A 57,671-nucleotide genomic window follows, 5' to 3' on the forward strand; every position below is an offset into this window, starting at 1 on the left:
GGGTAACAACTGCGACGAATACGCGCTGGAGGTCCGCGTGGTCCTAGGGCGATCAGGCTGACCCACGCCCCTTCATTTCTTGGCGCCTAATGCCGCTGACCGAAGACCTGATAGGTCAGCACCAACGATATGAACACGTTTCGCTTACCGGGACGAGGATCGTCCTGCTCAGAACAACAATTCTTTTGGAGGAAACTTCATGACTCGCATGACCGCAGCAGAAGCCGCAGTTCACGTTTTGAAGAAAGAAGGTATCGATATGACCTTCGGCGTACCCGGAGCGGCGATTAACCCGTTCTACGCCGCTATGCGCAAAGTGGGTGGGGTCGATCACGTCCTCGCTCGCCACGTCGAAGGCGCCTCGCATATGGCGGAGGGCTACACCCGTACAAAGGCCGGGAATATCGGTGTTTGTATCGGGACTTCCGGCCCCGCGGGGACCGATATGATCACCGGGCTGTACTCGGCCACCGGCGATTCCATTCCCATTCTGTGCATCACCGGCCAGGCGCCGCGCAGCAAGTTGCACAAGGAAGATTTCCAGGCGGTCAACATCCAGGCCATCGCCGGACCGGTCACCAAATGGGCCGTCACCGTGCTTGAGCCGGCGCAGGTGCCCCGCGCTTTCCAGCAGGCCTTCCAGTTGATGCGCAGCTCCCGTCCCGGACCGGTGCTGATCGATCTGCCCATCGATGTACAGATGAGTGAAATCGAGTTCGATCCGGACACCTACGAGCCCTTGCCCGCCTATAAGCCTGCCGCCTCGCGCGCGCAAATCGAGAAGGGGCTGGCCATGTTGAATGATGCGGACAAGCCGCTTCTGGTGGCTGGTGGCGGGGTCATCAACGCCGATGCCAGCGACCTGCTGGTTGAATTCGCGGAGCTCACTGGCGTTCCGGTTATTCCAACGCTGATGGGGTGGGGCACAATCCCCGACGACCATCACCTGATGGCGGGTATGGTGGGTCTGCAGACCTCCCACCGCTACGGCAATGCGACGATGCTGGCGTCCGATTTCGTCATGGGTATCGGCAACCGCTGGGCGAACCGCCACACCGGTAGCATCGAAGCCTACACCAAAGACCGGAAGTTCGTTCACGTCGACATCGAGCCGACCCAGATCGGTCGGATCTTCGGGCCCGACTACGGCATTGTCTCCGATGCCAAGGCCGCGCTGGAGCTGTTCATCACCGTCGCCAAGGAATGGAAGGCCGAGGGCAAGCTGAAGGACCGTACCGCCTGGGCGGCCGAATGCCACGAGCGCAAGCGCACGCTGCTGCGTAAGACTCACTTCGACAACGTGCCGGTCAAGCCGCAGCGGGTGTACGAAGAGATGAACAAGGTCTTCGGCAAGAATACCCGCTACGTCACGGCCATCGGCCTGTCGCAAATTGCCGGGGCTCAGTTCCTGCACGTCTACAAGCCTCGCCACTGGATCAACTGTGGTCAGGCAGGCCCGCTGGGCTGGACCATTCCTGCGGCGCTGGGTGTCTGCCGTGCCGACCCCGATGCCGAGGTCGTCGCACTGTCCGGGGACTACGACTTCCAGTTCATGATCGAGGAGCTGGCTGCCGGGGCACAGTTCAACCTGCCGTACATTCATGTTCTTGTGAACAACTCCTACCTGGGGCTGATTCGCCAGGCCCAGCGTGGCTTCGAGATGGACTACTGCGTACAGCTGGCCTTCGAGAACATTAACTGTCCGGAAATCAATGAGTACGGCGTCGACCACGTATCGGTCGTCGAAGGACTCGGTTGTAAAGCTCTGCGGGTCACCAAGCCCGACGACATTGGCCCCGCGTTCGAGCAGGCGCGTGAGCTTATGCATAAGCACCGGGTACCGGTCGTGGTCGAAGTCATTCTCGAGCGTGTGACGAACATCGCCATGGGTACCGATCTGGAAGGTGTCAACGAGTTCGAGGACTTGGCAGAGAACGCCACCGATGCGCCAACCTCCATCGCCAGCCTGACCTAAGCACGGCTCAGTCTGAGATAGGTATGTATTCGGCCCGGCCCCCCGCGCGAATGTTGCGGGTGGGCCAACCGGAGCACTGAAAACGCACCAGTAGGAGACCCAAGATGCCTAAGTTTGCGGCAAATTTAAGCATGCTGTTCACCGAAGAAGACTTTCTTGATCGCTTTCAGGCCGCTGCGTCTGCGGGCTTTCGCGGCGTGGAATACCTGTTTCCCTACGATTTTCCCGCGGCCGACATCAAGAAGCGGTTGGATGAGCACAACCTCACCCAAGTGCTGCACAACCTGCCAGCCGGGGACTGGGGCGCAGGCGAGCGCGGTATTGCCTGCCATCCTGACCGGGTCGAGGAGTTCCGCGCCGGCGTCGATAAAGCGATCGAGTACGCCACCGCGCTGGACTGCAAACAGGTGAATTGCCTGGCAGGGATCAAGCCCCAGAACGTCAGCCAGGAGCAGGCCCACAAAACCTTCGTGGAGAACCTTCGGTTCGCCGCCGAGAAATTGCAGGCCGCCGGTATCCTGTTGCTCGTCGAAGCGATCAACACCCGTGACATACCGGGATTCTTCCTTAACCGTACCGATCAGGCGCTGGAGGTGTTGGCGGAAGTCGGCAGCGATAACCTGAAGCTGCAGTACGACATCTATCACATGCAAATCATGGAAGGCGACCTGGCTCGAACCATCGAGACGAACTTTTCAAATATCAGCCATGTGCAGCTGGCCGACAACCCGGGACGTAACGAACCGGGCACGGGTGAAATCAACTACCCGTTCCTGTTCGCCCATCTCGAACGCCTGGGTTACCAGGGTTGGATCGGCTGCGAGTACAAGCCTGCGGGCAAGACGCTCGAAGGGCTTGGCTGGCTGGACTCCGCACAATAAACGTGATCCCACAACGACCGATAAGGAGAGGATTATGAGCAAGATTGGTTTCATTGGTCTTGGCATTATGGGTCGGCCCATGGCCGGACATTTGATCGACGCGGGCCACGAACTGGTGACCTACGTTAAGTACGATTCGCTGGACAAGGAGCTGGCTTCTAAGGGTATGAAGGAAGTCGACAGCCCCAAGGCAGTCGCCGAACAAGCCGAAATCATCATCACGATGGTGCCGGACACGCCCGACGTCGAGGAAGTGTTGCTGGGCGAAAACGGCGTGCTGGAAGGCCTGAAGCCGGGCACCTTGGTGATCGACATGAGCTCTATCGCGCCGATCCCCACACAGGCATTCGCCAAGCGTATCACCGAGGCTGGTGGTGAGTTCGTCGATGCTCCGGTATCCGGCGGCGAAGGCGGCGCTGTCAACGCGACACTGACCATCATGGTCGGTGGCACTGCGGAAGGCTTCAATCGCGCGCTGCCTGTGCTGGAAGTGATGGGTAAGACAATTACCCACATTGGCGAGCACGGCGCCGGTCAGATCTGCAAGGTCGCCAACCAGATCGTCGTTGCACTGACCATCCAAGCGACGGCTGAAGGTCTGCTGTTCGCCTCCAAAGCAGGCGCAGACGTCGCGAAAGTACGCGAAGCGCTGCTCGGTGGCCTGGCGCAGTCGAAGATACTGGATGTGCACGGCGAGCGCATGATCAAGCGCACCTTCGAGCCGGGTTTCCGGATCCGTCTGCATCAGAAGGACCTGAACCTGGCGCTGGAAAGTGCCCGCAGCCTTAATCTGTCTCTGCCTGGCACGGCCAACGCTCAGCAGCTGTTCCAAGCGTGCGCGGCCAACAACGGCGCCGACTGGGATCATGCCGGCATCGTCCGGGCTCTAGAGAAGTTGGCTGATCACGAAGTGGGCAGCTAAGCCGTAAAGCCGGCGGCAGCCGGCGCGTAAAGCGTCCTCTGGCAGGTGCCGTGTCGGCACCTGCCATGACCCCGCGCCGACAGGCCCTTTCTCCTTCTTCATTCTGTATTCGTAGCGAGGACCCGCCGATGCACGTCCTGTCCGATGCGCTCAGCCTGGAACACCCGACCGAAGTGAACGTCTGGCTAAGGGAGCTTGCCTCCATTGCCGTATCCGCCGTTCATCCCGATACGCTTTTTAAACCGGACCAGCTTCCACCACGTCCGTCCGGACGCACTGTGGTGATCGGGGCTGGCAAAGCGGCCGCAGCGATGGCAGCGTCTTTCGAGCGGGCGTGGGCGGAGTCCTACCCAGACGCGGATATTTCCGGCGTCGTCGTCACCCGCTATGGCCATGGCGCCGACTGCCAATATATCGAGGTGCTGGAAGCCTCTCATCCAATGCCGGATGAACTGGGCGAGAAGGCTGCTCAGCGCATGCTCGACTCGGTGGGCGCACTCACCGCGGATGACCTGGTGATCGCGCTGGTGTCCGGTGGTGGTTCAGCGTTGATGACCCTGCCTGCTCAGGGCCTGACCCTGCAGCAAAAGCAGGCGATCAACAGCAAGCTTTTACGGTGTGGCGCGCCGATTCGCGAGATCAACACCGTGCGTCGCCATCTATCCAGTATCAAAGGCGGCCGCTTGGCGGCTGCGGCGCACCCGGCGCCAGTGGTGACCTATCTGATTTCCGATGTGCCCGGAGACGATCCCACGCTGATTGCCTCCGGACCGACCCTGCCAGATGCGACAACACCGCTCGACGCGCTGGCAATCCTGGAACGCTATGCCATCGAGATTCCCGAGGCCGTGCGTAGCCACCTGGAGAGCGACAACACCGCACCTAACGCGGACTCGACCGATTTTGATCGAGATCGCTCGGTGATTCAGGCCAGAGCGCGGGATGCGCTTTGCGCTGCGCGCGCTGCCGCGGTGGCGGCCGGTATCGAGGTCCGGATACTGGGCGATGACCTGGAAGGCGAGGCGAGGGAACTGGGGCGTGAACACGCCGCACTGGCGCTGGAACTCCAAAACGACATTTCCGCTCCGCTGCTGATTCTTTCCGGTGGAGAGACCAGCGTGACGGTTCGTGGCAACGGCAGGGGCGGGCGCAATGTCGAATACCTTCTGGGCGCTTTTACGGCCCTCGAGGGCGCGCACAACATATACGCGCTAGCCATCGACACCGACGGTATCGATGGCTCCGAGGACAATGCCGGCGCGCTCTTCGGCCCAGGCGACTGGTCTCGGGCTGAAGCCATGGCACTGGATCCCGAGGCGTATCTCGCGGACAACGATGCCTACAGTTTTTTTGCGGGTCTCGATGGCCTGATCGTCACCGGCCCCACCCGCACCAACGTCAATGATTTTCGCGCCCTGCTCGTACTGCCGAGGTCTGCATGAGAAAAACGCTGAACACGATTCGCCGCACCAAAATTGTCGCCACACTGGGCCCTGCCAGCGACCGCCCGGGTGTGCTTGAAGCCATGATTAAGGCCGGGGTGAATGTGGTGCGCCTCAATTTTTCCCACGGTAGCGCGGATGACCACGGCCGGAGACTCTCCGAGGTTCGGGAGATCGCTGATAGGCTCGGCAAGAGCGTCGCGGTGATGGGCGATCTTCAAGGCCCCAAGATCCGTATCGCCCGTTTCCGGGACGGTGCTGTCACGCTCGCCAAGGGCCAGCCGTTTGTAATCGACATGGCATTGGAGAACGATGCCGGTGACAGCCAACGGGTCGGCTGCGATTACAAGGCGCTGGGCCAGGACGTGGTTACGGGTGATCGCCTGCTGCTGGACGACGGTCGCCTCGTGCTTCAGGTGGACAGTGTGGATGCCTCCGAGGTTCGCACGACGGTCGTCGTGGGGGGCAAACTCTCCAACAACAAGGGCATCAACAAGCAGGGAGGCGGATTGTCCGCCGCGGCGCTCACAGACAAAGACCGTGCGGACATCACAACCGCCCTCGAGATCGGCGTGGACTATCTTGCCGTGTCCTTCCCCCGTAGCGCCGCTGACATGCACGAAGCCCGCGACCTCCTGGGCGAAGCCGGCAAGCACATTGGCCTCGTGGCCAAGATCGAGCGCGCTGAAGTTGTGGCCGACCACGCGACCTTGGACGAGGTCATTAGCGCCTCCGAAGCCGTTATGGTGGCCCGCGGGGATCTCGGTGTCGAGATTGGCGATGCGCAGCTTATCGGCGTCCAGAAGCGCATGATCAAGCGGGCGCGACAGCTCAACCGTGCCGTGATCACCGCCACACAAATGCTGGAAACGATGATTACTGCGCCTCTGCCCACTCGAGCTGAGGTTTTCGACGTGGCGAATGCCGTTCTTGACGGTACAGACGCCGTCATGCTGTCTGCTGAAACCGCAGCAGGCGAATATCCGGTGGAGGCCGTCGAAGCGATGCACCGGCTCTGCCTGGGTGCCGAGCGGGAGAGAAGTACGCAGGAATCCGGCCACCGCGTGCGGCAGGATTTCGCGCGGATCGACGAGGCGGTCGCACTGTCGGCGATGTACGCCGCCAACCACCTTGGGGGCGTCGCGGCGATCGCATGCATGACTGCGACCGGCCGCACCGCCCTTATCGCCTCCCGGATCCGCTCCGGCTTGCCCATTGTCGGGTTGGCGCACAACCCATTGGCCCAGCGGCGGATGGCGTTGTATCGGGGCGTGTCCTCTGTGCTTTTCGACACGACGACGATGGCTGCCGATGAAGTGAACGAGCGCGCTATCGAGTTGCTCGTGTCCAAAGGCATTGTCACCACCGGCGATCAGGTCATTTTGACCCGCGGTGATCAGATGGATGCGCACGGGGGCACCAATGCCTTCAAGATCATCGAGGTTTAAAACCGGGCGGCGGCGTATCCAGCACGCCCGGCTGAAGTTTGAGTGTGGGTCCGCTATGAAGCGGGTGCTGGCTTCCGATGCCGGTCCGCGATATAGCGTTGCCAAGCACCACTCCGAACGTCAATCCGTTCCCGCGGCACAGGCGAAGTTCCGCTAGTCGTTGCCGCCACCCCCTTTATCCCAGAAAAAACTAAAAAGCGTCGCCGTTGTGCCCCAGGGCTCCGGCGACAGTCTCAACCACCTATTTGGATTCATGGAGAAGCCCATGCATCGTGACGAAGACCCGACTGAAACCCGAGAATGGATGGAAGCACTGAAGTCCGTCATCGAGGTCGAAGGCGTTGATCGGGCGCAGTATCTTCTCGGTCGTCTTTCCGAGCTTGCGACCCGCGATGGCGCGGCTGCGCCGTTCACGCTCAATACACCTTACCGCAACACCATTCCGGCGACTCAGGAAGCGCGCATGCCCGGCGATCTGTTCATGGAGCGGCGCATCCGTTCCCTGATTCGCTGGAATGCCATGGCGATGGTGCTGCGGGCCAACAAGAAGCCGGGCGACCTTGGCGGCCATGTGTCCTCGTTCTCTTCGGCAGCCACACTGTACGACGTAGGCTTCAACTACTTCTTCCATGGCGGCGACGAAAAGCGGGAAGGGGACCTGGTTTATTTTCAGGGGCATTCGTCGCCGGGCATCTACGCGCGCTCCTATCTCGAGCGCCAGTTCGATGAAGAGCAGCTGGATAACTATCGCTCCGAAGTGGATGGCAACGGTTTGTCCTCTTACCCTCATCCCTGGTTAATGCCGGATTACTGGCAGTTCCCCACGGTGTCCATGGGGCTGGGGCCGATCCAGGCCATCTATCAGGCCCATGTGATGAAGTACATGGACAGCCGTGAGCTGATCGAGATGGGCGACCGCAAGGTCTGGTGCTTCCTCGGCGATGGCGAATGTGACGAGCCGGAATCCCTCGGTGCCATCGGCGTAGCCGGTCGCGAGAAGCTCGATAACCTTATATTCGTCGTCAACTGCAACCTGCAGCGCCTGGACGGGCCGGTGCGCGGTAATGGCAAGATCATTCAGGAACTGGAAGGCGCCTTCCGCGGTGCCGGCTGGAACGTGATCAAGGTCGTCTGGGGCCGGCAGTGGGATCCCTTGTTCGAAAAAGACAAGGACGGTGTGATGCAGCGCACCATGGACGAGGTGGTCGACGGCGATCTGCAGAACTACAAGAGCAACGGCGGCGCCTATACCCGCAAGCACTTCTTCGAGCGGGATCCGCAAATGGCCGAACTGGTCAAGGATCTGAGCGACGAGGATATTGCCCGGCTCAATCGTGGCGGCCACGACCCCTACAAGGTCTACGCGGCCTACCACCAGGCCACCACCCAAAAAGGCCGGCCGACGGTCATCCTGGCGCAAACGGTCAAGGGCTATGGCTTCGGCCAGGCCGGCGAAGCTCAGAACGTGGCCCACCAGTTGAAGAAACTGGATCTGGATACGGTGAAGGCGTTCCGGGATCGTTTCGGCGTGCCCATCTCCGATGACGACATCGAGGACATTCCTTACTACCGTCCTGCGCCGGACTCGCCGGAAATGGTCTATATGCAGAAACGCCGCAAGGATCTGGGTGGCCATTACCCCAAACGTCGTAAGGACAGTCAGCCCTTGCAGATCCCCGGGCTGGACGTGTTCGAACCGGTCCTCGCCGGCAGCGGCGATCGTAAAATTTCCACCACCATGGGCTTTGTGCGGATGCTCAATGCCATGGTGAAAGACAAGCGTATCGGTAAGCGCATCGTGCCCATCGTGCCCGACGAGGCCCGCACCTTCGGCATGGAAGGACTGTTCCGACAGATGGGGATCTACACCTCCGAGGGTCAGAAGTACACGCCCCAGGACCGTGACCAGATCATGTACTACCGGGAAGACAAGCAGGGCCAGATCCTTGAGGAAGGCATCAACGAAGCCGGTGCCATGGCGGCCTGGATTGCTGCGGCTACCTCCTATAGCAGCAACGACTTCCCGCTGATCCCCTTCTACCTGTTCTATTCCATGTTCGGTTACCAGCGTGTGGGCGACCTCTGCTGGGCTGCGGGCGACATGCAGGCGCGGGGCTTCTTGCTGGGTGGCACCTCCGGCCGTACCACCCTGAACGGCGAAGGGCTGCAGCATCAGGACGGTCACAGCCATACCCTGTTCGGCACCATACCCAATTGCGTGTCCTACGATCCGGCCTATGCCTACGAGGTCGCCGTGGTGGTGCAGGACGGCATGCGGCGCATGTATGAAGAGAACGAAAGCGTCTACTACTACATCACGCTGCTGAACGAAAACTACGAGCACCCGGCCATGCCCGAGGGCGTGGAAGAAGGCATTATCAAGGGTCTTTATCAGTTCGAGAGCGTCGAGGTGGGCGGCAAAGGCAAGAAGAAGGTCCCGCGGGTCCAGCTGCTTGGCAGCGGCTCGATCTTCAACGAGGTGCGCGCGGCGGCGCAGTTGCTCAAGGACGACTTCGGTGTTTCCAGCGACGTTTGGAGTGTCACCAGTTTCAATGAACTGGCCCGGGACGGTCAGCATATAGCGCGCTGGAACCGGCTGCACCCGGATGACAAACCCAGGACAGCCTACGTCACCCAGTGCTTGCAGGACAGGGAAGGGCCGGTCGTCGCCTCCACCGACTACATCAAACTTCATGGGGAGCAGATCCGCGCCTTCGTACCCAACCGCTATGCGGTGTTGGGCACCGATGGCTTTGGTCGCAGCGATACCCGTGAAAAGCTTCGTTCGTTTTTCGAGGTCGATCGCTATCACGTGGTTGTCGCGGCGCTGTCGTCCCTGGCAGAAGAAGGGACCGTCGATGCCAAGCAGGTACTGGACGCCATGCGCAAGTACGGTATCGACCGCAACAAACCCAACCCTATTTCCTGCTGAGGCAAGACGGAGAGTAAGCGATGAGCAAAGAAGAAATTCGCGTCCCCGACCTCGGCGGTTCCGATGCGGTCGAGGTGATTGAGATTAGCGTTTCCGTCGGCGACACGGTGGCCGAGGAAGATCCCATCCTTGTCGTGGAGTCGGACAAGGCGACGGTCGAGTTGCCGTCACCCTTCGCTGGCACGATCCGCGAACTGAAGGTGTCGGTGGGCGACAAGGTTAGCCAGGGCGACCTGGTGGGTTATATGGACATTGATGCCGGCGCCGAAGCCCCGGCGGAAGCCGAGACGCCATCCGAGCCGGAAGCTACGGAAGCGGAGGCGCCCGCCAAGGATGAGGGCGCCAAGGCGGCCCGTAAAGCCAGCGCAGGCAGCCGCACCGAAACCGTCAAGGTTCCGGACATCGGCGGATCCCAGGACGTCCCCATTATCGAGATTCAGGTGAAAGAGGGCGACGTTATCGACGTGGAAGATCCTCTGGTCACCTTGGAATCCGACAAGGCCAGTATGGATGTGCCATCGCCTTTCGCAGGAAAGGTGGGCAAGGTGCTGGTAAAGGAAGGAGACACCGTCAGCGAAGGCGATGACCTTCTCGAGATGGTCGTGACGGAAGCCGGTGGCGAAGCGGACGAGGAAGCCGAAACCGAAACCGAAGCTACCGAAGAAGCCCCTTCCGAGAGCGAGGCCCCGGCGCCGGAAAAAGCTCCTGAGCCGAAGCAGCCCGAACCGGCTGCGAGCGACGAGGCTGAGCCCGCGAGCGGAGAGCGTGTCCATGCCGGCCCCGCCGTGCGCAAGCTCGCCCGGGAACTGGGCGTGGAATTACCCCGCGTCAACGGCTCGGGCCCCAAAGCCCGCATCACCAAGGACGACGTCCAGCACTACGTCAAGCAACACATCAAGGCCAGTCAGGCGGGTGTGGCGGCGGGCGCGTCCAGCGGCACTGGTTTGCCCGGGGTCAAGCTACCGGACTTCAGCAAATTCGGCGAAATCGAACGCAAGTCCATGAGCCGCCTGCATAGCCTCACCGCGGATAGCATGCAGCGCAGCTGGCTCAACGTGCCCCACGTGACGCAGTTCGAGGAAGCGGATATTACCGGCCTGGAGGAGTTCCGTAAGGCCAAGAAAGCCGCTGGCGAAAAGCAGGGTGTTAAAATTACTCCGCTGCCGTTCATGCTTAAGGCCTGCGCCTACGCTCTTAAGGCCCTACCTGCCTTTAACGTGGCCCTGGATATGGACAAGCGTGAAGTGGTGCAAAAGCACTACATCCATATCGGCATCGCCGTGGATACGCCCAATGGCTTGGTAGTGCCCGTTATCCGGGATGTGGACAAGAAAGGCATCTGGGACCTGGCCCGTGAGGCACAGGAGCTGGCTGCCAAGGCCCGGGACGGCAAGCTGAAAGGCAGCGACATGCAGGGTGGGTGCTTCACCATTACCAGTCTGGGTGGGATCGGTGGTACCGCCTTTACACCCATCGTCAACACGCCCGAAGTCGCCATTCTCGGCCTCTCCAGGGCCAGCATGAAGCCTGTCTGGGATGGTACCGCCTTCCAGCCCCGGCTAATGCTGCCGCTATCACTGTCCTATGACCACCGGGCCGTGAACGGAGCCGAGGCGGCGCGATTCACCAATGTGCTGAAACAGACGTTGGAGGACATGCGCGAGTTGATGATGTAGGCGCTGTTCTGCGCAAAGAAGAGAGCCTCGTCCCCCGCAAGCAGCGAGCGCTGGGGGGCGGGAGGTTGGTGTGACACCGTATGCAGGCGACAAGCATTCTCTACGCCTGCATGCGGTTATTCTTTGACCGTCGTATTTTTCTTGCCAAGTCCTAAATGCGAGAAAACAACATGCAAGTCATCGCTTGCGCCCTCCTCATCGAAATCCAGCTTGGCATCGATATGATCCATGTGATGCATCATAAGTGAGACCGCTTTTTCCGTATCACGGGCGGAAATGGCATCAAGCAGCTCATTGTGTTCATCGAACGAGCAGTGCGAACGGGTGCCCTTTTCGTACTGGGCGATAATAAGCGAGGTTTGCGAAACCAAGCTGCGCTGGAATCCGATAAACGGCGTGTTATTCGCGGTTTCCGCTAGTTTCAGATGAAATTCGCCCGATAAGCGAATGCCCGCACCCCGATCCCCTTGAGCGAAACACTTTTGCTCTTCCACTACCATTTCTCGCAATGCGTCGAGCTGTTTCTCGGTCGCATGCTGGACGGCCAGCTCCGTGATCGCCCGTTCGACGAGGCGGCGTGCGTAGAGAATCTGACGGGCCTCTTCCACAGTCGGACTAGCCACCATAGCGCCGCGGTTAGGACGAATGGACACCACGCCTTCATGTGCCAGCTGCGACAACTCTCGCCTGATGATAGTGCGGCTGACGCCAAATATCTCGCCAAGCGCCTCCTCACTTAACTTGGTGCCGGGCGCCAAGCGGTGCTCAAGAATAGCGTCGAAGATGTGGGCGTAGATCGTGTCACTGGTGGTTCCAGTACGTTTCTTGAGAGTTCGACTGACACTTTTGGCGGGGTCCACTTGTTTGCTCATAATCTCTCGCGAATAGGTAGTAAAAATGCAGCGCTAAAATGCCTTCTGAACATGCGGCTGTATCCTAAAGTGAACGTTTGGAATAGGCCAGTGTCGGTCACATTTCAAACGCGGGCACTCACTTTCTGATAGACGTAGCCGTCTTGATCAAGTCTGCATGCCGACAGTGCACTAGATAGTATACGAGAAATAACACCATTTGACCGAACTTGGCCATAGAGCTTCATGAATTTGAGGGTTTGGATGCGTTATGGCTCTACGCAGGTCTAGTGTCCCTTAACGAAAGTTCGTCACCTGTCAGAGCCCCGCAGTTCTACCCTGACAAGGCGCGTACCGCAGGGAAGGGTTATTCCCTTTTCAAGGTGCGCAACGCGGTCAGGGTAGAACTGCGGGGCTCCCTACGGGCGAGGCTGTGCGGCTGCCCGACCGCGTTGCACTCACTTGAATTGGCTACGGCCAGTCCTGCGCTCGCGCGCCTTGTCGGGCAGCCGCACAGCGGCGCTGACAGGCGACGAACTTTTGTTAAGGGACACTGGTGTACCAGGCAGCATGCCGTCACGAGTTTTCAGGCACCCAAAAAAAACCCGCCAAAGGGCGGGTAAATAACACACTGAGGCAGTCGTGTGTGAAGGGGGGTGGGCACAATGAAGATCGTCGGAGAAATGGCTGCGCGTAAATCGCGCGCCATTTCGAGCAGGGCGTCTGATCAGTCTCAGCCTAACCAGGCGTCTCGCTCGTCATGTGCATAGAAATGATTGTATCGAAATTTATCTTAAACACAAGACATTAAATTTTATTTTTGTATACATTTATTCCGGGAATGTCCATCGCGATTGACTGCTGACGCTATTGGGATGATAAACCAAGAAAGGCCCATGAAAGAGCGGCTCTTGCTCTTAAGGGGTGCTTCGCTGCTCGTTGTTGGTTGAAAATGTGTCCTTTATTATTGATACATTGTATACGAATTCGTATATTCTGAGTGGGAGTGCAACGTCTTGTCGGCAAGCAAAATTGACCGTTCGTTTCTCTAGCGGCTTGGCGAGCGGTCAGCTCAACGGGCTTTTAGCGCTGCATCGGTCGCCTTGTCGGGCTGGGGTAAACATGTTGCCGCTCCTCGCCAAGACCGCTGGCGGTGCGCTAAAGCCCCGGCATTACAGAATCTAGAGCGCAAGGGCTTCTTACCCAGAGGCGACGGTTCACAGCTTGTAGTGGTTCTGATACAGAAGGAGCAAAGAATGAGTCATTTTCAAACCCTAACACCCTCCAATCTGGGTCGCACGGCCTTTGTTGCCGCGTTTGCCGACATCTATGAGCATTCGCCATGGGTGGCGGAGCAGGCCTACGATTTGGGCATCGACGAAACAGTAAATGAAATCGAAGTTCTGCATGCGCGGATGGCGCAGATTCTCCTTGATGCTGATCGGGAGGCCCAACTGACGTTGATCAATGCTCACCCCGACCTTGCGGGCAAGGCCGCAATGCGCGGGGAGCTTACGGCCTCGAGTACCAGTGAGCAGGCAGGTGCCGGAATTCAGGAGTGTACGCCGGAAGAGTTTGACCGGTTCGTAAGTCTCAACGAGGCTTATAAATCAAAGTTTGGCTTCATTTTTATCATGGCGGTGAAAGGGAGCAACAGACATCAGATCCTCGCCTCTTTCGACGAGCGGTTGCAAAACACGCCGGAGCAGGAATTCCAGCGCGCACTCAAGGAGATTAACAAGATCGCCTTGTTCCGCTTGCAGGCGATGTAGCCCATAGCAGTCTCGGACCGGCCGACCCGGTATCGAAGTGGCGCGGCGCCTTTCGGCCACCGGCGGCTTAGGTTCCTTAGCGAAATATGCCTCGCAGGATAACGGGAGTAAGTACATGAAGAGCAACCAGAAGGCCGCTCTACGTGACCGTTTCGGCCGCACCATCGACTATGTGCGGCTCTCCGTCACCGATCGCTGTGATTTCCGTTGTGTTTACTGCATGGCGGAGGACATGGAGTTCCTGCCCCGCGAACAGATTCTCACTCTGGAGGAAATTGCTCGTCTGGCCCGGACCTTCAGCAGCCTGGGCACCCAAAAAATCCGCCTCACCGGCGGTGAGCCCCTGGTCCGAAAAGGTATTCTGGGATTGGTGCGTGAAATCGGCGCGCTCGGACTGCGTGACTTCGCGATGACTACGAATGGCAGCCAGTTGCCCCGTTATGCCGACGAGCTGAGGGCGGGCGGCCTGCACCGGCTGAACATCAGCCTGGATTCTCTCGACCCCGAACGTTTCCAGCGGATCACTCGCACAGGCAAGCTGAGCCAGGTTTTGGACGGTATCGATGCGGCTCGTGAGGCCGGGTTCAAAAGCATCAAGCTGAACGTCGTCATCCTCAAAGGACGCAATGAAGACGAGATTCCCGAGCTAGTCGAGTTTGCACGGCGCAAGCAAGTAGATATCAGCTTCATCGAGGAAATGCCTCTCGGCGAAATCACCGAGCACGATCGTAGCGAGAGTTTCTTTAGCAGTGACGACGTACGGGCCGTCATACGGCGCCATCACGAACTGCTGCCGACGGCCGCCGACACCGGAGGGCCCGCCCGTTACTACCGTATGCCCGATAGCCCCATCAAAATCGGCTTCATATCGCCCCACTCCCACAACTTCTGTTCAACCTGCAACCGTGTACGGGTAACCGTCGAGGGGCGGCTCTTGTTGTGTCTCGGCAACGAGCACTCCATGGATCTACGCAGGGTCCTGCGCGGGTATCCGGGCGATGACGAGAAGCTTCGGGACTCGATTGTGCAGGCGATGGATTTAAAGCCGGAGCGCCATCATTTCAGCACGGATGGGGAGGTGCAGGTTTTGCGGTTTATGAATATGACGGGGGGGTAGTAAACCCTTTCTCGGATCGGCGCTCCTGCCTAGCGCGATGTAGGATGTTTCTCTTTCTTTCCTCTTTGGCCACCCCTTTTTCTTAATTAGTTGCACCAGCGCAGCTCCGGCAGAAGAGTCGCCGCCGCCTTGTTCACGAATTTGGCTTGTTCATTAATAATGAACATTGCCGTTCTGTGAACACGAGTGGAGAAGGCAAAAAAATGCGATCTGATTCAGGGTCGGGATAAGTCAGTGATCTCCCGTCATCTGAAGAATATTTTTCGGGATGCCGAGCTGGAGCGGGAGGCAGTTGTTGCAAAAAATGCAACAACTGCCGCAGACAGCGCGCTGAGCTGATTGGCCCTGCTCTGAAGGCTGCTGGCTGGGGCGTGGTGGGCGCAAGTCGGGTGTGTCGCGATGTGTTCGCACCGGGGCGCGGGAAAAATACCAGGTCCGGGTGTTCATGGACCAGCTCGACCGGCGGGAAAATACGCCGGTGTTCTAGGTTCTTCCTCGGCCATCGTGCAAACCAAAGTTCCACAAAAAAGCCCCGCTTATGGCGGGGCTTTTTTGTGGAATATGGCGCGCCCGATAGGATTCGAACCTATGACCTTTGCCTCCGGAGGGCACTGCTTTTGTTCGTTTTAGAGAGGGCCAATCGAGGTAATACAATGCACTTCAGGTAGTTAAATGACTTGCTGGTTGTGCGGAAAATCCCTTTTAAAACAAAATGCTGGACATTTTAAGCCAATCTTGGGCACAGGATTGTCTGGTTGGCGCTGACGAAAAATAACCAGAATGACCGCTGTCTGTATTCATGGATTTCTAGCTTACACACTAAAGCTTCTCGCCGATAACATAGTCAATTTGTCCTGATTGGTTTGTCTAAAATCGGTCATGTTAGGTAACTAATATTCATTTCCCTAGTTGGAATATGTGCTCCCTAACCGGTGCGTCAGCCGAGACGCAAGGTAATACCATCCGCCCGGGTCGGTGCCGGAAATATCACCAGTGTAAGTCCGCGCAATCACACAGCAGCGATCGTTGTTCTCTGTTCGTCCTCATTAACAGGGTATTGCCGAAGCCCCTAACTCCCCTAGTTTATTAACTTTTACAGCACTAAATGAGAACTGCTGCGCACTCACTAGTTGTATAAAAAATTACAAGTAGTTAATATTCTGTTGCCGCGGCTACGTGAGCAGCATGCCGATGCCGCCATCCTCTGGTGTAATTGGACGAGTAGTAACGAATAAGGAGATTCCCGATGGGGCGCCGTAGTACCGCGTGGGCCATTTGTGCCGTTGTTGCCGTAACCTCTCTTTTCAGCCTCGTAACCCATGGGGTCCAATCTGACGAAAGTCCCAATACCGATTTCCTCGGCGCCCTTTGGGTGGCAGCGCCTCATCACGTTACCAAGGTAGCGATTGAAGATGGCGAAGTGCTCTTCCAGCTTCCCGATAGCCACCACATGCGAGCGCATGCCGTGGACCCGCGCCGTGGGGTGTTGTGGGGATATGTTCGCGGGGAACTCCGGGCCTACGGATTTGACGGGAAACTGCTGCGCAGCATCGAGGTGACCAAGTCAGTCCTTCACTACCAGTCCTTCCTGTCCCTGGAGAAACTGCCGCCGGGAATTGCGAAAAAGGGAAGTGTGGTCCCACAAATTGGCGGCGCCTTGAGTGCCAAGGGATACTGTTGCTGGTAACGGAGAGATGGGTCTTGCCGGCGATGGCGGTCCGGCCACAGCCGCCCGGCTGAAATCGCCTAGTGGCGTGGCGATTGATGCTGCCGGCAACGTATACATTGCCGACGCGAATAACCATCGTGTTCGTCGGTTGGATCCTGACGGAACAATTATTTCCGTGGCAGGGAGCGACAATGGGGATCGAATCCCTTATAACGGTCCGGCCACGGAAGCTAGGTTGTACCGTCCGACTGGTTTAGCGGTGGATGCTGGCGGTAACCTTTATATCGCAGAGGAACTTGGCAATCGCATTCGCCGGGTGAGTCCGGACGGGACCATCAGTACCGTGGTCGGGGCCGGCTCCAGCAGGTTCGGTAATGCGCAGGGCAGTTCCGGTGATGGTGGCCCCGCGAGGTTTGCACAGCTGAATCGACCGCGTGATGTAGCGGTGGATGCTATGGGCAACCTCTATATTGCGGACACTAGTAATCACCGCATTCGCCGGGTGAGCCCAGACGGGATCATCAGTAGAGTGGCTGGCCGGGTCAGGGGCTTTGCCGGTGATGGCGGTTCGGCCATCGCCGCCAGGCTTAACTACCCGAGCGGTGTGGCGGTAGATGCTATGGGCAACCTGTATATAGCGGACACTGGTAATCACCGCATTCGACGGGTGAGCCCGGATGGAATCATTCGCACCGTGGCGGGGAGCGGGAACGTTGGCTTTGGCGGCGGGGGCTTTTCCGGCGATGGTGGTCCGGCCACGGCTGCCCGGCTGAACAGTCCGAGTGGTGTGTCTGTAGATGCTGCCGGCAACCTGTACATTGCAGATAGTGGGAATTCCCGCATTCGGAGAGTGAGCCCGGACGGAACCATCAGCACCGTAGCTGGAGCCGGGTCTCAGGGCTTTAGCGGCGATGGTGGTCCGGCCACCGCCGCCCGACTGCACGATCCAAGGGGTTTAGCGTCAGATGTTGCCGGTAATCTTTACATTGCAGACTTACGCAATCAGCGTATCCGTCGGGTAGGTACGTCGCTTCGATCTGGCGTCGGGGACGGTGCAACCGTGGTACCGTCCGCAGACGGCGCCCAGCTCTACCACTTCGACGCGACCGGCCGCCACCGTCGCACCTCGGATGCCGTTACTGGCGTGATAGTGTACACCTTTGACTATAGCGCGGAGGGTTACCTGAGAGCCGTCACTGATGGCGATGGCAATGAGACAGCCTTCGAACGCAGTGCCTCCGGCCAAGCCACGGCGATCATCGCCCCGGATGGCCAACGCACTGAGTTAATCGTCGACGATAACGGCCACCTGATTGCCGCGAATAAACCCACCGGAGAGCGCTGGTCCATGGGTTATACCGGTGATGGCCTACTCACCCGTTTCGAAGACCCGAACGGGCATGCCAACGCCTTCACCTATGACGACAACGGCCGTTTGATCCGCGATGAAGCCCCTAACGGCGGAGGCTGGGACATTGGCCGCACCGACCTGGACGATGGCTATCGCACCGACATGACCAGCGGCGAGGGGAAAGTCTCCCGCTTCACCGTGCGCCGCGACGCCAAGGGCCAGCGAACGTATCTAGACCAGGCGCCCGACGGCACCGTTACGGAGCGCACCTACACTGATGGCGTGAACGCGGTCACCCGCCCCGACGGCACCCGGGTTGTCAGCGAACAGGCTCCCGATCCCCGCTTCGGCATGTTGGCACCCTTTACGAAGGAGCGGAGCGTCGAGACTCCAGGTGGCCTGGCGTTGCAGCAGACGACCCAACGCACCGCCGCTCTGGAGGACCCACTTGATCCGCTGAGCCATACAGCGTTAACGGAGACCGTCACCGTGAATGGTCGCACACAAAACGCTGCCTATGACGCCGCCACCCGCACCTGGAGCGCGACCAGTGCGACAGGCCGTACTGGCACTGTTCAACTCAACGCCCAGGGCCGGCCAATTCTGAGACAGTTCGGCAGCCTCGCCGACGTCACCTACGGTTACGATCCTCGCGGACGCCTGAGTGCCCTAAGCGCCGGCGAAGGGGCCGAACAGCGTACCACCGAGTATAGCTACGATGCCTCCGGCAACCTCGCCAGTGTCACCGACGACCTGCAGCGTGCAATCCGTTATGACTACGATCTGGCCGGTCGTGTTACCCGTCAAACCCTGCCTGACGGCCGGGACATCGAATACAGCTACGATCCGGTTGGCAATCTTGTGGCCATCCTCCCACCGGGACGGGACGCACACGTATTTGCCTACAATGAGGCGGACCTGGAAGCGGGCTATAGCCCACCGAACGTGGAAGGTGCGGAGACCATTACGGCATATTCCTATAACCTGGATAAGCAGCTCACCAGGATTGAACGACCCGATGGAAAAATGGTGCGTTTTGATTACGATGCGGGTGGCCGCCTAAGTTCCCTGGAGATTCCGAGAGGCGTCTATAGCTTTGACTACCAACCAACAACGGGTCAGTTGCAAACCTTGACCTCACCAAACGGCGATACATTGTCCTATACCTACGACGGCTTCCTGCCCCTGACCGAAAGCTGGACCGGCAAGGTATCTGGCACCGTAAGCCGCACTTACGACAACAACTTCTGGGTCAGGCAGCTCACTGTCAACGGGGATGCCATTACCCTGGACTATGATGCCGACGGCCTGTTGACCGAAGCAGGCGCCATGGCCCTGGAGCGCCAGGCTGACAACGGCCTGCTGGCCGGTACCACCCTGGGTAACGTCACCACGACCCTGAATTACAACGCCTTTGGCGAACCTGTCAGCGAACAGGCGCAGTACAGCGGCGGTGTTTCCTATGCGGTGGACTACCAGCGCGACCTCCTGGGCCGGATTACCGAGAAGCAGGAAACCCTGGAAGGCATTACCACCGTCCATGGCTACAGCTACGACATCGCAGGCCGGCTCGTCCAGGTCACCCGCAATGGCGTCGTCAGCGATACCTACACCTACGACGCCAACGGCAACCGCCTCAGCCACAACGGCGTGACTGGTACCTACGATGCCCAGGACCGGCTGCTGACCTACGGCGGGGCCAGCTACACTTACACCCAAAATGGTGAACTCACCTCCAAGACAGAGAGCGGTGCCACCACGGCCTACGACTATGATGTTCTGGGCAACCTGCGCCAAGTGCAACTGCCCGGCGACATGACCGTCGATTACCTGATCGACGGCCGCAACCGAAGAGTTGGCAAGAAGGTGGATGACGAACTAGTGCAGGGCTTCCTGTACCGGGATCAACTGAACCCGGTAGCCGAACTGGATGGCTTCGGCAATGTCACGGCCCGCTTTGTGTACGCGGACAAACCCCACGTCCCCGCCTACATGGTCAAGGAGGGCGAAACCTACCGCATCCTCACCGACCACCTGGGCAGCCCGCGCCTGGTGGTGAGCGCCGCCGACGGCACCGTGGTGCAGCGGATGGCCTACGACGCCTTCGGTAACGTCATCGAAGACACCAACCCCGGCTTCCAGCCGTTTGGCTTTGCTGGTGGATTATATGACCAACACACAGGCTTGGTCCGCTTTGGCGCGCGGGACTATGATCCCAAGACGGGGCGTTGGACGACAAAAGATCCGATCGGGTTCCTCGGCGGTCAGAGTAACCTGTATGCTTATGTGGCCAATGATCCAGTCAACTTTGTTGATCCTAATGGGCAGTTCGGGTTGCCTGGCGCTGCGATAGGTGGTTTGATCGGTGGTATATCTGCTTTCACGGGTGCGCTTGCTTCGGGAGCAACGCTGGGAGAAGCTGCTGTGGCGGGAGCTGTTGGCGTCGGCACTGGCGCGATTCAAGGCGCATTGGGAGGAATGGGGATAGTTAGTTCTGCCGTGCTCGGTGGTTTATCAAATTTGGCAGCTCAAATGTATGTGAATCGTACTGACGGCGACCCTTGCAACAATGGTTCTGTAAACTGGGGAAGCGTGGCGGGTTCTACAGTCGGAGCTGGTTGGGCCGCAGGAATCACAAGAGGCGCTGGTGCTGTTTCAGGTGGCGTTATCGGATGGGGGCCATCTGCGGCCTCGGGTGCAATCGGTACGGCAGTGGGGCAATAATATGTTGCCCTATACCTGGGATAGTAGAGCCTTAGGAAGGCATGGGTGGTTTTATTGGGCGCTTATATGCATGCTCCCGGCCCCAATGGTGGCAGTCTTTGTTTTTTTAGTCGGTGTGTTTGACCACTCCTATGCAGCTTGGGAAAAGGCAATATTTTTGTTTGGAGCCGGTTTTTTTCTGTATTATTTATACTTGAGCATTGACTTTATTCGAGTCGGTTCAAGAACCATAAAGAGAGTGACTTCAGATAGAGCGCGAATATGGTTTATAACTTTTTCAGGTAAATCCATGGAATCTGGGAGTCACAAGGTGACGGAGGCGTCGCAGAATGTACGAAAAAAGCACCTGATGATGCTATTTCCGAATGGAGAGTCAGTTTACGTAATTCATGTGCGAGACCAGGAATTTTATTTATCGTGTGAATCTAGTTTTGCAGAGATACTCCAAGGCCGATAGAAACAAGTCAATGTGCATAAAAAGAGACGGCTTTAATGTCCAAAGCCCAGTCGATTGAAACCGGCTGGGCTTTTTTCATTAAAGCGCTTGTAGATTAGGCTTGTTTCTTGAGTTGAGCCGCCGCCAAATACGTATCAATCACCTGCACCACCTGCCGCTTGGTGGTGGGGTCGAGCTTCTCCAATTGTTGTAATCGCCTGAGCATCCGAGAGTCCGGTTGCGCTTTCTTCTTTACCGGCTTAACGCCTAAAAGCTCGTCAGTGGACACGTTGAGTGCATAAGCCAGGTTCACCAGTAAGTTGGCCGGCGGGTGTTAGCTTTCTGTCTCGTAGTAGGCAATGACCCGGCGAGTAGCACCAATCTCATCAGCCAATTCCTTTTGAGTAAATCCCGCATCCTTACGTAGTTGTGCCAGACGCTTCCCAAAATCAGCGAGAGTCTCATTGATGTATCGAATGAGTTTTCGGACGCGTTTCGGCTATATCGGGTTTATGAGTTCAGAAGTAGGCCGCGGTTATTCATTCTTCCCGGTGCTGTCGAAAACCATGTTCACTTGATTGCTAAGGCTTACCAGGCGCGCTTCTAGGTGGGGCGGTTGCTCGGCTTTATCACGAAACCACAAGTACGGTACAGTCTGGGGTGGAGGAGGCTCTTGCCGCTACCTTGAGTGCGACATAGGTGAGCTATTTGAGCTTATCGATTAGAAATCGACTTGTAGAAAATTTAGATACGGCGATGATGCTTCACGTGTAGTCTGAACTATTCTGATTCGCTGCTCTTAGTTTTTAGCTCAGAATTGGCTCCTGACGCTGGAATACTCAAGCCAATATTTTTTTCTTTTGTGATTATCAAGTGCGCGCTTAGGGTGAGTGCCACAAACACGATCGATGCCAAGATCATAGCACGGAATGTCCAGGTTGACGTTCTTCTGTACAATCTGAGTGCATTTAAAATTGGACTGAGCGCCAGCTGCGTGTAGTCGGTTCTGGTTAGAGCTACGTGAACGTTGCGATGCCATTTGCGCATATGTTTTAGATCGTTGAGTAGAGATTCGGAGCTTACTTTTCGTTGTAAAAATACAGCTGTCCAAATCACGCTTAGTACTATGGCACAGAAAACTACTCCAGCTTCGAGCGATAAGCTTCTGGAGCTAAGTATAGTTAGTCGTATGCCAAGTCCAGCCGCTAGCGCCGCCATACCTGTCACAAACCCATTGGAGAGTCTATGCGCGCGATCCGCGATTTTAGATACGTCGGCACTCACAGTATTTCGCAGCTCCGCCATCGCTTTAACACTCTCCGCGGACTTTGACCTCACGTAGGCTCTGTGATCAAGTTTGGCTCCATCAAGCGCCTCACGTACTATGCCTCCAACTATCAGCTGCCAGCAGAGTGTTTTGCCTTCGCTGGTAGGAGTAAGGTTTGCCAGCCGTCGTACTAAAACTTCATGTCGTGCTTCGCAATCTTGGCTTACGAGGAGCCAATCGACTGTTTCTGCTACGCAGATGTATTCCGAAACATCTATTGATCTCGGCGCTCCCAGGTAAAGCACTCGCCTGCGAGTACCTGCAAGAGACACCATTAAATCTGAGCTTTCTTGCCAAATTTCTGAAGTAAGCAAGGTCGCCAACTTTCTGAATGCATGGTTCTTCCAGTTTTCCCAAAATTCACTACCGTCAGAAGGTGTGTCTAGGCAAATCCAACGGTAAGGGTCAGCAGGTAAGTTTTGCCCGGTGAGATCGCGAACCAAGCTCCACCTAGGATCGATTAGATTTTCGCTATCTTGAGAAATTTCTCCCGAACCACCTAAATCTCCAGCCCAAGGTGCAATCAGAAAACGTTTCGTTTTTATCTTTTCGAAGTCGGCGAGTAGCTGTATTTCTCTTACTCCCTCGAACTCATCTTTGTCTAAGGCTGCTAATAATCCAGTTTGAGTTATAAAGAAAACAGTCGAGCCGACAGGTTTCGAAAGTCGGAGATTGACTTCTTCCTCTTCGATATCCTCTAAGCCTATCTCAGCATATTCGCTGTCTAATATTTCTATATTCCAGTCAATCGAGCAGTCTATTGCCTCAATCGCTAATCTAATAGTTTCAACGTTTTCTGTTGAAATATGTCCATTTAATTCAATAGAATCGACAGACTCTTCAAAGCTTGGGCTTTTGCCAAGGCTCTCAACTAGCGATTCGAGGCAGTTTTTCAAGATCGTCGTCCTTATCCAATCCTGTGGAATGTATAGTTATAGTTACTCCACCTCTAGGTGCATTCTGTATAAGAACTTTCTCATTTTCTTCATGTTTTTTATTGAAAAGAATAGCTACACCTTCCTTCGTTATAACTCGTCTGTATTCTGCAGCGGGAGGAATTGCCCCTTCAAACCGGAAAACCTCGGTTTCAAGGCCTCTAGTTTTCAGTTTTGATTTGAAGGACTTGATCAATTTTGAGTCAGGAGCTAAACCTTGTACGATGGAGCCAAGGAATTCTTCTGGTTTTTCGTGATCGAATCCGTCCATTCGTTCCATAGCAACTCGGATGTGGCGTTTGGGTGCTTTCCTCACCTCATCAGGCACTTCTTCTGGGTTAGATTTGATCGCTTCGACCGTTGCTTCTTCCAGCCTAACGGTAAGTTCAGTGGGCCCAAGCGCTCGTTTTATATCGAGGAAATTTGCGAAGTGTTGGCTCGCGTCTCTATATCTACCTGAGGAGTGGTCGATCACAACTATTGAATCTTCCGCTCCATTGTTTCCGAATCGGACCACTGCTGACTTCTGCATGGCTTTTTTGTCTTGGGTGAAAGTCTCAACAAGACTCTGTAAATCAGGTATAGGGTTGCCTTCGTCATCTGTTACTGCTGATCGGTAATCCCCCCGTTTTTAGCGGGGTTCAAAAGTAGACCTCAGGCCGTCATGGCCAACTTCTGTTGAGGGGTTATCCCTCCGAGTCCCATATTCGGGCGCTCGTTATTGTAGTGCCAGAGCCAGCGCGTGGCGTAATCCTGAACGGCTTCGGTGCTATTAAACAGATACTGCGCCAGCCAGTCGTAACGCACGGTTCGATTGTAGCGTTCGATGTAGGCATTCTGCTGGGGTTTTCCCGGTTGGATAAACGCCAGCTTGATGTTCTGCTTCTCCGCCCATGCAACCAGTTTGCCGCTGATGTACTCGGGACCATTGTCACAGCGAATCGAGCGCGGTTTCCCGCGCCACTCGATGATCTGCTCAAGTGATCGGATAACACGCTCCGCCGGCAACGAGAAGTCGACCTCAATACCGAGCCCTTCGCGGTTGAAGTCATCGATGACGTTCAGCAACCGGTAACTGCGACCGTCGCTAAGCTGGTCATGCATGAAGTCCATGGACCAACTGTCGTTGATGACTTCCGGTACAGCTAACGGCTCCGGTTTCTCTCGGACCAGACGCTTCTTGGGCTTGATCCGCAGATTCAGCTCCAGCTCCCGATAAATTCGATAGACCCGTTTGTGATTCCAGGCAAAGCCTTTCACGTTGCGCAGATGCAGGAAGCACAGACCAAAGCCCCAGTTCCGCTGGTTGTGGGTCAACCGGACCAACCAGTCCGCAATCTCGGCATTCTCGCTGCTGAGCTTGGCCTGATAGCGGTAGCAGGTTTCGCTGATACTGAATATCGAACAAGCCAGGCGAATACTGACGCGCTGCATATTCCGGCCCATCGTGACCGCCCATTCCGTTTGAACGTGACCGCCTGTTCCGGGCGATCGTGACCGCTCATTCCGTTTTATCGTGACCGATTTTGGACGCTTTTCCGGAATCGCTGGTCACGATCCCGGAATCATCGGTCACGATCCTCCGGAATCACTGCCAAGACGCTGGAATTCTTCACCTTTATCCGGCATACCCGTTTCTTTTTCATCACGAGGAAGGGCGGATGCCGGCAGCGAGGATTTCCATGCGACAGATCATCGAGGTCTTGCGCCTCAAGTACGAAGCGGGCCTGAGCCATGAGTGCATTGCCCGTGCCTGCGGCCTATCCAAGGGCGTGGTCGGCAAGTACGTCAGCCTGGCCACCGCTCAGGGCCTTACCTGGCCGTTACCGGAGGGCACGGGCGAAGCTTGGCTGGAAGCCCAGCTGTTCCCGGCCAAGACACCCCCATCTCGCTTTGCTGAGCCCGACTACTTCCAGGTCCACCAGGAACTCAAGACCAAGGGCGTGACCCTGCAACTGCTGTGGGCCGAGCACGTGGAACGCCACGGCGACAAGGCTCGCCGGTACAGCCAGTTCTGCCATCACTACCGGCTCTGGCGCGGCCGGCAGCGGCGCAGCATGCGCCAGGTCCACCGGGCCGGTGAGAAGATCTTTATCGATTACTGCGGCCCCACCGTGCCGGTGGTGGACCGCAGCACCGGCGAGATGCGTAAGGCCCAGGTCTTTGTGGCCGTACTGGGTGCATCCAGCTACACCTTCGCCGAGGCTACCTGGAGCCAGAGCCTGCCGGACTGGATCGCTTCCCACCAACGGATGCTGGCGTTCTATGGTGGAGTAGCCGAATTGTTGGTGCCCGACAATCTCAAGGCAGCCGTCACCAAGGCGGACCGATACACGCCCCAGATCAACGAGACCTACGCAGAAATGGCCGCCCATTACCAGACGGCGGTATTACCGGCACGCCCCTACAAGCCCAAAGATAAGGCAAAGGCCGAAGCCGCTGTGCTGCTGGTTGAGCGCTGGATCCTGGCCCGGTTGCGGCACCGAACGTTCTTCTCACTGGCCGAACTGAACGCAGCGATTGCAGACCTGCTACCGGCACTGAACCAGCGCCCGTTCCAGGGGCGCTCCGAAAGCCGCCAGAGCCTGTTCGAAACGCTGGACCGACCCGCGCTGAAGCCACTGCCGGCAACGCCCTACGTCTATGCCGAGTGGCGCAAGACGCGACCGGGCATCGACTACCACATCGAGATCGACAAACGGCTGTACAGCGTGCCTCACACCCTGGTGGGCGTGAAGCTGGATGTTCGGGTTACCGATACGTCCGTTGAGGTCATGCACAAAGGCCAGCGGGTGGCTCTGCACTCTCGGCATGGCAAGGGCCGCTTCGTCACCCTGACCGAGCACATGCCCAAGTCCCACCGGGCCCATCAGAACTGGTCTCCCGGGCGGTTCCTGAACTGGGCCGGGGACATCGGGCCGGCCACACTGGACGTGGTGCAGCGACAGATCAAGGATCGCCCGCATCCCGAGCATGGCTACCGGGCCTGCCTGGGGCTGTTGAACCTGAGTCGACGTTACAGCCGTGACCGGCTGGAGCAGGCCTGTGCCCGGGCGTTGTCCATCAACTCGGCCAGTTACCAGAGCATCACCTCGATCCTGAAGCAGGGGCTGGATCAGTTGCCTCTACCACTGAACGAGGAAGAACCGGAACTGGCTGACCTGCCCGTTCACACCAACGTTCGCGGGCCCCGCTACTACCACTGATACCGGAGAAACTGATGTTGACTCAAAACACCCTCGATACCCTGCGACAGCTCAAGCTGACCGGCATGTGCGATGCCCTGGAGCAACAACGGGCACAACCTGACACCCATGATCTGGCGTTCGAGGAACGCCTGGCCTTGCTGATCGACCGGGAGGTCCTACACCGGGAAAACCGCCGGCTGGACCGCCTGCTGAAGGCAGCCCGGTTGCGGGTTCCGGCCTGCGTGGAAGACATCGATTACCGCCATCCACGGGGGCTGGAGCGCTCCCGCATGGCGGGCCTCGCCAGCTGTGACTGGATCCGCCAATCCCTGAACCTGTGCATTACCGGCCCAACCGGGTGCGGCAAGACCTGGCTGGCGTGCGCCCTGGGCAACCAGGCCTGCCGGCAGGGGCTATCCGTGCGTTACCTGCGAGTGCCGCGCCTGTTCGAACAGCTGCGCATCGCCCATGGTGATGGCAGTTACGCCCGCCTGATGAACCAGCTGTTAAAAACCGACCTGCTGATCCTGGACGACTGGGGCATGCAAAAGGTCACCGCGCAACAACGGCAAGACTTAATGGAGGTGATCGAAGACCGGCACGGCCGTGGCTCAACGCTCATTGCCAGCCAGTTACCAACCGAACACTGGCACGACTATATCGGCTCCGCCACGCTTGCAGATGCGATCCTGGACCGGCTCCTGCACGGTGCTCACCGACTCAATCTGAAGGGGGAATCACTGCGAAAGGCCAAAGCACAAAACCCGGAAACGGTTGACCCATCGTGACCGCTCAGAGTACAAAACTGACTCCAGCGCGATGGCCGTGTGCAAGTCGGTCACGATTCCCGGAATGACCGGTCACGTTCGCCGGAATACGCACGCGCTTCTCATTAACGGCTTTCTGCGCCATCTCCCGACGACGAGACGGCTTCACCACTTTTTTTCGATGGCTTCCTTGAGGATGTCCGATTTGAGCCGTTCCTCGGCGTACATTTTCTTGAGCCGACGATTCTCGTCCTCCAACTCCTTCAATCGGGCCATCATGGACGCATCCATACCACCGAACTTAGCGCGCCATTTGTAGAAGCTGGCACTGCTCATGCCGTGCTCACGACAAAGCTCTGGAACCGGAACACCGTTCTCGGCCTGCTTCAAAATCGACAGGATTTGGCTGTCGGAAAAACGTGACTTCTTCATGCAGAATCTCCCTGCGGGTAGCTTACGGAAAATTCTACTTTTGAGCACCGCTAGTTTTCGGGGGGATTACCGATCCATCTTCATTTTTTACGTACGAGTATGAGACAACTTGTTGGTGCTCATATTTTATAATTGCACACAGTTTCTCGTTGCCTGTAGTTTTGAGTAGAAGAAACATAAGCACTCCTGGTGCAAGCCTTCTATCTTGTTTTACCTTATCTTTAAATCTTTCAGCGAGATCATGGGAGACACTGGCAAATTCATCCGTGGTGTTAAGAGTTGGGAGAGCTCTTCTCAACAATGATGGTAGGCCTGATCCCGATACAAAATTATAGGCTGCGCCTTTTAGAGTCTCTCTTATTCTTTCTGCGAAGAACTCAACGCATTGAGGCGGGGAAACTTCAGCTAAAAATTGCGGACCAGCGTGTTCGGGGTCAACAACGTGGAAAATCATTCTCTCAATGCAGAGTTCTTCTTTTTGTTGATCTGATAGAAAGCTCATAAAAAACCAATGCCCTATAGCGAGGAGTGTAATTCCTTTTGGGTACAGGTTAGCTTTGATTGTCTGATAAAGGAAGTTGTGGATGGTTTGTGTACACGACGCGTCACGCGGCGATTGCCTTAAATAAAGCTCTTTTGTCCGGCAGCTTTGGTGGGAAAAGGTCTTTTTTAGAGTTCCGCTTCGTAGATTCCCCTTTGGTGAACAATGAAGGGACATATTTGGGATACGGAGAATAAAAAGTACCTGCGCTTTCACGCAAGCCCTTTGTAAATTTGGCCCGCCCAATAGGATCGTTAGGTAGCAGGTAGTCTCACCGCTCCGACGTTCTCTCCATATGCGTTGCAGACTCCGAGTCGAACCGTCCTTCGACGCAAGCTTGGAATGGCCTGAGAGGATAGGATGGACTCGCAACGCGTTTGGCGCGTTGCTCGGGGCTGCGCCCCGTCGTCGCGGGCTCCGACGCCCAAATTGCTGACGCAATTTGTCGAACCGTAGGTTCTTCATCGGCCATCCCGCAGACCAAAGTTCCATAAAAAAGCCCCGCACGCGGCGGGGCTTTTTTATGGAATATGGCGCGCCCGATAGGATTCGAACCTATGACCTTTGCCTCCGGAGGGCAACGCTCTATCCAGCTGAGCTACGGGCGCAGAACCTGACGCCGAGGCGCCAAATTCGAGTGCGCAATCTTACGTGCGAGCCGCGTTTATGTCCAGTCCTGGTAAGGGTAGGTCGACGAAATAAAGCGTTGCGAGCGGTTACACAATTTTCACTCAAAGGTGTTGCATTTACATTCGCGAATAACAATAATTATCATCAAGATTGATCACGGCTATGGGACTTGTTTTTATGTACGTATGCCTTTGTCATGGGGTGACCGACCGCCAGATCCGTCAGGCTGCCGAAGAAGGCTGTCGCTCCATGCGTCAGCTGGGTAAGGAGATGGGTGTCGGCCGCCAATGTGGTCGCTGTGCAGCCACTGCGCGCGAGATCCTCAGGGAGTGTCAGACCGAAGAGCATATGACGCTTGCGGGCATGCTCGCCCAGCCCGCCTGACCGCCTATCCGAAATAATGTTCTTATTGCGTCTTAATCACTGATATCACTGCGAATCATTTTCCGCTGCGATTTTTTATTGCAGGGAATAAGACTATCCTGTTGTTTTCCACGCATCGGGATAGGAGCTCGCAGCCATGAAGGGCGATAAGAAGGTCATTCAGTACCTCAATAAGGTGCTCGCCAACGAACTTACGGCGATCAACCAGTACTTTCTCCACTCGCGGATGTACAAAGACTGGGGTATCACCCATCTGGCCGCGAAGGAGTATGAAGAGTCCATCGACGAGATGAAGCATGCCGATCAGCTGATCGAGCGTATTCTTTTCCTCGAAGGTTTGCCCAATCTTCAAGATCTGAACAAGCTGCTTATCGGCGAGGATGTCCAGGAGATGATCGAATGCGATCTGAAGCTGGAGCACTCCGCTCACAAGGATCTTAAAGAAGCCATCACTCACTGCGAACAGGTGAACGACTACACTAGCCGTGCACTGTTCCGTAGCATTCTGGACAGTGAAGAAGAGCATATCGACTGGCTCGAGACACAGCTCGATATGATTGGCAAAATGGGTATCCAGAATTATGTTCAGCTACAGAGTGGCGCTGCCGAGGGCTGAATAATGCTAGGTGCCGGTGTCGTGCCGGCGCCTATTTCCTACCTTTTTAGAGCTACTGCCCTGCAATTGTGCCTTGTGCGGTGATGTAGCTGCGATTTTCTCCTGTTGCCCCGCTTTATCTCTTTTTAGTGTTCCGCCAGGACTTTGAATTCAATGCATTATCCGTTGTCCTTTGAGTCCGCGTCTGCTATTTCGATGCATAGGGCACGGATATTGAATTTCTTCAGGAGCCTGGGCGTCTGCGTGTAACATTCACCCATCAGGATTGACCCGAGCCTGTCGGCGGTCCCGTACTTCGCGGGCAGATAGATGGAGGCATTCAACGACGCATTTTCAGGCGGCCCCTCAGGGAGCGGTGCCATAATCCTCGCCATTTGTTCTGGCGGTCCTGGGACGTCTACGGGAAACGCGGGTGGTCCTGTCGGCGGTATGTACTACATGGCGACCCGGGGAAAATCCCTCTGGAGCTGGTTAAGGTATAATCCGGCGCCTATCTGGGTGGGGGTGACATCGAGCGGTTACAGGCCAGCCAGGGTCTGACGGCAAAGAAACGCAAGCCCATTGAAGGTATGATCTGTCGGGATTGTAAGTACGGGTAATCGCGCGATCCACCTAGAATGAGAGTCAAGTTCGTTATTGAAGGCGCATAAGGAGATTTTAATGGCCTATTCATGCTTCAAAGCATATGACATTCGTGGTCGGATTCCCGACCAGATCAACCCAGAATTGGCCGAGCGCATTGGACGCGCCTACATTGCCGTCACTGGGGCCAAAAAAGTGATCGTGGGGTACGACATCCGGCTTTCCAGTCCGGAAATGGCCGAGGCGCTATCCAAAGGATTGATGGCCGCCGGCGCGGACGTCTACGACATCGGCCTGTGTGGCACCGAGCAGGTTTACTTTGCCACCAGTCATTACAAGATGGACGGGGGCATCATGGTGACTGCGAGTCACAACCCCAAGGATTACAACGGCATGAAGCTGGTGCGGGAAGACTCCAGGCCGATCAGTAACGATACCGGCCTGCGGGATATCCATGATCGCCTCGACGATACGTTCGAAGACGCGGCGACGTCGGGCACCTATCACACGCTCGCCGCCGAAGAGGATTACCTCGAACACCTGCTGGGCTATATCGACAGTGCGAGTCTCAAGCCGCTGGATATTGTGGTGAATGCGGGCAACGGCGGTGCCGGGCGGGTGATCGACAAGCTGGAATCCAAACTGCCTTTCAATTTCATCAAGCTGCTGAACGAGCCGGATGGCAACTTCCCCAACGGTGTGCCGAACCCGATTCTGCCGGAGAACCGGGAAATCACCGAAGCCGCCGTGAAGTCGAACCATGCGGATATGGGTATCGCCTGGGATGGCGACTACGACCGCTGCTTCTTCTGGGATGAAAACGGTCGCTTTATTGAGGGTTACTACATCGTGGGTCTGCTGGCGGACCAGTTTCTACGCAAGCACGGTAAAGGCGGTGCGGTGATTCATGACCCCCGTCTGGTGTGGAATACGCTGGATCTGGTAGAACAAGCCGGGGGCCGTGCCGTCGAAAGCAAGACGGGGCACGCGTTCATCAAAGAACGGATGCGTGCTGAGGACGCCTTGTACGGCGGTGAAATGAGTGCGCACCATTATTTTAAGGATTTCGCCTACTGCGATAGCGGTATGATCCCCTGGTTGTTGCTGGCTGAACGCCTTTGCCAGTCCGGTCAGACCCTCTCCTCCCTGATCGATGCCCGGATCGATGCCTATCCGGCCAGCGGCGAGATTAACCGCACGATTAACAATCCGCCGGAAGTCATCAAAGCGATTGAAGAGAAGTACAGCGGCGATGCGGAATCCATTAGCCATGTAGACGGCTTGAGCGTGGCCTTCAAAGATTGGCGCTTTAATTTGCGCATGTCCAACACTGAGCCGGTCGTGCGTCTGAATGTGGAGTCCAAGGGTGACAAGGCCTTAATGGAAGGGAAGACCGAGCAATTGCTGAAGGAATTGGATGAACTGAACGTTTAAAGGCCCTTCGCTTCGCCGTTACGAAAAGCGCCCGGATTAGTCCGGGCGTTTTTTTGTGGGTCTCGCTGAAGTAACTGACGTGTTCACTTTACCTGCATTGGACTTTCGCGATGGGCGAGCCTTTACAGCCACTCGTTCAACATGATCCCGATACCGATCCGCTGGATGCGTTCATTGTAGTCGATCAGGCTTTCGCCGTAGCCGTTGTAGTAGTGAATGTAGCCCTTGACGGTGTCGCCCAGCGGGAAGCTATAGCCAAGCTCCACCGAAGTCCGGTTGTCGTTCGACTTGAGGTTGTTCAGGAGCTTCATCGATAGGGTGCGTTGCTCATCGATCTTGTAGACCGCCCAATAGTTGGCGTACCCCACGTAGTTCTCGATGTCGGGGTTGTCGTCCTCGGACTCGTCTTCCGGAATGCGGTACCAGGGCTGGACCATGAACAGCCAGCGATCGTAGGTATAGGCGACGCCGCCGAGAACCCGGTTCCAGCTGCGGGATCTGGGCTCGGACTGGCCGTTGGACTGGTGGTTGATGCCCAGCGTTAGCGCTTCCAGCCGACCCGGGCCAATATTCCACTGTGCGGCGTAGCGCGCGAAGATTTCTGGCTCGTAGTTGGTTTCCCGGAAGGGCTTGGAGGCATCGTCATTAAAAACCTGCCAGAACGACAGTTGAGTATAGCCGAACCAGAGCGTTGTCTTGTCGTCGAAAAAGCCGGTCAGGAGTGGCACCTTGAAGCTGATTTGGTACTTGGCCTCGTCGTAGTCCAGCGAATTGTCGTACTCGGTAAAACCGGTACGCGGACTATAGGGCCGGTCGTTGGGGCTATGCACGTAAGTGTATGGCAGGATGTAGGTCGGCCGATGGGTTAAAAAGCCGCCGGAGAACGAAAATAGGGCCTTCTCGGCAGCGAAGTACTGGCTGACCAAGGAGTCTGCCTGACTGTTTTCGACATTGCCGTTGGAAATAGCGTCGGAGCCCGGTACGGTATTGGCCTTAAAGTCCAATTCTTCCGTTGCGGCATTAGCTTTCTCGATGTCTTCTTCGGTCGCCTGCTCCCGCGCCTGAGGTGGGTTGGTGATGGCGTCGTAGCAGGCCAGGCGTTTAATGCCGTTCTGGACCAGCGCGCAGTCCTCCAGCATCACATCCGAAAAGTTGGGTTGCGTATCCGTGTCCTGGGCGATGGCCGTGAGAGGCGTGGCCGCAATGAGGCATAGGGCGGGTAATGCTCGCATTTTTGGGTTCGGTCCTTCTTAAATCAATGGTCCGGGAATTCGGTGGTCTTGCGACAGGTCAGAGGCTGCGCCAGGTCTGGGCAATACCATAGGCCCAAACGCCCAGCAGCGTAAGCGTCAGTATGGCGAAGATCAGTTTATGTTTGATGGCAGCTTGGGCTTCCACGTTGGCCACCCAGCGCAGGTACATGAGGCCGATGAAACTGATGAATACAGCCAGGCTGGCGAGCGCGGGAATCAGCAGCCAGGCTGGGTTAAGCGTGCCTTCGGGATTGAGCGCCCCTTCGGGCCCCGCTATCCGGCCCAGGAAAAACATCGATCCAACGAGCACCGCGAGGGCTCCGAACTCAGTGATCAGCAGCGGCCGGCGCCAGGGGTGTGATTTGGGGAAATATTTCGGTGAAGCGTGCTGGGGTGAAGACGGCTTGGGCATTCTGGGCTCCTGTACTTTGGCATCTATCATACCGGTTACGTTGCATACAGGTCAGGTGATTAATGTATTTTTAAGTCGATACTGGGTGCGTCTGGTCCTCTCAGGTTTTTTTGGGGGAGTCCTGCCGCTATAATGCCTGGTCAGAATAAAGGGGTCTCCGAATAACTCGGCAAGCCGGAGGCGATCCAGAAGTTATTCAGAGGCTCCTAAACACTTACAGGTGAGGTACACACTGTGAAGACGATGAGAGTGCTGGCGGCGCTGCTGCTTGGTATGGGCCTGTGGGCCAACGGTGCTACGGCTGCCGTGGAAGACCAGATCCGTTCGCGCATCGCGCCTATTGGAACGGTCTGCGTTGAGGGCGAAGACTGCGGGGATATCCTGACCGGGCCAGCTCCGGCTGCGGCTTCCAGCGGGCCACGCTCCGGCGAGGAAGTTTATCAGTCCGTGTGTGCTGCCTGTCACAGCACGGGTGTAGCGGGAGCGCCGAAGTTCGGGGATGCTCCGGCGTGGACGTCGCGTATCGAGAAGGGTATGGATACGCTGATCACCCACGCCATCGATGGCTTTAACGCCATGCCGGCGAAGGGTGGGTGTGCCAGTTGCCCGGATGATGAAATCCAGGCTGCCGTCGAACATATGGTGGAAGGCAGTCAATAAGCCAGGCCGATTTTCGAGTCGCAAACGCCAGGCATTGCCTGGCGTTTTTGTTTTCAGGCCCCGAGATCACCGAGCAATGCGCTCAACGTGGCCTTACCCTTGCGCTGGTTGGCGGCTTCGTCGGTGTCCCCCATGCCTTCGTAGATCACGTCGTCCGATGGCAGTTCGTCCAGGAAGCGGCTGGGTATAGTCTCTATCTTCTCGCCGTATTGTTTGCGCTGGGCGACGTAGGTCAGTGCCAAAGTCTGCCGAGCCCGGGTGATGCCGACATACATCAGGCGACGCTCTTCCTCGACCGAATTTTCCTCGATGCTGGATCGGTGCGGCAGAATTTCCTCCTCCAGACCCATCATGAACACGTGAGGAAATTCGAGCCCCTTCGAGGCATGTAGTGTCAGCAACTGCACCTTGTCACTATCGTCTTCCTCCTCCCGCTGCTCCATCATGTCGCGCAGGATTAACCGGCTGATGGCGTCCTCGATGCCCATTTCGTCCGCGGTGCCCTTGCCGTCATCCAGCATGCGCTGAATGGAGTCGACCAGGTACCACACGTTTTGCATGCGCCGCTCCGCTTGTTTGGGCGTTCCGGCATGCTGATGTAGCCATTCCTCGTACTCGATATCGGTGAACATCTGCTTGATCACCGGTATCGGATCCTCCTGATACATGCGCTGGCAGGTGCGATCGGTCCAGTGGGCGAAGCGGCGCAGTTTGTCCAGGCCTCGCTCGGCGATATGTTCGGCGGCGCCCAGGTCATTTAGTGCCCGGAACATGCTGACCTTGCGGCTGCGGGAATAGTGGCCCAACTGCTCAAGGGTGGTCGGTCCGATCTCGCGCCGGGGCACGTTGACCACCCGCAGAAAGGCGGCATCGTCATCGGGATTGATCATGAGCCTCAGGTAGCCCATGGCGTCCTTGATTTCGTTGCGCGAGAAAAATGACTGGCCACCGGAGATGCGGTAGGGAATCTGATACGCCTGCAGTTTCATCTCGAGCAGTCGCGACTGGTGATTGCCGCGATACAGAACGGCGAAGTCCCGGAATCCAATGCCTTTTTTTAGCTTCTGGTCGAGAATCTCCGTGGCGATGCGCTCCGCCTCGGCGTCTTCGTTGCGGCAGCGAATGATGCGGACTTCGTCGCCGATGGCATGGTCACTCCATAGCGCCTTCTCGAAGACGTGAGGATTGTTGGCGATGACCGTGTTGGCGCAGCGCAGAATGCGGGAGGTGGAACGGTAGTTCTGCTCCAGTTTGACGATCTTCAAGCTGGGAAAATCGTCTTTTAGCGTGGCCAGGTTTTCCGGCCGGGCGCCGCGCCAGGCATAGATAGACTGATCATCGTCGCCGACCACCGTGAACGCGGCCCGCTCGGCGACCAGCAGCTTGACCAACTCGTACTGGCAGAGGTTGGTATCCTGGTACTCATCCACCAGCAGGTAGCGGATCTTGCGTCGCCACTTGGCCAGTACCTCTGGGTTGGCCAGGAACAACTGTACCGGCAGCAGAATCAGGTCATCGAAATCGACCGCATTATAGGCTTTCAGGTATTCGGTGTAGCGCTTGTAGACCAGAGCGATGCGCTGTTCCCGCTCGTCCGCTGCTCGGCTTAGCGCGTGGCCGGGCGCCCACATGGCGTTCTTCCAGTTGGAGATGGTCATCTGGATGTCGGATAATTCGTCGCCGGCGTCGGCGCTGGCTTCGCGCAGCATGAGATCCTGCAGCAGCGCTTTGGCGTCTTCCGCGTCGAAAATGGAGAAGCCGGGGTGGTAGCCGAGGTGGGCGTGCTCCTCACGGATCATGTTGAGGCCGAGGTTGTGGAACGTGGACACCGTAAGCCCGCGAGCCAGCTTGCGATCCACCAGCTTGGATACGCGCTCCTTCATTTCCCGGGCGGCCTTATTGGTAAAGGTCAGCGCCGCAATATGGCGTCCGGGGATGCCCACGTGCTCGATCAGGTAGGCCATCTTGCGCGTGATCACACTGGTCTTGCCGCTGCCGGCGCCAGCCAGCACCAGCATGGGGCCATCGACATAGCGAACGGCTTCGCGTTGACGGGGGTTGAGCTGTGACATAAGTACCCTGACGTGGACTAGCGAGAGCGCGGCCGAGGAGAATAGAGTTCCGCTATTCTACATGAGCGTGCGTCTATTTGATGAGAAAGTATAAAGCGCGTTTTGATGGAAAAGTGTAAAGCGAGTTTGATGGGAAAATGTAAAAAGGCGCTGCATCCGGCGTCCGGGTCGTCTATGCTTTCCATGCGTCCGAGAGCCTGTGGGCGAAGCGTCAACAGGCCAGGGAAAGGACGTAGTCGTGAATTCATCTGCTGAACCTGTTGTACCCGATGCACGGAGGGGTATTCGGCATGAGTGTGTGGTAATGGCTGCACGAGACAAAAGGGAGTTGGCTGCTGCTAATGAATGATATCGAGGACGCGTGGAATGCCACGAGCATCCGTCTGCTGATTCTGACGCCCGAACTGCAGGACTACCTGTGGTACGTTCATCTATTACGCCAGAACCCCGAGCTGCGGTTGGACATCACTTGGTGTCCGGATCTGGCGGACTGCGAAGACCTGATTGCCAACACCCAGTTTGATGTCGTGCTCTGGGACAGCATCATGTTTGTCTCATCCCAGGCTGTCTTTCTTCAATACCTTTCAGTCGCTGGCGACGATCACCCCGTGGTGGCCTTGGGTGCCGAGCCCGAGGCCGTTGGTCTGCCGCTGGCGCGCGTCAATGGCGCTGTGGACTATCTGATGAAGGGCCGTCTGGACCCTTGGAACCTCGGACGGGCTCTGTTGTATGGCTTGTTCCGCCATCGGGCGAGCGAGTTCACCCATGGTCAAATGGGCCGGGAAGTGGCGAGCGGGTTTATCAACCGCGATCTGTTCTTCGATCGGCTTCAGCAGGCTATTCTTCGGGCCGAGCGCCATGGCCAGCGTCTGGCCCTGATGCATATCAACCTGGACGAGTTCCGGTCGGTCAACGACAGCCTGGGCTACCAGGCCGGTGATCAACTGATCGTCAAGCTGGCAGAACGTCTGCGCCAGAATCTGCGGCGTGTGGACTCGCTGATGCGCATCGGCGGCGACGAGTTTGCCATTATCATTGAGCGGGTGGAAAACTCACTCGACGTGACGCAGATCATCCGCAAGCTCGTCTCTGCCATGAACGAACCGGTAGTGATCGACGGCAAGAGCGTGGTGCTCAGCGCGAGTGTCGGTATTTCTACTTATCCCGAAGCGGGCAATACCCCGGAAATTCTTTTGCGCCAGGCCAATCGCGCGATGTTCGAGGCCAAGCGCGATGCGGGCACGAGTTACCGGTTCTATAACCAGCAGCTGCACCTCACGGTCGGACGACAGATCACGCTGGAAGCGGATCTGCGCAATGCACTGCGTGGCCGCCAGTTGGAGCTCCATTACCAGCCGCGCATCGATCTGGTGTCCGAAGAAGTGCGTGGCGTCGAGTGTCTGCTGCGCTGGAACCATCCCGAGCGTGGGCTGGTGGGACCTGACGAGTTCATTCCGGCTGCCGAACGCAGCGGCTTGATCGTCCCCATTGGTTACTGGGTGCTGGAACAAGCTTGCGAACGCCTGCGTGAGGCGTCGTCCCTTGGTTATCCCGGTATGGTGTTCGCGGTCAACCTGTCATTTCGCCAGTTCCACGACCGCAAGATGACCGAGACCATCTTCCGCATCATTTACAATGCCAGCATCGATACCAGCCTACTGGAACTCGAACTGACCGAAAGCGCGATGATGCACGACCCGGACTATGCCCAGCGCTGCCTGCGCGAGCTCAACCAGCTTGGCATCAGCTTTGCGCTGGACGACTTCGGTACGGGCTTTTCGTCCCTCAGCAATCTCCAGCACTTGCCCATCTCCTTGGTGAAAATCGACAAATCGTTCGTCCAGCGTCTGGGCCAGAGTGGTGATGCCGAGCATATTATCCGCGCCATCATCAGCCTGTCCCACAGCCTGCAAATGAGTGTGGTGGCCGAAGGTGTGGAGACGGAAGGACAGCTCGATTTCCTGCGCCAGCATCATTGCGATGAAGTGCAAGGCTACTACTACGCCAAACCCATGCCCTGGAATGATCTCCTTAAGTTTCTCGAAGCCCGTAACAGCCTGGCTTGCCTGGGTCAGTAAGGCCCTGTACCTTTCGCGTTCAATCTCCCTCAAGACAGGACTTTTCAACAGCCCTCTAGTCGGTAGCACTTGTAGTCGGTAGTACTTGAAACAGTACCTGCGATAGTCCTTGAAATGGTACTGGAGACAGTACTTGAAGCAGTACTTGAAATAGTACTTGTCGAGGGGCAAGGCGGCGGTCGTGTAATCGGCTGGCAGGGCGCTATAATGCGCGGTTTCCCCGGTAGCTATTCGACCCGCGGCCGGTGGCTTACTCCGTACAAAACAGCGCCTACGGAACACAAAACAGTACTCCTGCAACGCGAGTGAGGTGGCATGAACAGTATTTTCCAGCGGATCGCCGATGAACTGGGCGTCCGGCAACAGCAGGTCAGCGCAACCGTTGAGCTTCTCGATGAAGGCGCCACCGTTCCCTTTATTGCCCGCTACCGTAAAGAGGTCACCGGTTCTCTGGACGATATCCAGTTGCGAGCCCTGGAAGAGCGACTGCGCTACCTGCGCGAGTTGGAAGACCGCCGCAAAACCATCCTCGGTAGTATCGACGAGCAGGGCAAACTGACCGACGAACTACGCGAGTCCATCGAAACGGCCGACACCAAAAATCGCCTGGAAGACCTCTACCTCCCTTACAAGCCCAAACGCCGGACCAAGGCGCAAATCGCCCGCGAAGCAGGGCTTGAGCCGCTGGCAGACGCGCTTTACGGCGACCCCACCCAGGACCCCGAAACCCTCGCTGGCGAGTACATCAATAAGGACGCGGGGGTGGAGGATGCCAAGGCTGCGCTCGACGGCGCCAAGTTCATCCTGATGGAGCGCTTCGCCGAAGATGCCGAACTGCTGGGTCAGCTGCGCGACTTCCTATGGGAGCAGGGTACCCTGAAAGTCAGCGTCGTGGCGGGCAAGGAAAACGAGGGCGCCAAGTTCCGCGATTACTTCGAGCACAGCGAGCCGCTGAAAAAAGTGCCTTCGCACCGGGCGCTGGCCATCCTGCGCGGTCGCAACGAAGGCATACTCAACTACAGCATTGTCATTGGCGATGGCGAGGATGACCGCACCAAGGCATCCCCTGGTGAGCAGAGGATTGCGGGCCACTGGAAGATCCGCGACCAAGGGCGTGCAGCCGATCGCTGGCTGTCTGAGGTGGTGCGCTGGACCTGGCGAGTCAAGCTCTCAACTCATTTGGAAACTGAGCTGGTTTCTCAAGTGCGCGAAGCCGCCGAAGCTGAGGCGATTCAGGTTTTCGCGAACAATATCAAGGATTTGCTGTTGCTGGCTCCGGCGGGACCACGACCGACATTGGGGCTGGACCCGGGGCTGCGCACCGGTGTGAAAGTGGCTGTCATCGATGGCACCGGCCAAGTGACCGGTCACGGCGCTATCTTCCCTCATGCGCCGCAGAACAAGTGGGACCCGTCCATCGAGCAATTGGCCAAGTGGTGCCGCGAGCACAAAATCGAGCTGATCGCCATCGGCAACGGTACGGCTTCCCGTGAAACCGAGAAACTGGCTGCAGACCTGATCAAACGCTACCCCGAGCTGAATCTCGCGCGTATCGTGGTTAACGAATCCGGTGCGTCCATCTATTCCGCCTCTGAATTTGCCAGTCGCGAGTTGCCGGATCTGGATGTCACCATTCGTGGTGCCGTGTCCATTGCCCGGCGTTTACAGGATCCGCTGGCCGAGCTGGTGAAAATCGAACCCAAGTCCATTGGTGTCGGTCAGTACCAGCATGACGTGTCACAGGTTCAGCTCGCCCGAAGCCTGGATGCGGTGGTGGAGGACTGTGTCAACGGCGTGGGTGTGGATCTCAATACCGCGTCAGTGCCGCTGCTATCGCGAGTGGCCGGCTTGAATCAGGTCACCGCCCAGAATATCGTCGATTTCCGCAACCAGAACGGTGTCTTTCGCAATCGCAAGCAATTGCTGGATGTGCCTCGCTTGGGAGCCAAGACCTACGAGCAGGCGGCCGGTTTCCTGCGCATTGCCGGTGGAGAAAATCCGCTGGACCGGTCTTCCGTACATCCGGAGGCGTACGGTATTGTCAAAGCGATTGCCAAGGATAGTGGCCGTTCGGTGGATCAGATTGTCGGCGATACCGCATTTCTGCGTGGCCTCGATCCCAAGCGTTACGTCAACGACAAGTTTGGTCTGCCAACGGTGCAGGACATTATCGCGGAACTTGAAAAACCCGGCCGCGACCCCAGACCTGAGTTCCGTTTCGCCAGTTTTGAAGAGGGTGTGGAAACCCTGAACGATCTCAAGCCAGGCATGGTCCTTGAAGGCAGCGTCACCAATGTCACCAATTTTGGAGCGTTCGTGGATATAGGCGTCCACCAGGATGGCTTGGTGCATATCTCGGCGCTGTCCAGCCAGTTCGTGAAAGATCCACGCGAAGTGGTCAAGGCCGGTGATATCGTTAAGGTTAAAGTTATGGAAGTGGATGTTGCGCGTAAGCGGATTGGTCTGTCCATGCGTATGGACGACCAGCCAGGTGAAACCAATGCCGGCCGCGGTGAACGTTCCCGGGCTGGCGGCGACCGGCCGCGTGGCGGGCAGGCTCAACCTGGCAAAGGGCGCGCATCGCAGAAGGCGCCCCAGGGCGCTATGGCGGGGGCACTGGCCCAAGCGTTGGCCTCGTCGCGCAAGAACGGCCGTTGATACATTGACAACCCGCCGCCGGCATCCGTAAGGCATCGGCGGCATCGTACCAGGAGTCTGATCATGGGCGAGTCCCGCAGGGCATTATTCCAGCAGTTCGCTGCAAAGGACTGGGCCGGTTTCCGTAAGGGGCTGGAAAAGGAAGGACTGCGGGTCGATCGCAACGGGTTTATCGCCCAGACGCCGCACCCGGAGGCGCTAGGCTCTGCACTGACGCACTCGCAGATCACGACCGATTATTCCGAAGCGTTGCTGGAGTTGATTACGCCGGTGTGTAACAGCACGGAGGAACTGCTGACCTCCCTGCGCAATACCCATCGCTTCGTTCAGTCTCGGCTCGGCGATGAGGTACTCTGGTCACCGAGCATGCCCTGCCGTCTGGATGGCGATCCCAGCATTCGTATCGCCGAATATGGCTCGTCTAACAGTGGCCGCCTGCGCCATGTCTATCGCCGTGGCTTGGCGGTGCGCTACGGGCGTATGATGCAGAGCATTGCGGGTGTGCACTACAACTTTTCGCTACCGGATCACTTCTGGGAGTCCTGGCAGCAACTATTGGGCGACACACGCTCGTTGCAGGACTTCAAGTCCGAGCAATATTTTTGGCTGATCCGTAATTTCCGCCGTCGCAGCTGGCTGCTGATGCTGCTGTTTGGCGCGTCGCCAGCGTTGGACGCGAGCTTCGTTAACGGCGTCTCTCACCGCCTTAACCGATTCTCCGAAGATACCTGGTTCGGTGACGCCGCCACGTCCTTGCGTATGGGCGACCTGGGCTACCACAACAACGCCCAATCCTCGCTGGATATCTGTTTTAACGAACTGCGCACCTATACCGATACGCTTTATCGCGCTATCCACACCCCCTGGCCTCCCTACGAGAAAATCGGCCTCAAAAACGGCCAGGGCGAGCACTTGCAGATCAACACCAATGTTCTGCAAATCGAGAATGAGTACTACAGCGCCATGCGGCCCAAACGATCGACCGAGCGCGGTGAGAAGCCCATCCAGGCGCTCAAGAGTCGCGGCGTGGAATATGTCGAGGTACGCTGCCTGGACCTCGACCCCTTCGAACCGCTGGGTATCGGTGCGCAACAGGTTGATTTTCTCGATGTTTTCTTGCTGGACTGTCTGTTGAGCGATAGCGAAGTGATTGGTGATGCCGAGTGCGAACGGCTTGATGGCAGTTACAAAGACGTCGTTTCCCAGGGGCGTCAGGACGATCTAAAGATCTGTTTCAATGGCAAGCATACGCTCGTTCGGGATGCAGCCCTGCAAACGTTGGATCGCCTTTCTGAATTGGCGTCGCTGCTGGACGGTTTGAACGGCGCCGAGCGGGTGTATGAGAAGGCGTTGGAGGCGCAGCGTCAGGCGATCTTCCAGCCGGGCCTTATCCGCTCGGGCCGCGTAATGGCGGCCATGCAGGAAGCCGGCGAGGGCCACCTGGCGTGGAGCATGGCGCAATCCCGTAAGCATCAGGCGATGCTTCGCGAGGATGCACTGGATGCCGACACGGAGGCGGCGTTCGTGGAGATGGCCGCCGATTCTATTGCCGAACAGGATACCTTGGAGAAGAACGATCACATGACGTTCGATGACTATCTTCAGGCCTATTTGCGTGCTTGATCACATCGTTTAGAACGTTGGCGGACTTGTCGCACAAAAATTAAACAGCCGCTTGTCCGGAACGGGAGTGCCTGTTAATTTTTGTTACAGGTTCCGGAAAGTTTGGGCGTCTTTCTTAATGGCTCCCTGAGTCCGGCATACGATTCCTTTTGGATGGCGCGAGGGAGAGTCGTCATGGCCAGGGATATTAAGCTCGGCTGGGATGTGGATTCGCTCAATAAAGCGTACCGTCAGGGTTATATGGCAGCGGTGATGGGCATGTCACGCGAGCGCTGCCCGTATCGCGGGGACGTTGTGGTCGCTGCCTGGGAAGCCGGTTGGGAGGATGGTCAGCCGGTTTTGCACAGGGCGCAACCAGGACTCAATGATCGTATCGCCTGAACGGCCTAGTGTGCCTTTCCATTAGTCTAGCCCTCTACCCGTCTAGCTCTCTACCTCTTTGCGAGCTGGCTGCCCCTTCACGGCCTAGCTCTTCAAGACCTATCTCTTCACGACTTATCGCTGTACGACGAAGGACGTGAAAAGCACATCCTGGATGGTCGTCCCTGTCTGCTCCTGTTCGAGAACCTGATTGAACTGCTCCAGTGCCTGAGTTCGGAGACTTTCCTGGCCCTGAGGGGTGGAGAGTTCCTCCCGGTTCTGATTGCCCAGCAGCATGACCATCTCATGGCGCAGTCTCGGCGCGTGATTCGTGACAGCGGTTTCCGCATCCGCCGAGGTCACGCGCAGGGTAACTTCCGCCTTGACGTAACTCAGTCTGCCGCCGGACTGCCCGATGTTGGTGACAAACGCAGGCTTCATCTCGACATAGATCGACGGCGTGGCCTCGGCCTGCTCTTCTGCCGCCTCATCGGTGTCTTCTTCCTCGGCGTGCAGGGTATGATGGCTGAGGCCGGCCAGAACCAAGCTGGTGGCAAAGACGAGACGGCGTAACATCATGGGCTTGCAGTTCTCCTTCATATCCTGTTTTATCGCCGAAGGCAGCGCACCCCATTGAATGTGCGGCCTTTATGGGGTGTCAGAATAGCAGGCCTGCACTTCGGCATGCTATTGGGTGCAGCAATAAAGTGCGGCCGGCGGGGAAACCGAGTAGATCGAGCCCGGTCTACTAGTGCACTAGTGACCTTTAACACGCGTGCCCTTTGATACCCTTGTGCTGCCGTACTGGCGAGTGACTTCAATCTATTAAGGATGCCCATGTCCCGACGTCTTGTGTTTTTGCTGATTTTTCTCGTTTGTGCGGCTTTGATGGCCGTTGCCTTCTACATGGAATACGTCATGGGGTTGGAGCCATGCCCGCTCTGCTGGCTACAGCGGATGGCTATTTCCGCAGTGGGGATCCTGGCACTGATCGCGGCTCTACATAACCCCCAAGGCTGGGGCGGGCGTATCTATGGCCTGTTGCTGGCGGTATGCTCCGCTATTGGCGCGGCTCTGGCGGGCCGTCAGCTTTGGCTTCAGAGCCTGCCTGAGGATCAGGTGCCGGCCTGTGGCCCATCGGTGGATTACCTGCTCGACGTCATGCCTATTCTGGACGTGTTCCGCATTGCACTGCAGGGAACTGGCGACTGCGCCAAGGTGGCGTGGACTTTCCTCGGGCTGAGCATCCCTGGCTGGACTGCGATCTTTTTTGCGCTGCTTCTGGTTGTCGGCATCGCCATTGCGTTTGGTGCTTTTGGTCGTCAGCGGAATGGATGAGGTTCATTGACCGTTTGGCGCGAGGAAAAAGGCTCGTCCGGACTGGAGCCGATGGCGTAACTTCCGTACGATAACAACAATAAGACTGAGCACCGAGGAGGATACATGCTCGACAATGTGCAGAGTGCCCGGGAACGCTGGGGTGGGGTTAGCGATCTGATCGACCGGTGGCTGCGCGAGCGGCAAGACATGATCGTGAAATTCTGCGACATCAGCGGTATCGCGGACTTTAGCGATACCGAAGGTGTTCAGGCGCGTTTTATCCGATTCTGCGAGGTTCTGGTCGATTATGTATCGGCGGGTCACTTCGAAATTTACGAGCAGCTCATCCGTGAAGCCAAGGAATTCGACGATGGCGGACTGGATATGATGGCCCGGGTTTATCCTAAGATCGAGGCTACCACTGAAGGGGCGCTCTCCTTCAATGATCGCCTGAGCGCCGAATCGATGACCGAAGCGCAGCTCAAGGCGTTGATGGAGCCGCTGTCGGACCTGGGAGAGCAACTGGAAACCCGGTTTTCGCTGGAAGATTTCCTGATAGAGCACCTCCACAACGTGCACGCGGAAAAGGTTATGGAGTCTTCGCCCTCGGTCTGACACACGGATTGGTGGAAGCGCAGTTGCGGAACAGAAACTTTATCGAAACAGAGCCGCTCTCCTGAAAAAGCCACGACCTCGAAACAGTAGATACGAAAGAGACAAAAAAAGAGCCGGCAGTTGCCGGCTCTTTTGCGTTGCGGGAGTGGCTTATTCGCCCTGTTCGCCGCCGGATTGACCCTCGGTTGGGTTTACTTCAAGCAACTCCACATCGAAAATCAGGGTCTCGTTGGGCCCGATAGAGCGGTTGCCGCCCGGCCCATAGGCCAGGTCCGCCGGAATGAAGAGCTTGTAACGAGCGCCTTCTTCCATCAGCTGCAGGCCTTCAGTCCAGCCCGGAATCACCTGAGAGAGCTGGAAGGTGACCGGTTCGCCACGCTCGCGGGAGCTGTCGAAGACCTCGCCGTTGAGCAGTTCGCCCGTGTAGTGGACGGTCACGCTGTCCGAGGCTTCGGGCTTGGCCCCATCGCCTTCTTCGAGTACTTCGTACTGGAGGCCAGAGTCTGTGGTCTCGACGTCGTCGCGCTTAGCGTTCTTCTCTAGGAAAGCGTCGCCTTTCTTTTTGTTTTCCTCGGCCATCTCCTGGATCTTGGCCATTTGCTCTTCCTGCATCTGCTTCTGGTACTGCTGCAGGGCCGCCTGGATTTCTTCGCGAGACATTTGGGGTGCGTCACCGCCGGTGTGGCCGTCCTGAATACCCTGGAGGAACTGTTCCATTTGCAGGTTGGGCAGGTCATTCTTCATGCGTTCGCCCAATACCAGCCCCATGCCGTAGCTGACTTTCTGGTCCTGAGACTCCAGTGCAGGTTCGGCAGAAGCCGTGACGACACCGAAGGCTGTGGCGGTTACGGCGCCTGCCAGTGCGATCGAAATCAGGGATTTTTTCATGGAGTATCCTTTGCTTTTAGGAGATTCCGAAGCGGTCGCTCATACACCAAGCGGGTTTCGAGGTCGGGTTCGGCTGACTCCGGATGCATTTATTGGGAAACCTCTGAGCGAGTCCATTGGCCAATGCGATCGCTCACCGTGTAGGACATCGACAATAGGCTCGTTCAGAGGTTCCTCGGAAGGGCAAAGGTAACGCTTTTGGCGACAGTGTGCCAATGACTGAACTTTAAGGAATATGCCGCACGGCTCAAAAGCGCCCGAACTGTGAGTCAGTTCAGGGCGTGGCCGCGTTCGGCATGCGCTCGAAATAGCCGGAGCTCAGGGAGTAGGGTGCTGCGTAAGGCGATTCCCACTCAGGCTCGGTCACAATTTCAGGCTCGGCGTTAATGCGCGTGCTGGATGGATCGACGGCGAGAGCGTTCCAGCTTCCCCGGGACGGCGGTTTATCGGCATAGTGCCAACTGCCTTCGGAGTCCTGCCATTTGAACACGATATCCGGACCATCATCGGGTACGGGATTGGGCACCACCGCTTCAAATGAAGGGGGTGGTTCTGACGGCTCGGAGCTCGATGCCTCCGGTGCTGTCGGATCGTTAATGCCCACCAACATCAGAGCGATAAGCAGACCCAGCGCGGGAAACGCGAGTTTGAAGGCCCAACGGACCAGCTTCATTGGGAGTTGCTCCCTTGTTTGCAACGAGTAGGCGCAGCAGGATCGGCGTGTTGCAGAGCGTTAGAAAATCGATTCATGCCGTCTTCGAATACAGATAGATTTCCCCCGTTCGGGGCCGCAGCGCGCAGGTTACGGATTAACAAGGTTTCATTATAGCCCGAAAATCTGGACACATTATGAAAGCGTTGACGAAAACTCTGATAAATCCACGCCAACTCGATACGCTCGGCCTCCAATTCGGCTTGCTTGATCCGATTCCGCAAGCTATCCGCCGGTGTCCCCTTAATCAGCTGCTGGCGCAGGAGTCTCAATGTCTCGGTGTATCGGCTGCGCCACTGGGCTAGCTCTTTGGTCTCCTCCCCGTTCCACTCGATCTCATGGCGGGCCAGCCACGCCGCGGTCAGTATGCGCGAGACTGACCAGCCTCCGTGCTGCAAATCAAGACAGCTCTGAGCGATATCTTTATCGCGCCATAAGCCAAGAGCGAACTGCCAGAAAGGGTTATCCAGAAGAAGGTCGTCAGGCGGATGCATAACCACATGTGGGATTGGAGAATGGGGGCGTGAGGCAATGACAGATCGCGTAAATTCCCTGATAGAATGCGCGCATGCTGACATTAACGAATCTTAGTCTACAACGTGGCGGCCAATGGTTGCTAGAAAACACTTCGGCGACCATCCAGCCTGGGCAGCGCGTGGGTATTGTCGGCGCCAACGGTGCCGGCAAGTCCAGTCTGTTCAGCCTCATCCTCGGCCAATTGGCGCCGGAGGCCGGCGGCATGGATCTGCCGGGCGGGACACGCCTCGCCCACATGGCGCAGGAGGTGGACGCTACCGACCGCAGCGCCCGCGATTTTGTGCTGGATGGCGATATAGAACTGCGCCGGCTGGAGCGGGCGTTGGCCGAGGCTGAGCAGCGGGGCGACGATGCTGCCCAAGCGCGCCTCCATGGCGAACTGGACCTACACGAAGCGTGGTCTGCCTCACGCCGGGCTGAGGCGTTATTGCGCGGCCTGGGCTTCATCGATGCGGATGCGGAAAAACCGGTTAGCTCCTTCTCCGGTGGCTGGCGCATCCGGCTGAATCTGGCGCAAGCGCTGATGCGGCCGTCCGACCTGTTGCTGCTGGACGAGCCGACCAACCACCTGGACCTAGACGCTTGCCTTTGGCTGGAAAACTGGCTGCGACGTTATCCGGGTACGCTGCTATTCATCTCCCACGACCGGGATTTCATGGACCGGGTAGCGACACACGTCATGCATTTCGATCAGCAGTCGCTGGTGATGTATACCGGCAATTACTCGTCGTTCGAAACCCAACGTTCAGAGCGGCTGGCCCAGCAGCAGGCAGGCTTCGAGCGGCAGCAGGCGCGGATTGCCGAAATCGAGCAGTTCATCACTCGCTTCAAGGCCAAGGCGACCAAGGCGCGTCAGGCCCAGAGCCGTATCAAGGCGCTCGAACGCATGGAGCGGATTGCACCGGCTCACGTGGATTCTCCCTTCGAATTCCGGTTTCCCGAAGCGAATAAAATCAGCAGTCCGTTATTGTCTATCCGTAACGGCACGGCGGGGCACGGGGATTCCGTGATACTTCAGAGCATCAATCTCACGCTGTTGCCCGGTACGCGTATCGGCTTGCTGGGACCTAATGGTGCCGGTAAATCCACGCTCATCAACGCACTGCTTGGCGGCCGGTCTTTGCTGTCCGGCGAGCGGACGACCGGTGAACATCTGGCGATTGGCTATTTTGCCCAGCACCAGTTGGAATCCCTGGATCTGGATGCCAGCCCTTTCCTGCATCTTCAGCGGGCAGAGCCCAAGGCGTCGGAGCAGTCCATTCGCAACTTCCTGGGCGGCTTCGGTTTCCACGGTGACGATGCCCTGGACCGTATTCGTAATTTTTCCGGTGGTGAGAAAGCCCGCGTGGCCCTGTCCCTGATTGCCTGGGCTCGACCCAATCTGTTGTTACTGGACGAGCCGACCAACCATTTGGACCTGGAGATGCGCCAGGCGCTGACCATGGCGTTGCAGGAGTTCGAAGGCGCTGTAATTGTGGTCTCTCACGACCGGCATCTACTGCGTAATACGGTCGACGACTTCCTGATGGTCAATGAGGGCCGGGTGCTGGCCTACGACGGCGATCTGGAAGATTACGAGCGCTGGTTGGCCGACCGGCGGATTGACGAAGCCAAGGCGCCGCGCCGCGTGTCGGAAGAATCGAAGCCCGGCGCCGATACCGCAGACGGTGAAAACGCGGACGACCGTAAGGCGCGTAAGCGCGCGGAGGCGGCGTTACGGCAGAAGATGAGCCCCTATCGTAAACAGCAACAGGCGCTGGAAAAGAAGATGGCTGAGCTGCAAGCCCGGCTCGGGCAGTTGGAAGAGACCCTTGGCGATGCTGGCCTCTACGAGGCGGGCCGCAAGGACGAGCTGAAGCAGGCTCTGGGCGCGCAGGCCCAGACGCAAAGTGAGCTGGATGACGTGGAAATGGAGTGGTTGGATATTTCCGAGACCCTCGAACAAATGGAAAGCGAGCTGTCCTGAGGATCTCGGGGCACTTTGTTAAGGGACGCTAGCTGACGTTGAGCACGAATTTCTGGCGCGCCAGGTATTCGCGCTCGTTTTCCAGGTCCGCCAGGGTGAGCGGACGCTCGTTCAGCCAGCCCTCGGCAAAACTGACCGTGAGTTCTGATTTTCCGTTGACAACCACCTTGAAGCCCGCCGGCTGATCCATGTTGCGGGGATGCTGCAGCAGAACGGCCAGCCGGAGCAGGATGCAAAGACGTTGCAAGCGCGGCACGTCGTCTGGGTCGCAGTCTTCGAATACGGCGCTTGAGAACTTACGGCGATGGCCGCGGACCAGTGTTGCAAGACTCTGCTGCGTCTGTTGAGCGAAGCCCGAGAGGTCGGAATAGCGCAATAGATAAGCGCCGTGCTTGTGGTATTGGCTGTGGGAGATGGTCAGGCCGATCTCGTGTAACCGGCAGGCCCAGCGTAGCAGCTCTTCATCGTATTCGGTGTTGATATCCCAGGCGTCGGCCACTTGGCGGAAGCCCATCAAGGCCGTTTCTTCGACGGCGGCGGCGTGTGCATCATCGACATCGTAGCGGCCTTTGAGGGCCTGAATGGTGCGTTCACGCACATCTTCATGCTGGATACGGCCGACGATGTCGTAAAGCAGGCCTTCACGCAGGGCGCCATCGCTGTAGGTCATGGATTCGATCTCCAATGATTCGAAGGCGGCCAGCAGGATAGCCAGCCCTGAGGGGAAGATGCTCTGGCGGTCCGATCGGATGCCTAGCTCGGCCAGCCGGTCGACGGATCCCATGTCCACGAGGCGCTGGCGCAGCTCCCTTAGAGCGCCGAGGGTGATGGTGCCGTTGGTCAGCTTGAGGTTGACCAAGACCGAGGAGATGGCTTTGATCGACCCGGACGAGCCCACGGCACTTTGCCAACCCAAGGCCCGAAACCGGTGACGAATATTCAGCAGTTCCTGGGCAGCATGGGTGAGGGCCTTGTCCATCTGCTTGCGCTGGATCTTGCCATCGGGGAAATAGCGGTTGCGGAAGGAAACGCAGCCCATGTGCAGGCTTTCCAGCGCCTGGGTTTCGAAGCGTTCGCCGATAATGAACTCGGTACTGCCCCCGCCAATGTCCATAACTAGCCTGCGCCCGGTATCGTCGGACAAGGTGTGGGAGACGCCCAGGTAAATCAGGCGGGCCTCCTCCCGGCCGGCGATAATTTCCACCGGAAAGCCGAGTACCTTTTCGGCACGATCCATGAATTCATAAGCGTTGCGGGCGACCCGTAGCGCATTGGTACCGACGATCTGTACGGCGCCAACCGGCATACCCTGCAAGCGCTGGGCGAATCGCCTCAGGCAGTCCAGCGCGCGGTTCTGGGCCTCTTCGGTCAGGTTGTTCTGGGCATCGAGGCCGGCGCCGAGTTGGACCTTTTCTCCCATTTTTTCAAGGGTTCGGATTTCGCCGTGGATCAAGCGGGCGATAACCATATGGAAACTGTTTGACCCCATATCGATGGCTGCCAACAGCTCGGGCTCGGTGGCGGGGTTGCGGGCCGTCACGTGTCTTGAAATCCTCTTGCCAGGCCGTATATTGTGTGAGGCTCTTCACGGTGAACCGACACTGCGGGTAACTATAAGCCAAACCCCGCCAACCTGTCAGTAACGGATCATGTGCCCGAGTCATAAGAGCTTTCCGGCTGACTGGCATTTCGCGTAAAGTGGGGCTGTGATTTTTGAAGTGGCCGGTCTGGGAGTTGTGGCGTTATGCCGCGCAGAGTCCCAGGTGACGGGTCGAAACGTCTAGGTGCTGCGTGCTGGATATGTACGCTGCCGCAATCAGGAAAATGTAATGAGCGGAAATATCGTAAACGTTACCGACGCATCCTTTGAGCAGGACGTGCTGAAAGCCGACACCCCGGTGCTGGTCGACTACTGGGCCGAGTGGTGTGGTCCGTGCAAAATGATTGCCCCCGTACTGGAGGAAATCGCGGAAGAGTACGAAGGCAAGCTGAAAATCTGCAAGCTCAACATCGACGAGAACGAGCAGACGCCGCCCAAGTTCAATATCCGTGGCATTCCCACGCTGATGCTGTTCAAAAATGGCAACGTGGACGCCACCAAGGTCGGGGCGCTGTCCAAGTCCCAGCTGGCCGCATTCCTCGACAGCAATCTCTGATCTGTCGGTAAAGCGGAATAAACGCTGATAAAGGGCCATCTCCCAACTAGGAGGTGGCCCTTTTTTATCGTTTCTTGGATTTATCGTTTATTGGAAAGTTGGCTCGGTTAATCCTGTGCTGGAAGGGTGCGCACGTATGTCTGACGCGACATTCCGTGAAAACTGCTGCGGATTGATTCTCGCCGGAGGACGAGCGCGCCGTTTGGGTGGCGTGGAGAAGGGGCTGGCGCTGTGGCAGGGCCATCCCTTGGTCGCCTACGCCCGAGAGGCGCTTCGGCCTCATTGCGCGGTAATCGCGATCAGCGCGAATCGTCAGTTGGAGGACTACCGGCACTGGGCAGATGTCGTGGTCAATGACGAGGAAGGCTTCGGCGATACGGGGCCACTCGCCGGCCTGCTGGCTGGGATGCAGCACGCCCGGGCGCTTGGCATGAGCGGTGTGCTAGTCATGCCGTGCGACACGCCAGGCGTGTCGGCAGCGGTCATCGAGCAACTGGCGACCACTGCCGCCGTTGATGCGCAACGGCTTGTGCTGGCTCGAGTCGAACGACGTCCGCAGCCACTGCACGGTTACTATCCGGTGGCGCTGGTGGAGGATTTGACGAGCTATCTCAAAAGCGGCGAACGTAAAGTCATGGATTTCGCCGGTCGCCAAGATACGCTGTATTTGGATCTGCCAGTTTCTTCCGAGGTTTTCCGCAATCTGAATACGCCGGAAGACTGGCGAGTCTAGTATTAGGGCACTCGCAGGTTTACGCCTTGCGCCAACCCTCCGCTTTTTCCCGGTCGCTGGCTTTCTGGTCAACCCAGTGAGACTCGCCGTCGGCGGTGATTTCCTTCTTCCAGAACGGCGCAGTGGTTTTCAGGGCATCCATCAGGAATTCGCAAGCCGCGAAAGCATCCTGGCGGTGAGCACTGGAAACGCCAACAAAGACAATGCGATCGCCCAGCGGCAAATGCCCGACCCGGTGAATAACTCGTGCCTCGTCGATCGTCCAGCGGACGCGAGCTTGTTCGATCAGGCCGGCGATGACGCCTTCGGTCATGCCCGGGTAGTGTTCGAGAAAAAGCGCCGCCACGTCTTGGCGGTCGCCATGGTCCCGGACCAAGCCCGTGAAGGTGGCGAGGGCGCCGGAGCGGCCGTTGTTTTCCAAAGCGGCGATTTCCGCGCCGACATCGAAGTCTTCAGTCTGAATGCGGATCATAAAGGAACCTTAGCCTCCCGTTACCGGCGGGAACAGCGCCACCTCGTCACCTGGACTCAGCGGGTGGAGCGGCTTGACCATCGTTTGGTTAACTGCGGCCAACACCGGGCGGTCGCCTTCGAGGATATCCCAGGGAGCGCCGCGAGTGGCGAGATCGCCAATCAGGTCGGCAACGGTGGCGCCTTCGCGCAAAGGCAAAGTGAGTTCGTCCGTACCCAGGCTCTCGCGCAGGCGGGCGAAGAATTTCACTGTAACGGTCGGATCGGATTGCGGTACGTCGGTCATCATCAACCCAGCAAATCATTGAACGAGTAAAAATCGAGGAGGTCGCCCCGAGCCACGGTCCGGTCTTCCGGAACCACGGCCAGGCCCTCGGCCCAGCAGGCGGAGCTTAGCATACCCGAACTCTGGTTGGGGTGAGCTTCGATCCAGCCCTGTTTCTCGATTTCGACACGCCGTGCCCGTACGAATTCCCGGCGCGGGGAAGGATGTTCCACTGTAAAATTGGCGGGTAAACGATAAGCTGAGGGCGTCCCGGTCAATCGGCCTTGCTGGCGACGGAGGAAGGGTGCCGCCAGAATCAGGAACGTCACCATTACGGCCGCCGGATTGCCGGGTAGCCCCATCATCGGCGTGCCATTGACTGAACCGAAGGCCAGAGGCTTGCCGGGTTTCAGTGCCAGACGCCAAAGCGTTACTTCCCCCCGGGTTTCCATCGCTGCGCGTACGTGATCCTCTTCGCCAACGGATACGCCGCCGCTGGATAGGATCAGGTCGGCCTTGGCGCTGGCTTGATCAAGGGCGGCCAGTGTATCGGCGTAAGTGTCGGCGACATCGCCCAGGTCGATCATGTCGCAATGCATCTGTTGCAGCAGGGCGCTCAGCGTAAACCGGTTGGTATTGTAGATTTTGCCCGGCGGCAGCGGGTCGCCGGGAGGGACGAGCTCATTGCCAGTAGTGAGTATCGCTACCCGGACTTTGCGGCGGACGGTGACTTCGGCAATCCCTAGGGATGCAAGGAGGCCGAGCTCTTGCGCCCGCAAGCGCGTACCGGCTTCAAGAGCGGTGCTGCCGGCCCTGAGGTCCTGTCCTCGGGGGCGAATATTCTGTCTCGCCTCTGGCTGTTGCGGGGTGGTGATGCGTTCATCTACGCGCTCGACGTTTTCTTGCATCAGCACCGCGTCGGCGCCATCCGGAATGGCGGCACCGGTAAAGATGCGTGCGGCGGTACCCGGCTCCAGCGCAGCCGGTGCTTTGCCGGCCGGAATGCGCTGGCTGATCGGCAGCGGTTGACGAGCTAGGTCGCCGATACGGATGGCATAGCCGTCTACGGCACTGTTATCCGCGGGCGGTACATCGGCAGGAACCTCGGTGGTATTCGCCAGAATGCGGCCCAGTGCTTGAGTCAGCGGTAAAGACTCGGTGCCCTCGACAGGCTTTGCGCGCGGCAGCAGGCGCTCCAATGCTTCTTCAAGGCCGGTGAGGCCTTCAGTCGGTCTCATGGGTGGCTCCGGTATCCAGCGGTTCGTCCAGACGATGCAGCGCTCGCGGAGGCTTGCGGTTGACCAGGGCCGCGAAATTGCAGGGGGCGTGACGATTGTCCAGCTGTTCGCGCAGAATTTTGTCCCAACCCAGGGTGCAGGCGCCGGTAGAGCCTGGCAAGCAGAAGATTACGGTGTGGTTGGACAGGCCGCCGAAGGCCCGGGACTGGATGGTAGACGAGCCGATCTCCTCGGCCGATAGCCGCCGGAATTCCTCGCCGAAACCGTCGATGGTCTTGTCGAACAACGGACGCACCGCTTCCGGTGTGCTGTCCCGTTCGTGAAAGCCGGTGCCGCCGGTGATCAGAATGACTTGGATGCGGCTGTCGGCGACCCAGTGGGCGATCAGCGCGCGAATCAGGTAGATGTCGTCCGGCAGCAAACGGCGGACGAGTACCTGGTGACCGGCCACGTTGGCTTGGTCGGTCAGATACTGGCCGGAGGTGTCCTCTGCCGGGCCGCGACTATCGGAGACGGTCAAAATAGCGATATTGAGTGGCTTGAACGTGTTGGAGTTGTTCATCGGTCAGGAAATTCCACTACAGTTTGAGGATATTTATGCGGAAAGACACGCGAGTGACTTGCCACTGCCTGAAAAAAACGCTATACCGTAACCTCGTGCCTAGCGGTGAGCTGCGTCGATTATTTTCAACGATGACAAGATAACGCATCTTCACTGGCTCTATACAATGGATAGCGCATCGATACGCCTGTTAAAGAGTATCCTGTTGTCACCGCAATTTTGGAAGGGGTGGTAATGGCCAAAGTTGTTGCTATAATGGCCGGCACGTTTACACGCTTCCATTAAAAAGCCGTCTTGGCGCCCGCCTCACGGTTTCTGTCCCGATTTTTAAAAGCATCACGTTATACGTCCAGGAGTGTTTCTCCTGTCTTCGCAAACCTGATTGATATTCCATTCCGATTCGTCAAATAAAATATGAACCTTACTGAACTCAAGCAGAAACCCGTTCCCGAGCTGTTGGATACTGCCCTGGAAATGGGGCTCGACAATCTCGCCCGTTCTCGCAAGCAGGACGTCATTTTCTCGATCCTGAAGAAGCACGCTAAAAGCGGCGAGGACATATACGGCGACGGCGTGCTGGAGATTCTCCAGGACGGCTTTGGCTTTCTCCGCTCCGCCGATGCCTCTTACCTGGCGGGGCCCGACGATATTTATGTGTCGCCCAGCCAGATTCGCCGTTTCAACCTGCGCACCGGCGACACCGTTGCCGGCAAGATCCGGCCGCCGAAAGACGGCGAGCGTTATTTCGCGCTGCTCAAAGTTAACGAGATCAACTTTGACAAGCCGGACAACGCCCGCAACAAAATCCTGTTTGAGAACCTCACACCGCTGTTCCCGGATGAGCGTCTGTCGCTTGAAGCCGGTAACGGCAGTACCGAGGATCTCTCTTCGCGGGTTCTGGACCTGGTCTCTCCGATTGGCAAGGGTCAGCGCGGCCTGATCGTCTCCCCGCCCAAGGCGGGTAAGACGCTGTTGATGCAGAACATCGCGCAGTCGATCACCCGCAACAGTCCCGAGTGTCACGTGATGGTGCTGCTGATCGACGAGCGGCCGGAAGAGGTCACCGAGATGCAGCGCACCGTGCGCGGCGAAGTGATCGCTTCCACCTTCGACGAGCCACCGGCCCGTCACGTGCAGGTGGCGGAAATGGTGATCGAAAAGGCCAAGCGCCTGGTCGAACACAAAAAGGACGTGGTGATCCTGCTCGACTCCATTACCCGTCTGGCCCGTGCCTACAACACGGTGATCCCGTCCTCCGGCAAGGTACTGACCGGTGGTGTGGATGCCCACGCACTGGAGAAACCCAAGCGTTTCTTCGGTGCCGCGCGTAACGTCGAGGAAGGGGGCAGTCTGACCATCCTCGCCACGGCGCTGGTGGACACCGGCTCCAAGATGGACGAAGTCATCTACGAGGAGTTCAAGGGCACCGGTAACATGGAAGTCCACTTGGACCGCCGTATTGCCGAGAAGCGCATCTACCCGGCGATGAACATCCGTCGCTCCGGCACCCGTCGCGAGGACCTGTTGATGGCCGAGGCGGATATCCAGCGCGTCTGGATCCTGCGCAAGCTGTTGCACTCCATGGATGACGACTCCGCGGCGTTGGAATTCCTGTTGGACAAGTTGCGCGATACCAAGACCAACGACGAGTTCTTCCTGTCCATGAAGAAGCGCTGATCGCGCCTGTACCCATCCGTGACGTTTACGGGCGTCCGGATGGGACGTTCCTGCTCCACACCCGTACACCTGAGTGCCTCCCTCCAAGGTTCCAATAGGCCAGGACTGCCTCATGAAATACGACGACCTGCGTGACTTCATTGACCAGCTGGAGAAGCTGGGCGAGCTCAAACGCATCAAAGCCGAAGTCGATCCCTACCTGGAAATGACCGAGATTTGCGACCGTACTCTGCGTGCGGGCGGGCCGGCCTTATTGTTCGAGAACCCCAAGGGATACGATATACCCGTGCTCGGCAACCTATTCGGTACGCCGAAGCGGGTGGCGCTGGGCATGGGCCAGGCGGATGTGGAGAGCTTGCGGGAGGTGGGTAAGCTGCTGGCCTTCCTCAAGGAGCCGGACCCGCCCAAGGGCTTCAAGGACGCCTGGGAAAAGCTGCCGATTTTCCGCCAGGTGATGCAGATGGGCCCCAAGGTGCGTCGCTCCGCGCCTTGCCAGGATGTGGTGATCCAAAAGGATGAGGTGGATCTCTACAAGTTGCCCATCCAGCATTGCTGGCCAGGGGACGCGGGTCCGCTTGTGACCTGGCCGCTCGTGATTACGCGCGGACCTTATAAGGAACGGCAGAACCTGGGCATCTATCGCCAGCAGTTGATTGGCCGCAACCGACTGATCATGCGTTGGCTCAGCCATCGTGGCGGGGCATTGGATTTTCAGGAGTGGCAGAAGGCGCATCCCGGCGAGCCCTATCCTGTGGCCGTTGCGCTTGGTGCCGACCCCGCCACTATTCTCGGCGCGGTGACACCGGTGCCCGACTCACTTTCCGAATACGCCTTTGCCGGGTTGCTGCGGGGCAGCCGAACCGAGCTGGTCCAGGCGCAACTGTCCGACCTGCAAGTGCCGGCCAGCGCGGAAATCGTGCTGGAGGGCTTTATCTACCCGGACGACACCGCGCCGGAAGGCCCTTTCGGCGACCACACCGGCTATTACAACGAAGTGGAAAGCTTCCCGGTCTTCACCGTGGAGCGTATTACTCATCGCAAGAATCCGATCTACCACAGTACCTACACGGGTCGCCCCCCGGACGAGCCCGCGATTCTCGGCCTGGCTCTGAATGAGGTGTTCGTGCCGATCCTGCAGAAGCAGTTTCCCGAGATCGTGGATTTCTACCTGCCGCCGGAAGGCTGCTCCTACCGCATGGCAGTGGTGACCATGCGCAAGCAGTATGCCGGCCATGCCAAACGTGTGATGATGGGCGTATGGTCGTTCCTGCGGCAGTTTATGTATACCAAGTTCGTGATCGTGACCGATGACGACGTGAACGCCAGGGACTGGAAAGACGTGATCTGGGCTATCACCACGCGGATGGACCCGGTCAGGGACAC

General features: G+C 57.6%; 47 protein-coding genes, 1 tRNA gene and 3 pseudogenes (2 of these 51 running past the window's edge). 30 read left to right on the forward strand and 21 right to left on the reverse strand.

Features of this window, described 5'->3' with window-relative positions; translation table 11 throughout:
- From FXO11_RS02505 to aceF, 8 genes are all read left to right on the forward strand, one after another.
- Positions 1 to 61, forward strand: partial view of an ureidoglycolate lyase gene (locus FXO11_RS02505; RefSeq protein WP_148861425.1) — the 3' portion only. 437 nt of this gene lie to the left of the window's left edge; the window shows 61 of its 498 coding nt (coding positions 438–498); its start codon lies off the left edge, out of view; its stop codon occupies positions 59 to 61.
- Between the two features lie 138 nt (positions 62 to 199).
- Entirely contained in the window at positions 200 to 1,975 is a 1,776-nt protein-coding gene (gene gcl / locus FXO11_RS02510; protein WP_148861426.1) for a glyoxylate carboligase, read from the forward strand.
- 104 nt (positions 1,976 to 2,079) lie between these two features.
- Positions 2,080 to 2,856, forward strand: coding sequence for a hydroxypyruvate isomerase (gene hyi / locus FXO11_RS02515; RefSeq protein ID WP_148861427.1), 777 nt, complete (start codon positions 2,080 to 2,082; stop codon positions 2,854 to 2,856).
- A 34-nt stretch (positions 2,857 to 2,890) separates the two neighbouring features.
- A complete protein-coding gene (locus FXO11_RS02520) occupies positions 2,891 to 3,778 on the forward strand; it encodes a 2-hydroxy-3-oxopropionate reductase (protein ID WP_148861428.1) in 888 nt (295 codons plus the stop codon).
- A 128-nt stretch (positions 3,779 to 3,906) separates the two neighbouring features.
- Positions 3,907 to 5,220, forward strand: a complete 1,314-nt coding sequence (locus tag FXO11_RS02525) for a glycerate kinase type-2 family protein (protein ID WP_148861429.1) — start codon at positions 3,907 to 3,909, stop codon at positions 5,218 to 5,220.
- The gene (pyk, locus tag FXO11_RS02530; RefSeq protein ID WP_148861430.1) at positions 5,217 to 6,668 is read left to right on the forward strand and encodes a pyruvate kinase; all 1,452 of its coding nucleotides are present in this window, start codon (positions 5,217 to 5,219) and stop codon (positions 6,666 to 6,668) included. The genes FXO11_RS02525 and pyk overlap by 4 nt, the downstream gene beginning before the upstream one ends.
- Before the next feature lie 265 nt (positions 6,669 to 6,933).
- A complete protein-coding gene (gene aceE, locus FXO11_RS02535) occupies positions 6,934 to 9,600 on the forward strand; it encodes a pyruvate dehydrogenase (acetyl-transferring), homodimeric type (RefSeq protein WP_148861431.1) in 2,667 nt (888 codons plus the stop codon).
- 20 nt (positions 9,601 to 9,620) lie between these two features.
- Positions 9,621 to 11,276 (forward strand): dihydrolipoyllysine-residue acetyltransferase, encoded by a 1,656-nt coding sequence (gene aceF, locus FXO11_RS02540; RefSeq protein WP_148861432.1) that lies wholly within the window; start codon positions 9,621 to 9,623, stop codon positions 11,274 to 11,276.
- A gap of 116 nt (positions 11,277 to 11,392) precedes the next feature.
- On the opposite strand, the gene FXO11_RS02545 is transcribed toward aceF, so the two are convergent.
- Positions 11,393 to 12,148 (reverse strand): GntR family transcriptional regulator, encoded by a 756-nt coding sequence (locus FXO11_RS02545; protein ID WP_148861433.1) that lies wholly within the window; start codon positions 12,146 to 12,148, stop codon positions 11,393 to 11,395.
- A 1,235-nt stretch (positions 12,149 to 13,383) separates the two neighbouring features.
- Between FXO11_RS02545 and uraD the strand changes: the two genes are divergently transcribed.
- The 5 genes and pseudogenes from uraD (at position 13,384) to FXO11_RS02570 (ending at position 20,760) form a co-directional block, all read left to right on the forward strand.
- Positions 13,384 to 13,899, forward strand: a complete 516-nt coding sequence (gene uraD, locus FXO11_RS02550) for a 2-oxo-4-hydroxy-4-carboxy-5-ureidoimidazoline decarboxylase (protein ID WP_148861434.1) — start codon at positions 13,384 to 13,386, stop codon at positions 13,897 to 13,899.
- A 115-nt stretch (positions 13,900 to 14,014) separates the two neighbouring features.
- The gene (moaA, locus tag FXO11_RS02555; RefSeq protein ID WP_148861435.1) at positions 14,015 to 15,016 is read left to right on the forward strand and encodes a GTP 3',8-cyclase MoaA; all 1,002 of its coding nucleotides are present in this window, start codon (positions 14,015 to 14,017) and stop codon (positions 15,014 to 15,016) included.
- 1,246 nt (positions 15,017 to 16,262) lie between these two features.
- The gene (locus FXO11_RS02565) at positions 16,263 to 16,703 is read left to right on the forward strand and encodes a hypothetical protein (RefSeq protein WP_148861436.1); all 441 of its coding nucleotides are present in this window, start codon (positions 16,263 to 16,265) and stop codon (positions 16,701 to 16,703) included.
- Positions 16,704 to 16,710: 7 nt separating this feature from the next.
- Positions 16,711 to 16,818 (forward strand): annotated as a pseudogene (locus tag FXO11_RS20635) (NHL domain-containing protein); the annotation flags it as partial.
- Positions 16,819 to 16,920: 102 nt separating this feature from the next.
- Positions 16,921 to 20,760 (forward strand): NHL domain-containing protein, encoded by a 3,840-nt coding sequence (locus FXO11_RS02570; protein ID WP_227546118.1) that lies wholly within the window; start codon positions 16,921 to 16,923, stop codon positions 20,758 to 20,760.
- Positions 20,761 to 21,311: 551 nt separating this feature from the next.
- Here the strand turns inward: FXO11_RS02570 and FXO11_RS02575 are convergent.
- From FXO11_RS02575 to FXO11_RS02595, 5 genes and pseudogenes are all read right to left on the reverse strand, one after another.
- Positions 21,312 to 21,509 carry a hypothetical protein gene (locus FXO11_RS02575; RefSeq protein ID WP_148861438.1) on the reverse strand — a complete coding sequence of 66 codons (198 nt, stop codon included), beginning with the start codon at positions 21,507 to 21,509 and terminating at the stop codon, positions 21,312 to 21,314.
- Between the two features lie 21 nt (positions 21,510 to 21,530).
- Positions 21,531 to 21,674 carry a helix-turn-helix transcriptional regulator gene (locus tag FXO11_RS20640; protein ID WP_148864766.1) on the reverse strand — a complete coding sequence of 48 codons (144 nt, stop codon included), beginning with the start codon at positions 21,672 to 21,674 and terminating at the stop codon, positions 21,531 to 21,533.
- A 302-nt stretch (positions 21,675 to 21,976) separates the two neighbouring features.
- Positions 21,977 to 23,419 carry a DUF998 domain-containing protein gene (locus tag FXO11_RS02585; RefSeq protein WP_148861439.1) on the reverse strand — a complete coding sequence of 481 codons (1,443 nt, stop codon included), beginning with the start codon at positions 23,417 to 23,419 and terminating at the stop codon, positions 21,977 to 21,979.
- Complete coding sequence (locus FXO11_RS02590) at positions 23,391 to 23,990, reverse strand: nucleoid-associated protein (RefSeq protein WP_148861440.1); 600 nt, start codon at positions 23,988 to 23,990, stop codon at positions 23,391 to 23,393. Before FXO11_RS02590 ends, FXO11_RS02585 begins: the two co-directional genes overlap by 29 nt.
- Positions 23,991 to 24,112: 122 nt before the next feature.
- Positions 24,113 to 24,883 (reverse strand): annotated as a pseudogene (locus FXO11_RS02595) (IS3 family transposase); the annotation flags it as partial.
- 236 nt (positions 24,884 to 25,119) lie between these two features.
- Here FXO11_RS02595 and istA point away from each other — a divergent pair.
- Positions 25,120 to 26,664, forward strand: a complete 1,545-nt coding sequence (istA, locus tag FXO11_RS02600; RefSeq protein ID WP_406565638.1) for an IS21 family transposase — start codon at positions 25,120 to 25,122, stop codon at positions 26,662 to 26,664.
- Positions 26,665 to 26,678: 14 nt separating this feature from the next.
- Positions 26,679 to 27,434 carry an IS21-like element helper ATPase IstB gene (gene istB / locus FXO11_RS02605; RefSeq protein ID WP_148861442.1) on the forward strand — a complete coding sequence of 252 codons (756 nt, stop codon included), beginning with the start codon at positions 26,679 to 26,681 and terminating at the stop codon, positions 27,432 to 27,434.
- 85 nt (positions 27,435 to 27,519) lie between these two features.
- On the opposite strand, the pseudogene FXO11_RS02610 reads toward istB, so the two are convergent.
- From FXO11_RS02610 to FXO11_RS02620, 3 genes and pseudogenes are all read right to left on the reverse strand, one after another.
- A pseudogene (locus FXO11_RS02610) lies at positions 27,520 to 27,845 on the reverse strand (transposase); the annotation flags it as partial.
- A gap of 34 nt (positions 27,846 to 27,879) precedes the next feature.
- Entirely contained in the window at positions 27,880 to 28,347 is a 468-nt protein-coding gene (locus FXO11_RS02615) for a nucleoid-associated protein (protein ID WP_148861443.1), read from the reverse strand.
- Between the two features lie 570 nt (positions 28,348 to 28,917).
- Positions 28,918 to 28,994, reverse strand: a tRNA-Arg gene (locus FXO11_RS02620).
- Positions 28,995 to 29,193: 199 nt separating this feature from the next.
- On the opposite strand from FXO11_RS02620, the gene FXO11_RS02625 reads away from it, so the two are divergent.
- The 3 genes from FXO11_RS02625 (at position 29,194) to FXO11_RS02635 (ending at position 32,032) form a co-directional block, all read left to right on the forward strand.
- A complete protein-coding gene (locus tag FXO11_RS02625) occupies positions 29,194 to 29,400 on the forward strand; it encodes a bacterioferritin-associated ferredoxin (RefSeq protein WP_148861444.1) in 207 nt (68 codons plus the stop codon).
- Positions 29,401 to 29,536: 136 nt separating this feature from the next.
- A complete protein-coding gene (gene bfr, locus FXO11_RS02630; RefSeq protein WP_148861445.1) occupies positions 29,537 to 30,016 on the forward strand; it encodes a bacterioferritin in 480 nt (159 codons plus the stop codon).
- 660 nt (positions 30,017 to 30,676) lie between these two features.
- Positions 30,677 to 32,032 carry a phosphohexomutase domain-containing protein gene (locus tag FXO11_RS02635; RefSeq protein ID WP_148861446.1) on the forward strand — a complete coding sequence of 452 codons (1,356 nt, stop codon included), beginning with the start codon at positions 30,677 to 30,679 and terminating at the stop codon, positions 32,030 to 32,032.
- 122 nt (positions 32,033 to 32,154) lie between these two features.
- On the opposite strand, the gene FXO11_RS02640 is transcribed toward FXO11_RS02635, so the two are convergent.
- Both FXO11_RS02640 and FXO11_RS02645 read right to left on the reverse strand, forming a co-directional pair.
- Positions 32,155 to 33,264: a phospholipase A gene (locus FXO11_RS02640; RefSeq protein ID WP_148861447.1), complete on the reverse strand. Its 1,110-nt coding sequence runs from the start codon at positions 33,262 to 33,264 to the stop codon at positions 32,155 to 32,157.
- A 58-nt stretch (positions 33,265 to 33,322) separates the two neighbouring features.
- Complete coding sequence (locus FXO11_RS02645; protein ID WP_148861448.1) at positions 33,323 to 33,697, reverse strand: hypothetical protein; 375 nt, start codon at positions 33,695 to 33,697, stop codon at positions 33,323 to 33,325.
- Between the two features lie 243 nt (positions 33,698 to 33,940).
- Between FXO11_RS02645 and FXO11_RS02650 the strand changes: the two genes are divergently transcribed.
- Positions 33,941 to 34,357: a c-type cytochrome gene (locus tag FXO11_RS02650; protein ID WP_148864767.1), complete on the forward strand. Its 417-nt coding sequence runs from the start codon at positions 33,941 to 33,943 to the stop codon at positions 34,355 to 34,357.
- A gap of 53 nt (positions 34,358 to 34,410) precedes the next feature.
- Here FXO11_RS02650 and rep read toward each other — a convergent pair whose 3' ends face one another.
- A complete protein-coding gene (rep, locus tag FXO11_RS02655) occupies positions 34,411 to 36,429 on the reverse strand; it encodes a DNA helicase Rep (RefSeq protein WP_148861449.1) in 2,019 nt (672 codons plus the stop codon).
- Between the two features lie 341 nt (positions 36,430 to 36,770).
- Between rep and FXO11_RS02660 the strand changes: the two genes are divergently transcribed.
- The 4 genes from FXO11_RS02660 (at position 36,771) to rmf (ending at position 43,169) form a co-directional block, all read left to right on the forward strand.
- Positions 36,771 to 38,507, forward strand: coding sequence for a bifunctional diguanylate cyclase/phosphodiesterase (locus FXO11_RS02660; RefSeq protein WP_148861450.1), 1,737 nt, complete (start codon positions 36,771 to 36,773; stop codon positions 38,505 to 38,507).
- Positions 38,508 to 38,822: 315 nt separating this feature from the next.
- Positions 38,823 to 41,165 carry a Tex family protein gene (locus tag FXO11_RS02665; protein WP_148861451.1) on the forward strand — a complete coding sequence of 781 codons (2,343 nt, stop codon included), beginning with the start codon at positions 38,823 to 38,825 and terminating at the stop codon, positions 41,163 to 41,165.
- Positions 41,166 to 41,228: 63 nt separating this feature from the next.
- Positions 41,229 to 42,788, forward strand: a complete 1,560-nt coding sequence (gshA, locus tag FXO11_RS02670) for a glutamate--cysteine ligase (RefSeq protein ID WP_148861452.1) — start codon at positions 41,229 to 41,231, stop codon at positions 42,786 to 42,788.
- 174 nt (positions 42,789 to 42,962) lie between these two features.
- A complete protein-coding gene (gene rmf / locus FXO11_RS02675) occupies positions 42,963 to 43,169 on the forward strand; it encodes a ribosome modulation factor (protein ID WP_148861453.1) in 207 nt (68 codons plus the stop codon).
- A gap of 114 nt (positions 43,170 to 43,283) precedes the next feature.
- On the opposite strand, the gene FXO11_RS02680 is transcribed toward rmf, so the two are convergent.
- Positions 43,284 to 43,727: a flagellar basal body-associated FliL family protein gene (locus FXO11_RS02680; protein ID WP_168203115.1), complete on the reverse strand. Its 444-nt coding sequence runs from the start codon at positions 43,725 to 43,727 to the stop codon at positions 43,284 to 43,286.
- A gap of 258 nt (positions 43,728 to 43,985) precedes the next feature.
- On the opposite strand from FXO11_RS02680, the gene FXO11_RS02685 reads away from it, so the two are divergent.
- Positions 43,986 to 44,486, forward strand: a complete 501-nt coding sequence (locus FXO11_RS02685) for a disulfide bond formation protein B (protein WP_202980276.1) — start codon at positions 43,986 to 43,988, stop codon at positions 44,484 to 44,486.
- 105 nt (positions 44,487 to 44,591) lie between these two features.
- Positions 44,592 to 45,083 carry a sigma D regulator gene (rsd, locus tag FXO11_RS02690; protein ID WP_148861456.1) on the forward strand — a complete coding sequence of 164 codons (492 nt, stop codon included), beginning with the start codon at positions 44,592 to 44,594 and terminating at the stop codon, positions 45,081 to 45,083.
- Positions 45,084 to 45,233: 150 nt separating this feature from the next.
- Here the strand turns inward: rsd and FXO11_RS02695 are convergent, their stop codons facing one another.
- From FXO11_RS02695 to FXO11_RS02705, 3 genes are all read right to left on the reverse strand, one after another.
- On the reverse strand, positions 45,234 to 45,971 hold the full coding sequence (locus tag FXO11_RS02695) for an FKBP-type peptidyl-prolyl cis-trans isomerase (RefSeq protein WP_148861457.1): 738 nt from the start codon (positions 45,969 to 45,971) through the stop codon (positions 45,234 to 45,236).
- A gap of 274 nt (positions 45,972 to 46,245) precedes the next feature.
- A complete protein-coding gene (locus FXO11_RS02700; protein WP_148861458.1) occupies positions 46,246 to 46,644 on the reverse strand; it encodes a DUF4124 domain-containing protein in 399 nt (132 codons plus the stop codon).
- Complete coding sequence (locus tag FXO11_RS02705; RefSeq protein WP_168203116.1) at positions 46,641 to 47,177, reverse strand: TIGR02444 family protein; 537 nt, start codon at positions 47,175 to 47,177, stop codon at positions 46,641 to 46,643. Before FXO11_RS02705 ends, FXO11_RS02700 begins: the two co-directional genes overlap by 4 nt.
- 74 nt (positions 47,178 to 47,251) lie before the next feature.
- Between FXO11_RS02705 and FXO11_RS02710 the strand changes: the two genes are divergently transcribed.
- Positions 47,252 to 49,186 (forward strand): ATP-binding cassette domain-containing protein, encoded by a 1,935-nt coding sequence (locus FXO11_RS02710; protein ID WP_148861460.1) that lies wholly within the window; start codon positions 47,252 to 47,254, stop codon positions 49,184 to 49,186.
- A gap of 28 nt (positions 49,187 to 49,214) precedes the next feature.
- On the opposite strand, the gene ppx is transcribed toward FXO11_RS02710, so the two are convergent.
- A complete protein-coding gene (ppx, locus tag FXO11_RS02715) occupies positions 49,215 to 50,675 on the reverse strand; it encodes an exopolyphosphatase (protein WP_227546120.1) in 1,461 nt (486 codons plus the stop codon).
- A 340-nt stretch (positions 50,676 to 51,015) separates the two neighbouring features.
- Between ppx and trxA the strand changes: the two genes are divergently transcribed.
- Together trxA and mobA are read left to right on the forward strand one after the other, a co-directional pair.
- Entirely contained in the window at positions 51,016 to 51,342 is a 327-nt protein-coding gene (gene trxA, locus FXO11_RS02720; RefSeq protein ID WP_148861462.1) for a thioredoxin TrxA, read from the forward strand.
- A 136-nt stretch (positions 51,343 to 51,478) separates the two neighbouring features.
- Entirely contained in the window at positions 51,479 to 52,075 is a 597-nt protein-coding gene (gene mobA, locus FXO11_RS02725) for a molybdenum cofactor guanylyltransferase MobA (RefSeq protein ID WP_148861463.1), read from the forward strand.
- Positions 52,076 to 52,094: 19 nt separating this feature from the next.
- On the opposite strand, the gene moaE is transcribed toward mobA, so the two are convergent.
- Genes moaE through moaB form a run of 4 tightly spaced genes read right to left on the reverse strand, consistent with a single transcriptional unit; the run spans position 52,095 to position 54,611 of the window.
- The gene (gene moaE, locus FXO11_RS02730) at positions 52,095 to 52,547 is read right to left on the reverse strand and encodes a molybdopterin synthase catalytic subunit MoaE (protein WP_148861464.1); all 453 of its coding nucleotides are present in this window, start codon (positions 52,545 to 52,547) and stop codon (positions 52,095 to 52,097) included.
- A gap of 9 nt (positions 52,548 to 52,556) precedes the next feature.
- Complete coding sequence (gene moaD, locus FXO11_RS02735) at positions 52,557 to 52,835, reverse strand: molybdopterin converting factor subunit 1 (RefSeq protein ID WP_148861465.1); 279 nt, start codon at positions 52,833 to 52,835, stop codon at positions 52,557 to 52,559.
- Positions 52,835 to 54,049 (reverse strand): molybdopterin molybdotransferase MoeA, encoded by a 1,215-nt coding sequence (locus tag FXO11_RS02740; protein WP_148861466.1) that lies wholly within the window; start codon positions 54,047 to 54,049, stop codon positions 52,835 to 52,837. The genes moaD and FXO11_RS02740 overlap by 1 nt, the downstream gene beginning before the upstream one ends.
- Entirely contained in the window at positions 54,036 to 54,611 is a 576-nt protein-coding gene (moaB, locus tag FXO11_RS02745; protein ID WP_148861467.1) for a molybdenum cofactor biosynthesis protein B, read from the reverse strand. Before moaB ends, FXO11_RS02740 begins: the two co-directional genes overlap by 14 nt.
- Positions 54,612 to 55,025: 414 nt before the next feature.
- Between moaB and rho the strand changes: the two genes are divergently transcribed.
- Positions 55,026 to 56,288, forward strand: coding sequence for a transcription termination factor Rho (gene rho, locus FXO11_RS02750; protein WP_148861468.1), 1,263 nt, complete (start codon positions 55,026 to 55,028; stop codon positions 56,286 to 56,288).
- 112 nt (positions 56,289 to 56,400) lie between these two features.
- Positions 56,401 to 57,671, forward strand: partial view of a 4-hydroxy-3-polyprenylbenzoate decarboxylase gene (gene ubiD / locus FXO11_RS02755; RefSeq protein WP_148861469.1) — the 5' portion only. 208 nt of this gene lie beyond the right edge of the window; 1,271 of the gene's 1,479 nt are visible here — the first part of the coding sequence; it begins with the start codon at positions 56,401 to 56,403; its stop codon lies off the right edge, out of view.

The organism is Marinobacter fonticola (assembly GCF_008122265.1).
Lineage (GTDB): Bacteria > Pseudomonadota > Gammaproteobacteria > Pseudomonadales > Oleiphilaceae > Marinobacter_A > Marinobacter_A fonticola.

Excerpts from the sequence above, each read along its gene's own strand:
- FXO11_RS02695 (WP_148861457.1), bottom strand. The coding sequence starts at position 45,971 with ATGAAAAAATCCCTGATTTCGATCGCACTGGCAGGCGCCGTAACCGCC.
- moaA (WP_148861435.1), top strand. The coding sequence starts at position 14,015 with ATGAAGAGCAACCAGAAGGCCGCTCTACGTGACCGTTTCGGCCGCACC.
- FXO11_RS02615 (WP_148861443.1), bottom strand. The coding sequence starts at position 28,347 with ATGAGCTTTCTATCAGATCAACAAAAAGAAGAACTCTGCATTGAGAGA.
- FXO11_RS02625 (WP_148861444.1), top strand. The coding sequence starts at position 29,194 with ATGTACGTATGCCTTTGTCATGGGGTGACCGACCGCCAGATCCGTCAG.
- aceE (WP_148861431.1), top strand. The coding sequence starts at position 6,934 with ATGCATCGTGACGAAGACCCGACTGAAACCCGAGAATGGATGGAAGCA.
- rmf (WP_148861453.1), top strand. The coding sequence starts at position 42,963 with ATGGCCAGGGATATTAAGCTCGGCTGGGATGTGGATTCGCTCAATAAA.
- FXO11_RS02565 (WP_148861436.1), top strand. The coding sequence starts at position 16,263 with ATGGGGCGCCGTAGTACCGCGTGGGCCATTTGTGCCGTTGTTGCCGTA.
- rep (WP_148861449.1), bottom strand. The coding sequence starts at position 36,429 with ATGTCACAGCTCAACCCCCGTCAACGCGAAGCCGTTCGCTATGTCGAT.
- FXO11_RS02660 (WP_148861450.1), top strand. The coding sequence starts at position 36,771 with ATGAATGATATCGAGGACGCGTGGAATGCCACGAGCATCCGTCTGCTG.
- FXO11_RS02665 (WP_148861451.1), top strand. The coding sequence starts at position 38,823 with ATGAACAGTATTTTCCAGCGGATCGCCGATGAACTGGGCGTCCGGCAA.
- FXO11_RS02710 (WP_148861460.1), top strand. The coding sequence starts at position 47,252 with ATGCTGACATTAACGAATCTTAGTCTACAACGTGGCGGCCAATGGTTG.
- rsd (WP_148861456.1), top strand. The coding sequence starts at position 44,592 with ATGCTCGACAATGTGCAGAGTGCCCGGGAACGCTGGGGTGGGGTTAGC.
- ppx (WP_227546120.1), bottom strand. The coding sequence starts at position 50,675 with ATGGGGTCAAACAGTTTCCATATGGTTATCGCCCGCTTGATCCACGGC.
- FXO11_RS02635 (WP_148861446.1), top strand. The coding sequence starts at position 30,677 with ATGGCCTATTCATGCTTCAAAGCATATGACATTCGTGGTCGGATTCCC.
- uraD (WP_148861434.1), top strand. The coding sequence starts at position 13,384 with ATGAGTCATTTTCAAACCCTAACACCCTCCAATCTGGGTCGCACGGCC.
- moaB (WP_148861467.1), bottom strand. The coding sequence starts at position 54,611 with ATGAACAACTCCAACACGTTCAAGCCACTCAATATCGCTATTTTGACC.
- trxA (WP_148861462.1), top strand. The coding sequence starts at position 51,016 with ATGAGCGGAAATATCGTAAACGTTACCGACGCATCCTTTGAGCAGGAC.
- FXO11_RS02520 (WP_148861428.1), top strand. The coding sequence starts at position 2,891 with ATGAGCAAGATTGGTTTCATTGGTCTTGGCATTATGGGTCGGCCCATG.
- aceF (WP_148861432.1), top strand. The coding sequence starts at position 9,621 with ATGAGCAAAGAAGAAATTCGCGTCCCCGACCTCGGCGGTTCCGATGCG.
- FXO11_RS02590 (WP_148861440.1), bottom strand. The coding sequence starts at position 23,990 with ATGCAGAAGTCAGCAGTGGTCCGATTCGGAAACAATGGAGCGGAAGAT.
- FXO11_RS02640 (WP_148861447.1), bottom strand. The coding sequence starts at position 33,264 with ATGCGAGCATTACCCGCCCTATGCCTCATTGCGGCCACGCCTCTCACG.
- rho (WP_148861468.1), top strand. The coding sequence starts at position 55,026 with ATGAACCTTACTGAACTCAAGCAGAAACCCGTTCCCGAGCTGTTGGAT.
- pyk (WP_148861430.1), top strand. The coding sequence starts at position 5,217 with ATGAGAAAAACGCTGAACACGATTCGCCGCACCAAAATTGTCGCCACA.
- FXO11_RS02680 (WP_168203115.1), bottom strand. The coding sequence starts at position 43,727 with ATGATGTTACGCCGTCTCGTCTTTGCCACCAGCTTGGTTCTGGCCGGC.
- hyi (WP_148861427.1), top strand. The coding sequence starts at position 2,080 with ATGCCTAAGTTTGCGGCAAATTTAAGCATGCTGTTCACCGAAGAAGAC.
- FXO11_RS02525 (WP_148861429.1), top strand. The coding sequence starts at position 3,907 with ATGCACGTCCTGTCCGATGCGCTCAGCCTGGAACACCCGACCGAAGTG.
- mobA (WP_148861463.1), top strand. The coding sequence starts at position 51,479 with ATGTCTGACGCGACATTCCGTGAAAACTGCTGCGGATTGATTCTCGCC.
- FXO11_RS02545 (WP_148861433.1), bottom strand. The coding sequence starts at position 12,148 with ATGAGCAAACAAGTGGACCCCGCCAAAAGTGTCAGTCGAACTCTCAAG.
- FXO11_RS02700 (WP_148861458.1), bottom strand. The coding sequence starts at position 46,644 with ATGAAGCTGGTCCGTTGGGCCTTCAAACTCGCGTTTCCCGCGCTGGGT.
- FXO11_RS02650 (WP_148864767.1), top strand. The coding sequence starts at position 33,941 with ATGAGAGTGCTGGCGGCGCTGCTGCTTGGTATGGGCCTGTGGGCCAAC.
- FXO11_RS02645 (WP_148861448.1), bottom strand. The coding sequence starts at position 33,697 with ATGCCCAAGCCGTCTTCACCCCAGCACGCTTCACCGAAATATTTCCCC.
- FXO11_RS02740 (WP_148861466.1), bottom strand. The coding sequence starts at position 54,049 with ATGAGACCGACTGAAGGCCTCACCGGCCTTGAAGAAGCATTGGAGCGC.
- FXO11_RS02705 (WP_168203116.1), bottom strand. The coding sequence starts at position 47,177 with ATGCATCCGCCTGACGACCTTCTTCTGGATAACCCTTTCTGGCAGTTC.
- moaE (WP_148861464.1), bottom strand. The coding sequence starts at position 52,547 with ATGATCCGCATTCAGACTGAAGACTTCGATGTCGGCGCGGAAATCGCC.
- FXO11_RS02685 (WP_202980276.1), top strand. The coding sequence starts at position 43,986 with ATGTCCCGACGTCTTGTGTTTTTGCTGATTTTTCTCGTTTGTGCGGCT.
- gcl (WP_148861426.1), top strand. The coding sequence starts at position 200 with ATGACTCGCATGACCGCAGCAGAAGCCGCAGTTCACGTTTTGAAGAAA.
- bfr (WP_148861445.1), top strand. The coding sequence starts at position 29,537 with ATGAAGGGCGATAAGAAGGTCATTCAGTACCTCAATAAGGTGCTCGCC.
- moaD (WP_148861465.1), bottom strand. The coding sequence starts at position 52,835 with ATGATGACCGACGTACCGCAATCCGATCCGACCGTTACAGTGAAATTC.
- istA (WP_406565638.1), top strand. The coding sequence starts at position 25,120 with ATGCCGGCAGCGAGGATTTCCATGCGACAGATCATCGAGGTCTTGCGC.
- istB (WP_148861442.1), top strand. The coding sequence starts at position 26,679 with ATGTTGACTCAAAACACCCTCGATACCCTGCGACAGCTCAAGCTGACC.
- gshA (WP_148861452.1), top strand. The coding sequence starts at position 41,229 with ATGGGCGAGTCCCGCAGGGCATTATTCCAGCAGTTCGCTGCAAAGGAC.